This window comes from Pseudomonas sp. KH_024_B2 (genome assembly GCF_057839965.1).
The window spans coordinates 2,885,809-2,943,479 of sequence record NZ_CM174502.1 but is presented as its reverse complement, the minus strand read 5'-3'; the positions used below and the strand labels follow the sequence as shown (position 1 = coordinate 2,943,479).

At 55.6% G+C, this 57,671-nt stretch carries 47 protein-coding genes and 9 pseudogenes (2 of these 56 only partly in view); 37 read left to right on the top strand and 19 right to left on the bottom strand.

The window, feature by feature from the left end:
• The 3 genes from AC3I0A_RS13840 to AC3I0A_RS13830 all read right to left on the bottom strand — a co-directional run.
• Positions 1–157 carry the 5' end (the start) of a glycoside hydrolase family 19 protein gene (locus tag AC3I0A_RS13840; protein WP_489372405.1) on the bottom strand. 482 nt of this gene lie to the left of the window's left edge, so the window shows 157 of its 639 coding nt (coding positions 1–157); it begins with the start codon at positions 155–157; its stop codon lies off the left edge, out of view.
• Between the two features lie 265 nt (positions 158–422).
• On the bottom strand, positions 423–809 hold the full coding sequence (locus AC3I0A_RS13835) for a hypothetical protein (RefSeq protein ID WP_489372403.1): 387 nt from the start codon (positions 807–809) through the stop codon (positions 423–425).
• Positions 810–831: 22 nt separating this feature from the next.
• On the bottom strand, positions 832–1,200 hold the full coding sequence (locus AC3I0A_RS13830; RefSeq protein WP_489372401.1) for a hypothetical protein: 369 nt from the start codon (positions 1,198–1,200) through the stop codon (positions 832–834).
• 168 nt (positions 1,201–1,368) lie between these two features.
• On the opposite strand from AC3I0A_RS13830, the pseudogene AC3I0A_RS13825 reads away from it, so the two are divergent.
• Positions 1,369–1,895, top strand: a pseudogene (locus AC3I0A_RS13825) (YceI family protein).
• 26 nt (positions 1,896–1,921) lie between these two features.
• On the opposite strand, the gene AC3I0A_RS13820 reads toward AC3I0A_RS13825, so the two are convergent.
• Positions 1,922–2,527, bottom strand: coding sequence for a M15 family metallopeptidase (locus tag AC3I0A_RS13820; RefSeq protein WP_489372399.1), 606 nt, complete (start codon positions 2,525–2,527; stop codon positions 1,922–1,924).
• Positions 2,528–3,110: 583 nt separating this feature from the next.
• On the opposite strand from AC3I0A_RS13820, the gene AC3I0A_RS13815 reads away from it, so the two are divergent.
• The 4 genes from AC3I0A_RS13815 (at position 3,111) to AC3I0A_RS13800 (ending at position 8,457) form a co-directional block, all read left to right on the top strand.
• Complete coding sequence (locus AC3I0A_RS13815) at positions 3,111–4,115, top strand: patatin-like phospholipase family protein (protein ID WP_489372397.1); 1,005 nt, start codon at positions 3,111–3,113, stop codon at positions 4,113–4,115.
• Positions 4,116–4,272: 157 nt separating this feature from the next.
• The gene (locus AC3I0A_RS13810; RefSeq protein WP_489372396.1) at positions 4,273–5,046 is read left to right on the top strand and encodes a hypothetical protein; all 774 of its coding nucleotides are present in this window, start codon (positions 4,273–4,275) and stop codon (positions 5,044–5,046) included.
• Positions 5,047–5,126: 80 nt separating this feature from the next.
• Positions 5,127–7,028 (top strand): hypothetical protein, encoded by a 1,902-nt coding sequence (locus tag AC3I0A_RS13805; RefSeq protein WP_489372394.1) that lies wholly within the window; start codon positions 5,127–5,129, stop codon positions 7,026–7,028.
• 4 nt (positions 7,029–7,032) lie between these two features.
• Positions 7,033–8,457 carry a ComEC/Rec2 family competence protein gene (locus AC3I0A_RS13800; protein ID WP_489372393.1) on the top strand — a complete coding sequence of 475 codons (1,425 nt, stop codon included), beginning with the start codon at positions 7,033–7,035 and terminating at the stop codon, positions 8,455–8,457.
• Between the two features lie 210 nt (positions 8,458–8,667).
• Here AC3I0A_RS13800 and AC3I0A_RS13795 read toward each other — a convergent pair.
• A pseudogene (locus AC3I0A_RS13795) lies at positions 8,668–8,832 on the bottom strand (hydrolase); the annotation flags it as partial.
• A gap of 187 nt (positions 8,833–9,019) precedes the next feature.
• The gene (locus AC3I0A_RS13790) at positions 9,020–9,478 is read right to left on the bottom strand and encodes a hypothetical protein (protein ID WP_489372391.1); all 459 of its coding nucleotides are present in this window, start codon (positions 9,476–9,478) and stop codon (positions 9,020–9,022) included.
• A gap of 247 nt (positions 9,479–9,725) precedes the next feature.
• On the opposite strand from AC3I0A_RS13790, the pseudogene AC3I0A_RS13785 reads away from it, so the two are divergent.
• The 5 genes and pseudogenes from AC3I0A_RS13785 to AC3I0A_RS13765 form a co-directional block, all read left to right on the top strand.
• Positions 9,726–9,929: pseudogene (locus AC3I0A_RS13785) on the top strand (IS5/IS1182 family transposase); the annotation flags it as partial.
• Between the two features lie 208 nt (positions 9,930–10,137).
• Positions 10,138–10,569, top strand: a complete 432-nt coding sequence (locus AC3I0A_RS13780; protein ID WP_489372389.1) for a glycoside hydrolase family 19 protein — start codon at positions 10,138–10,140, stop codon at positions 10,567–10,569.
• Positions 10,570–10,740: 171 nt separating this feature from the next.
• A complete protein-coding gene (locus AC3I0A_RS13775) occupies positions 10,741–11,832 on the top strand; it encodes a DUF3616 domain-containing protein (protein WP_489378501.1) in 1,092 nt (363 codons plus the stop codon).
• 45 nt (positions 11,833–11,877) lie between these two features.
• Positions 11,878–12,162 (top strand): hypothetical protein, encoded by a 285-nt coding sequence (locus AC3I0A_RS13770; protein ID WP_489372387.1) that lies wholly within the window; start codon positions 11,878–11,880, stop codon positions 12,160–12,162.
• Positions 12,163–12,312: 150 nt separating this feature from the next.
• Complete coding sequence (locus AC3I0A_RS13765; protein ID WP_489372386.1) at positions 12,313–12,807, top strand: M15 family metallopeptidase domain-containing protein; 495 nt, start codon at positions 12,313–12,315, stop codon at positions 12,805–12,807.
• 327 nt (positions 12,808–13,134) lie between these two features.
• Here the strand turns inward: AC3I0A_RS13765 and AC3I0A_RS13760 are convergent, their stop codons facing one another.
• From AC3I0A_RS13760 to AC3I0A_RS13750, 3 genes are all read right to left on the bottom strand, one after another.
• Positions 13,135–13,923, bottom strand: a complete 789-nt coding sequence (locus tag AC3I0A_RS13760; protein ID WP_489372385.1) for a CBS domain-containing protein — start codon at positions 13,921–13,923, stop codon at positions 13,135–13,137.
• 298 nt (positions 13,924–14,221) lie between these two features.
• On the bottom strand, positions 14,222–14,845 hold the full coding sequence (locus AC3I0A_RS13755) for a DUF2272 domain-containing protein (protein ID WP_489372384.1): 624 nt from the start codon (positions 14,843–14,845) through the stop codon (positions 14,222–14,224).
• Positions 14,846–14,903: 58 nt separating this feature from the next.
• On the bottom strand, positions 14,904–15,413 hold the full coding sequence (locus AC3I0A_RS13750) for a hypothetical protein (RefSeq protein ID WP_489372382.1): 510 nt from the start codon (positions 15,411–15,413) through the stop codon (positions 14,904–14,906).
• Positions 15,414–16,213: 800 nt separating this feature from the next.
• Here AC3I0A_RS13750 and AC3I0A_RS13745 point away from each other — a divergent pair.
• The gene (locus tag AC3I0A_RS13745; protein WP_489372381.1) at positions 16,214–19,054 is read left to right on the top strand and encodes a C1 family peptidase; all 2,841 of its coding nucleotides are present in this window, start codon (positions 16,214–16,216) and stop codon (positions 19,052–19,054) included.
• Positions 19,055–19,471: 417 nt separating this feature from the next.
• On the opposite strand, the gene AC3I0A_RS13740 is transcribed toward AC3I0A_RS13745, so the two are convergent.
• The 3 genes from AC3I0A_RS13740 to AC3I0A_RS13730 all read right to left on the bottom strand — a co-directional run bounded on the left by AC3I0A_RS13740 (position 19,472) and on the right by AC3I0A_RS13730 (position 25,562).
• Positions 19,472–20,500: an IS30 family transposase gene (locus AC3I0A_RS13740; RefSeq protein ID WP_489372379.1), complete on the bottom strand. Its 1,029-nt coding sequence runs from the start codon at positions 20,498–20,500 to the stop codon at positions 19,472–19,474.
• A 125-nt stretch (positions 20,501–20,625) separates the two neighbouring features.
• Positions 20,626–22,932: a putative bifunctional diguanylate cyclase/phosphodiesterase gene (locus tag AC3I0A_RS13735; protein WP_489378372.1), complete on the bottom strand. Its 2,307-nt coding sequence runs from the start codon at positions 22,930–22,932 to the stop codon at positions 20,626–20,628.
• A 44-nt stretch (positions 22,933–22,976) separates the two neighbouring features.
• Complete coding sequence (locus AC3I0A_RS13730; RefSeq protein WP_489378371.1) at positions 22,977–25,562, bottom strand: SpvB/TcaC N-terminal domain-containing protein; 2,586 nt, start codon at positions 25,560–25,562, stop codon at positions 22,977–22,979.
• 1,206 nt (positions 25,563–26,768) lie between these two features.
• Between AC3I0A_RS13730 and AC3I0A_RS13725 the strand changes: the two are divergent.
• The 7 genes and pseudogenes from AC3I0A_RS13725 (at position 26,769) to AC3I0A_RS13695 (ending at position 33,926) form a co-directional block, all read left to right on the top strand.
• Positions 26,769–27,858 (top strand): annotated as a pseudogene (locus tag AC3I0A_RS13725) (IS630 family transposase).
• 1,032 nt (positions 27,859–28,890) lie between these two features.
• Positions 28,891–29,343, top strand: a complete 453-nt coding sequence (locus AC3I0A_RS13720; protein WP_489378370.1) for a hypothetical protein — start codon at positions 28,891–28,893, stop codon at positions 29,341–29,343.
• A 50-nt stretch (positions 29,344–29,393) separates the two neighbouring features.
• Positions 29,394–29,729, top strand: coding sequence for a hypothetical protein (locus AC3I0A_RS13715; RefSeq protein ID WP_489378368.1), 336 nt, complete (start codon positions 29,394–29,396; stop codon positions 29,727–29,729).
• Positions 29,730–30,368: 639 nt separating this feature from the next.
• Entirely contained in the window at positions 30,369–30,695 is a 327-nt protein-coding gene (locus tag AC3I0A_RS13710; RefSeq protein ID WP_489378367.1) for a hypothetical protein, read from the top strand.
• A 175-nt stretch (positions 30,696–30,870) separates the two neighbouring features.
• Positions 30,871–32,697 (top strand): FAD-binding protein, encoded by a 1,827-nt coding sequence (locus AC3I0A_RS13705; protein ID WP_489378366.1) that lies wholly within the window; start codon positions 30,871–30,873, stop codon positions 32,695–32,697.
• 247 nt (positions 32,698–32,944) lie between these two features.
• Positions 32,945–33,211 (top strand): annotated as a pseudogene (locus AC3I0A_RS13700) (helix-turn-helix domain-containing protein); the annotation flags it as partial.
• Between the two features lie 3 nt (positions 33,212–33,214).
• Positions 33,215–33,926 (top strand): annotated as a pseudogene (locus AC3I0A_RS13695) (DUF4158 domain-containing protein).
• Positions 33,927–33,935: 9 nt separating this feature from the next.
• On the opposite strand, the gene AC3I0A_RS13690 reads toward AC3I0A_RS13695, so the two are convergent.
• Positions 33,936–34,487: an EAL domain-containing protein gene (locus AC3I0A_RS13690; RefSeq protein WP_489378364.1), complete on the bottom strand. Its 552-nt coding sequence runs from the start codon at positions 34,485–34,487 to the stop codon at positions 33,936–33,938.
• On the opposite strand from AC3I0A_RS13690, the pseudogene AC3I0A_RS13685 reads away from it, so the two are divergent.
• Together AC3I0A_RS13685 and AC3I0A_RS13680 are read left to right on the top strand one after the other, a co-directional pair.
• Positions 34,431–34,577 (top strand): annotated as a pseudogene (locus tag AC3I0A_RS13685) (Tn3 family transposase); the annotation flags it as partial. The gene AC3I0A_RS13690 and the pseudogene AC3I0A_RS13685 sit on opposite strands and share 57 nt — an antisense overlap.
• A gap of 696 nt (positions 34,578–35,273) precedes the next feature.
• Positions 35,274–35,468, top strand: coding sequence for a hypothetical protein (locus tag AC3I0A_RS13680; protein WP_489378363.1), 195 nt, complete (start codon positions 35,274–35,276; stop codon positions 35,466–35,468).
• Between the two features lie 126 nt (positions 35,469–35,594).
• On the opposite strand, the gene AC3I0A_RS13675 is transcribed toward AC3I0A_RS13680, so the two are convergent.
• A complete protein-coding gene (locus AC3I0A_RS13675; RefSeq protein WP_489378362.1) occupies positions 35,595–35,741 on the bottom strand; it encodes a twin-arginine translocation signal domain-containing protein in 147 nt (48 codons plus the stop codon).
• A 76-nt stretch (positions 35,742–35,817) separates the two neighbouring features.
• Positions 35,818–36,660 carry an SDR family oxidoreductase gene (locus AC3I0A_RS13670; protein WP_489378361.1) on the bottom strand — a complete coding sequence of 281 codons (843 nt, stop codon included), beginning with the start codon at positions 36,658–36,660 and terminating at the stop codon, positions 35,818–35,820.
• 352 nt (positions 36,661–37,012) lie between these two features.
• Here AC3I0A_RS13670 and AC3I0A_RS13665 point away from each other — a divergent pair, with 352 nt between their 5' ends.
• Genes AC3I0A_RS13665 through AC3I0A_RS13645 form a run of 5 tightly spaced genes read left to right on the top strand, consistent with a single transcriptional unit; the run spans position 37,013 to position 42,793 of the window.
• Entirely contained in the window at positions 37,013–37,501 is a 489-nt protein-coding gene (locus tag AC3I0A_RS13665) for a (2Fe-2S)-binding protein (RefSeq protein WP_489378360.1), read from the top strand.
• The gene (locus AC3I0A_RS13660) at positions 37,498–38,490 is read left to right on the top strand and encodes an FAD binding domain-containing protein (protein ID WP_489378359.1); all 993 of its coding nucleotides are present in this window, start codon (positions 37,498–37,500) and stop codon (positions 38,488–38,490) included. Before AC3I0A_RS13665 ends, AC3I0A_RS13660 begins: the two co-directional genes overlap by 4 nt.
• On the top strand, positions 38,487–40,877 hold the full coding sequence (locus AC3I0A_RS13655; protein ID WP_489378357.1) for a xanthine dehydrogenase family protein molybdopterin-binding subunit: 2,391 nt from the start codon (positions 38,487–38,489) through the stop codon (positions 40,875–40,877). The genes AC3I0A_RS13660 and AC3I0A_RS13655 overlap by 4 nt, the downstream gene beginning before the upstream one ends.
• A gap of 3 nt (positions 40,878–40,880) precedes the next feature.
• On the top strand, positions 40,881–41,849 hold the full coding sequence (locus AC3I0A_RS13650) for an XdhC family protein (RefSeq protein ID WP_489378356.1): 969 nt from the start codon (positions 40,881–40,883) through the stop codon (positions 41,847–41,849).
• 23 nt (positions 41,850–41,872) lie between these two features.
• A complete protein-coding gene (locus AC3I0A_RS13645) occupies positions 41,873–42,793 on the top strand; it encodes an AraC family transcriptional regulator (protein ID WP_489378500.1) in 921 nt (306 codons plus the stop codon).
• A 272-nt stretch (positions 42,794–43,065) separates the two neighbouring features.
• Here the strand turns inward: AC3I0A_RS13645 and AC3I0A_RS13640 are convergent, their stop codons facing one another.
• The 3 genes from AC3I0A_RS13640 to AC3I0A_RS13630 all read right to left on the bottom strand — a co-directional run bounded on the left by AC3I0A_RS13640 (position 43,066) and on the right by AC3I0A_RS13630 (position 45,784).
• Positions 43,066–44,094 (bottom strand): alpha/beta hydrolase, encoded by a 1,029-nt coding sequence (locus tag AC3I0A_RS13640; RefSeq protein WP_489378355.1) that lies wholly within the window; start codon positions 44,092–44,094, stop codon positions 43,066–43,068.
• Positions 44,095–44,119: 25 nt separating this feature from the next.
• Positions 44,120–44,533, bottom strand: a complete 414-nt coding sequence (locus AC3I0A_RS13635; protein ID WP_489378499.1) for a cyclophilin-like fold protein — start codon at positions 44,531–44,533, stop codon at positions 44,120–44,122.
• A gap of 63 nt (positions 44,534–44,596) precedes the next feature.
• Positions 44,597–45,784, bottom strand: coding sequence for an MFS transporter (locus AC3I0A_RS13630; protein WP_489378354.1), 1,188 nt, complete (start codon positions 45,782–45,784; stop codon positions 44,597–44,599).
• A 127-nt stretch (positions 45,785–45,911) separates the two neighbouring features.
• On the opposite strand from AC3I0A_RS13630, the gene AC3I0A_RS13625 reads away from it, so the two are divergent.
• The 3 genes from AC3I0A_RS13625 (at position 45,912) to AC3I0A_RS13615 (ending at position 48,567) form a co-directional block, all read left to right on the top strand.
• Positions 45,912–46,805 (top strand): LysR family transcriptional regulator, encoded by an 894-nt coding sequence (locus AC3I0A_RS13625; RefSeq protein WP_489378353.1) that lies wholly within the window; start codon positions 45,912–45,914, stop codon positions 46,803–46,805.
• 418 nt (positions 46,806–47,223) lie between these two features.
• A complete protein-coding gene (locus AC3I0A_RS13620) occupies positions 47,224–47,589 on the top strand; it encodes a MarR family winged helix-turn-helix transcriptional regulator (RefSeq protein ID WP_489378498.1) in 366 nt (121 codons plus the stop codon).
• A gap of 243 nt (positions 47,590–47,832) precedes the next feature.
• A complete protein-coding gene (locus AC3I0A_RS13615) occupies positions 47,833–48,567 on the top strand; it encodes an NADPH-dependent F420 reductase (protein WP_489378352.1) in 735 nt (244 codons plus the stop codon).
• A 25-nt stretch (positions 48,568–48,592) separates the two neighbouring features.
• On the opposite strand, the gene AC3I0A_RS13610 is transcribed toward AC3I0A_RS13615, so the two are convergent.
• On the bottom strand, positions 48,593–49,468 hold the full coding sequence (locus AC3I0A_RS13610) for a LysR family transcriptional regulator (RefSeq protein WP_489378351.1): 876 nt from the start codon (positions 49,466–49,468) through the stop codon (positions 48,593–48,595).
• A gap of 99 nt (positions 49,469–49,567) precedes the next feature.
• On the opposite strand from AC3I0A_RS13610, the gene AC3I0A_RS13605 reads away from it, so the two are divergent.
• The 9 genes and pseudogenes from AC3I0A_RS13605 to AC3I0A_RS13565 all read left to right on the top strand — a co-directional run.
• Positions 49,568–50,737, top strand: a complete 1,170-nt coding sequence (locus tag AC3I0A_RS13605) for a mandelate racemase/muconate lactonizing enzyme family protein (RefSeq protein ID WP_489378350.1) — start codon at positions 49,568–49,570, stop codon at positions 50,735–50,737.
• 102 nt (positions 50,738–50,839) lie between these two features.
• On the top strand, positions 50,840–52,147 hold the full coding sequence (gene dctA, locus AC3I0A_RS13600; RefSeq protein ID WP_489378349.1) for a C4-dicarboxylate transporter DctA: 1,308 nt from the start codon (positions 50,840–50,842) through the stop codon (positions 52,145–52,147).
• A gap of 123 nt (positions 52,148–52,270) precedes the next feature.
• The gene (locus AC3I0A_RS13595; protein WP_489378348.1) at positions 52,271–53,203 is read left to right on the top strand and encodes an isocitrate lyase/PEP mutase family protein; all 933 of its coding nucleotides are present in this window, start codon (positions 52,271–52,273) and stop codon (positions 53,201–53,203) included.
• A 105-nt stretch (positions 53,204–53,308) separates the two neighbouring features.
• The gene (gene istA, locus AC3I0A_RS13590) at positions 53,309–54,823 is read left to right on the top strand and encodes an IS21 family transposase (RefSeq protein WP_489374736.1); all 1,515 of its coding nucleotides are present in this window, start codon (positions 53,309–53,311) and stop codon (positions 54,821–54,823) included.
• Between the two features lie 19 nt (positions 54,824–54,842).
• The gene (istB, locus tag AC3I0A_RS13585; protein ID WP_489374734.1) at positions 54,843–55,598 is read left to right on the top strand and encodes an IS21-like element ISPsy14 family helper ATPase IstB; all 756 of its coding nucleotides are present in this window, start codon (positions 54,843–54,845) and stop codon (positions 55,596–55,598) included.
• Between the two features lie 221 nt (positions 55,599–55,819).
• Positions 55,820–55,900 (top strand): annotated as a pseudogene (locus tag AC3I0A_RS13580) (DNA-binding response regulator); the annotation flags it as partial.
• 388 nt (positions 55,901–56,288) lie between these two features.
• Positions 56,289–56,672 (top strand): copper homeostasis periplasmic binding protein CopC, encoded by a 384-nt coding sequence (copC, locus tag AC3I0A_RS13575; RefSeq protein ID WP_489378347.1) that lies wholly within the window; start codon positions 56,289–56,291, stop codon positions 56,670–56,672.
• A 3-nt stretch (positions 56,673–56,675) separates the two neighbouring features.
• Positions 56,676–57,614, top strand: a complete 939-nt coding sequence (copD, locus tag AC3I0A_RS13570; protein ID WP_489378346.1) for a copper homeostasis membrane protein CopD — start codon at positions 56,676–56,678, stop codon at positions 57,612–57,614.
• Between the two features lie 50 nt (positions 57,615–57,664).
• A pseudogene (locus tag AC3I0A_RS13565) lies at positions 57,665–57,671 on the top strand (monooxygenase) (its annotated part continues 167 nt past the right edge of the window); the annotation flags it as partial.

The following is a 57,671-nucleotide window of genomic DNA, read 5'->3' as shown; positions in this document are numbered from 1 at the left end:
GCAGCACTTGAGCCATGAAATGGACAACTCGTAACGAGTTGGCTGAGATGCCGTAGTGATCAAGGACAGGTTGGCTCTGCTCGAAAGCTTCGCGGTAGCTGGTCCTTGCGTTGGGGGCAAGTTTCAGTATTTGTGTGAGGTTTACTTTAACGCTCATGGTTGCCTCCGCTTCGATCCTGACTGTAAATGCGTGGCGTAAGATGCAATTTTAGTTAAATTAGTTTAATTGATTGTATGTTTGTAAAGAGTGTTGGAGGTGGGTTTGTTATAGTGTTGTTTGGAGTATTTATTATTCCAGATTGAGCTAATGTTCGTGTTTCTGGAGTAGACTCATCTCGACAGCCTGGCGAGTAATTTCAATGATCGCTCTTTTGTTCGCTCGCCATTTTCTGCTGCTTTTAACGCAAATGCCCTGATTTGGTTTAAGTCTGTACCGGGGAGGGCGGATAATTCAGGTGGCTGAGCAATACCAATGCATTGTATATGCCATTGTCATTGCTCATGTTGGCATTGGAATAGTCCAGCAATGCTGGAATCAGCTCCGGGCTCTTGCCGTATTGAGAGACCAGCGATTCGTGAGCTTTGATTCGGACAGCGCCTTGAGAGGAGAAAAGTTCCTCGATTAACGTAGCCAGAGGCGCGGTAGGGCTTTTATTAGAGGGAGGTGGATTGGTTGCCGCGATGGAATCGGTAATCGTGTACTGAAAATTACTGTCCAGATGAACCAGTTGTTTTGTGATGATGTTCTTTTCAGGGCTCTCCGGCAGCCTGGCCACCGCATTTTTTACGGTGTACAGGTTTGCGAGCATAGACTCGAGGGATGCAGTGACACTATTCAATTCTGTTTTTTTTGTCGTTGATCTGTAGTTGCTGGGTTTCGATTTCTTTCTGATGGATAGCCATTTCTGCCTGTTTGTCGTGAATGGTGTTGTTCAAGGCAATGGTTTTAACCTCTAGCCTGTCAACAGCTATTTCTGCTTTATGCATACCAAAGCCGACGCCTAGAACGCCGGTAATGACACCAATCAACGCAGCGATGATGGCGAGCGTTGAAGTCGAGAAGGCCTGGATGCTCGTAATTACTTTCTTGAATCTGTTGGGCTCAAGATTTTCTATTTCTATAGCAGCCTTGCGTACCTGAATGACCAGCAATTCGTCTTGTAAACCTTGGCGTAGTTCAGGCGTGAGTTTGTCATACAATTTTCGCACTCCCTGATGGTTCATCGGTTCGCAGGCCGTTGGCTGGCAAGTGGTCGGAAGTCAGCCTGTCAGGTGGAACATACGGCGGTTTTTTGCTTTAGTCCACCTACTGCTGGCTTTCGTGTCTTCGACACCTCGACCCATGAGGGCCCAGTCCCGGAGAGTTCCATGAACCCTCGATCTCTGCGTTTCACCGCATTGGCTGCCGTTTTTGCGCTCGGCTTTATTCCCGACGCTGACGCCGTCGAATACACCGACGTGAATCCCACGGCCAGCGCACGTTCAGCAAGTTCGTCGGGGCCCTCGATTTCGATACCACACACCTCGAGGCGGCCCAAGCCAAATTGACCATCGACCTCGACAGCATCGACGCCGGTAGAGAAGACGCCAACACCGAGCTGCAAAAGCCTGCCTGGTTTGACTCCACCGCTTATCCGGTGGCGACCTTTGAGTCGACCCGCATTAAAGACCTCGGCAACAACCGCTACCACATCACTGGCAACCTCACGCGTAGGGGGCTTACCCGGGAGGTGACAGTGCCGGTGCTCCTGAAATCAGAGAGCGCCATCGGCATCTTCGACGGCGAGTTGGTGCTCAAACGCAGTGACTTCAAAATCGGCGCTGGCGAGTGGTCTGACAGTGTTGTTTCCGACGACATCGACATACGTTTCCGGATGGTTGCGCCGGAGCACTGATGCGGTTGCGCCACAAGTCATCGGCATTAGACAAAAACGTCCTGATCTTGCGCCTTGCGCTTTCTGAGCTCGGCCAACATCTCTTTTTCGGGCATTCCATTGGCCCAGGAAGGGCGCAGTTGAAAATGGGGTTCATCTTTGAAACTTTTCCAGTTACCGCCCCAGTCCAGACCCATGTCCATCCCCAGCACACCGACCGCTTTGTACTTGGGGGATTTGCCTAAATATTCACTGCCTTCAAAAATTCCAACATCAAAGGCAATACCGAAATTATGGTTGGATTGTCCTCCTTTAGCATTGGTGACCTTGGGCGGGTTGTCAGGACGTCCTTTTGCGTAAAGTGCATCCTGTTCGGCGTAAGTTCTGTGTCCGCTGATGACTTTGATCTTTATGCCGTTAAGTGCGGCTTTCTGAACGAGTGCGACGGCAAAAGGACGGACTTCCGGCAGCAAGGTTTCAATGTTTGTTTTGCTCCTAGTGTCGAGACCTGTCGAAGATGTGCTTGCCAGTGTGGACGCTTGATCGGGAATCACCTGCTTCGCGATTGCCGACCAGGTCTGTGGCCCGGCTTTGCCGTCGACCTCGACGCCAAGAGCCTCTTGAACGGCACGTATCAACTTTTCAATATCCATCTTCCTGCTCCAGTAGTGATGAAGGATCAAGAAGAGCATCAATCGTCGCTCTTTTGATAAAGCACCAAGAAAAAGAAAGTAGAGTGGGCATAATAAGTGTTAAGTGAGTGTTACAATTTTTGTAGCTTTGGATTTAAAGTTGTTGAAAACTACTATTCGATGATGTCGATTATTAAGATAGTCGGGTGGTAAGGGGGGGTGTTATATTTGTTTGGAATAATGCGCGACTTGCTAATCGCTTTTATCTTTCTTGTTGATGTTGAGAATTCAGCTAGCATTGGTCTGGGTTTTGTTCTTCGGTCTGTTGCATTTGAGCCTGTACACTTATTGAAAGTTTGTAAGGATTGCTTGCCGGAATAAGTTGGGAAGTTGCTGAAGGGAAACAAACGCTCTTTTGCCGATGCTGTTTGCCTACTACCTGCTGTTGCTCGTCGCGCAGATAAGGATGGTAGGCTGGGTATATTGCAAGTTTTGACATCGTTTTGAAAGACTGGTACTCGGCAGCCCAGTGTCCACAGGCGTAAAAATGGATCCACGCTATGCTGAGCCAATGCAGTGGGTTCTCAAATCAAGGGAGCTAATCATGTCAGTGGTCATAGACGGCAAAACCAAACGCATCGGTCTGGCAATGTCGGGGGGCGGGTTCAGAGCCGCCGCCTTCCACTTGGGTGTAATGCAAGAGCTGAAAAATAACGGACTTCTCGACAAAATTGATCTGTTGAGTTGTGTGAGCGGCGGCAGTATCGCGGGGGCCACGGTTGCCCTGAACTGGGGCTCTGCCAACAAACTCGAGCTGCTCGATACTTACCTGCGTACACGTTCAATCGCCGTGTCATCATTCATCGCGGGCTCTCTCGATCCGTTCGAGTCTCGACTTGAGAAACTGGCCGACACTTATGATAAGGATCTGTTCCAGAAGAAAAAGCTGTCGGCACTGAGCAATGGCCCTCGTATTTATTTGAATGCCACCAACCTCGCGACCGGCAACATGTTTTTCTTCGTTGCCGGCGGCGATGGGATATGCGAGATGGGGGAGCATGAGCTCGGAGTAATCCCGGCACCGGAGTTCCCTGTCTGCCAGGCCGTTGCAGCTTCATCTGCATTTCCTCCCGTTTTTCCTCCCCTAAGGCTCGACTCCAGTACATACGGCCCCGCCAGTGTTGAGTACGTGACGCTCACGGACGGTGGCGTCTACGACAACATGGGGGTCAACCCGCTATTGCGCGACAGGAATGCACTGGACTACGTCATTGTCAGCGACGGCGGAAAGCCGTTTGCGAACAACAGTCAACCGACCGAGTCCGGTGCAATCGTGCTCAAGGCGGGACTGGACATCATGATGGAGCAAATACGTGGCCTGGAGTTCGACCGTCTGCAGTACCGGCATCTAGCAGGGAAGGGGCCAAAACCGATGTGGTTCTCGATCGACAGTCGCGACGGTGAGGCTCGGCAGGGGGACGCGGCATTTGCGTCAGCCATTGACACAAACCTGCGTCGACTGTCTTCGGAAGAAATGGCCGTGCTGACTCGCCATGGCGCCTCTCTGGTTAAGGCCCGGCTTGCGGCCTATGCCCCGGAACTTCTTTAGCGTCAGGTTATAACGCGCTACTTGAATTTCCACGGCGCAGGTCACTGCCGTTTTTGATATTGCAGAGTGGCATGTTCGCAGCTGAATGATTGAAGCACAGGCATGGATGATTGTAATCACCCGGATCCTTTAGCGCACCACTATGAGGGCTACTGAAATGACAACGGTAACAGCTGAGTCAGCCAAGGAGTTTGTGGCAAAGGTACGTCTTGGCATCCCTGCGCAACACACGTTTGGCCTCACTGATAACGCGGTTCCATTCAAACCTGTAGACAATCGACAACAGGCCGTTGTAGTGGGAGCAGATGTTGTTTCGTTTACTTCCGAGGTCAGCGCACAGCGTCGTCAAGACATTCAGGATTGCACGTTACTCGCTCAACTTTCTGCCAATGCCAAGGTAAATCAGAGCGCTAATATCTTTGCCTGGTATGACATCTACTTTGACGTCTTGAGCAACTTGGGATGGTCCATTGCCAGCAAGCAGTTCGATAGCCACGAGAGCCATGGCGAGGAAGTCGATGTTCATGAAGCCATAATTCTGGTGGCCACTGCTTTGCTTGGAGCGGGATCAACAGGGCTGGCACTGGTGATCACCACCCTGAATGCGATGAAGACAATAAACGCCGACTCCCCCTGGATCACTATTTTTAAAAGGGAGAGCCATAAGCTCAAGGCTCAGTCGTTCCAGATCGCCGTAGTGGAACAGAACCCACTTGGGCAGACCACCGTTACCATGATGGCGTTTGCGCTGAATGTTTCCTCCGTCATGAACCAGATTGTCTTTTTCAAGATTCAAACGGATGACGTCACGCTGAAGAATTGCTCAGGCAGCATCACGATCAACGATGGAGTCCTGAATGCCATTCGTGAAGGCCTTCGGAAAAAAGTGCAGGACCGCGCAGCGGGATTTGTCGGATCTCTGGAAGTGTAAGGACTACTGCTCCAAGCCTGCCGATTCAAAAAAAGCGGGACGGTGCCTGAGCTAGTCCGGGTGTTTTCAAGGGAGTGCATATGACCAACTACCCACCGCCACCGATGCGCAAACTGAAGGTTTATGCCTTCGACCCGCAGGCCGCCACGCAGTTGGATACCGCCTGCATCAGCCACGCGACCATCCAGATTCCCTGGGAGGAGCGATGGGAAGCAAAGATGCAGCCCGGCCCGGTCAACGAGTATTTCGAAGTCATCGATATCGATCCGAGCAGCGGCCAGTTTTACGATCCGGTGGATCTGAACGACCGCCATTTGCTGGCTCAGGACGGACTCACGCCTTCCGAGGGTGATCCACGCTTCCATCAGCAGATGGTGTTTGCCGTGGCGATGAAAACCGTGAAACTGTTCGAGCGGGCGCTGGGGCGAAAGGTGTATTGGTGTCCGCAGTGGGATGAGAATTCCGGCTCTTACCAGCAGGTGCGCAAACTGCGCATTTATCCACATGCGTTACGCGAAGCGAATGCGTATTACAGCAAAGAGAAAAAAGCTTTGTTGTTCGGTTACTTCAAGGCTTCCATGACCGATTCCGGCGTCAATCTTCCGGGAAGTTGGGTGTTCACAGCGTTGTCCCACGACGTCATCGCCCACGAAACCACCCACGCGATACTTGATGGTTTGCACCGTCGCTATAGTGAAGCGACCAGTCCGGATAGTCTGGCGTTCCATGAAGCATTTGCTGACATCGTGGCCCTGATGATGCACTTCATGTTGCCGGAGGCTGTGTCCATGCATGTCGCCGCCAATGGCGGCAACCTCAACCAGCGTTCCTGGATGAGCGGCCTGGCCCGGCAGTTCGGCGAAGCCACTGGACGCTATGCCGCACTGCGCGAGGCAATCGATGACAAGGACAGCCAGAAGTTGCCCGACCCGACCCTGCTGTCGAAGACACGCGAGCCACACGAGCGCGGCGCAATTCTTGTTGCCGCGGTCTTCGACGCATTTATCAGCATTTATGAGCAGCGCTCGGCCGATCTCTTGCGCCTGGCCGATGGCGCGGGCCGCACAGGCAGTCGTCTGCCACCGGAACTGATTCAGCGTTTGACCCGCGAAGCAACCAAGTCGGCGGACCATGTCTTGCGCATGTGCATTCGTGCGCTGGATTACTTGCCGCCGGTGGATGTTCGATTCGGTGAGTTCTTGCGTGGAATCATCACCGCTGACACCGACCTGATTCCGGACGATCCGATGCAGTATCGCCTAGCGATGATTCAGGCGTTCCGTCGCCGCGGCATACTGCCCGAAAAATGCCTGTCACTAGCACCGGACAGCCTGTTGTGGGAGTCGCCAAATATTGAGCTTGAGGCTAAAGAACTGCTGAACGCTCCCAAAGGGACGCACGCGCTCGATATCACACCGCAGTATCAGCGGCACAAGGGCTTTCGCCAGGTCGAGCGCAATCGCAAGATTGTCTGGTATTGGGTCATGAAGGTCTGCAGCTCGAATTCCGGTTGGGCCGATGCACTGGGCTTGGTTTTCAATACCAACCGCACGAGCGGCTACATCGCCGGTAGTCTCTTCTTTGGACGGGACCTCAGTCGGCCAGCAGTCGAGGTGCACTCGGTAAGGACCTGCCGCCGTGCAGGCCCCGATGGCCAGGATCTACGCCAATTGGTGATTGAAGTGACGCAGCGACGCCAGGGCTTTCTGAATATGGCGGACCAGGAGTTCCAGGATCAGCAAGATCTGGTCGGTTTGACGCCACCGCTGACCAGTGATTTCCAGTTCCGGGGCGGAGCGACGCTGATCATCGATTTGCGTGACGGCAAGGTGCGGTATGTCATCCGCAAGCGTATAGATGACGTGGACCGACTGGCGGCCCAGCGTCAATTCTTCGAGACGGGCACTGGCAGTCTGACGCTGACCTACCGTGGCGTAAACGCCAAGGATAATCCGTTCGCTATGACGCATCGTGGAGTCTGAGGTCATGACCAAAAGTAATACTTCAGGCTCAGTATCAGTGCGCATGTATCGCGGCATTCTTGGCGACTGTTTTTTGCTGCGGCATGAGCAGGACGGGGCCGCAGTCAAGCACATCCTGGTCGACTGCGGGGTCTTGCAGGGAGTCGCAAATGCCAAAGGCCGGATGAAAGACATTGTCAGCGATCTTCTTGAAACCACGGGTGGCAAGCTTGATCTGTTGGTTGTGACCCATGAGCACCACGATCACCTCTCAGGGTTCCTCTATGAGCGGGATTGTTTCCAGAACAACTTCGAGATCCGTGAGTTTTGGCTTGCCTGGACGGAGAACCCCAACGATCCCACGGCCGTTGTGCTGCATGAGCATTTTGACAAGGCCAAAAATACGCTGGCCGCCTTGGCCGCTCATTCGAAAATGACGGCATTGAAGGATCACGATGCTCATATCACGACCGTTTTAGAACTCAGCGCTTTCATGGGTGTAGCCGAAGGAGGTCGCCCCACCGGCGCCAGCACCTTGAAAATGCTCAAGGAAAAGGCAACCCCGGCGCGAACTCGTTATCTGGAGCCGGGCGATGTGGTCAGGCCGACCGAGATTACCGGGCTCAAGGCCTACGTAATGGGGCCGCCCAGGAACGAAGAACGTTTGCGCAAGGATTTGCCTTCCAAGGGTGCTGCCAAGGAGGTGTACCTGACCCGTCAGGAGGACGCACATGCCATCAAGCTTCAACTCGATCATCTCGACGGTCATACCGTTTCAGCGCTCGACCTGCCGTTTGCGCGCCCGCATCAACGACCGCTGGACGAAGTCACGCAGAAAAAAACAACGGATCGCACCATCACCCAAAAGCTGTACTACGACCCCACAGCGACGAAGCGGAAAATCGATGACGAGTGGTATTCATCCGCCGAGACGTTGGCACTGAAGATGGACTCCGATACCAACAACACAAGCCTGGTCCTGGCCTTCGAACTTCCGGACGGGCAGGTCCTGTTGTTTCCGGGAGACGCCCAGGTAGGCAACTGGCTGTCATGGGCCGACCAGACCTATCCGCGAACTCCCGATCCGGCGCAGGGCGGCGCGCTGACCGTCGATGACATCCTGGCGCGCGTGACGCTGTACAAAGTCGGTCACCATTGCAGCCACAACGCCACGCTGCGGCAGTTGGGGCTGGAAAAAATGACCGACAACAGGTTGGTGGCGATGATCCCCGTGGTGACTCAAGTCGCACAAGACAACGACTGGAATATGCCTTATCCCGATCTTTATGAAGCCTTGAAGGAGAGAACCAGTCACCGTGTGGTGATCGGTGACAGCGTGATCGCAAATGAAATTGCAACGTTTATGACAACGCCTACGGCACCGCAGAACCGAGCTGTTTTGGCTTACCACCCGAAGGAATTGTGGGTGGAGATCAAGATTTCCTTCTGACCCTGACTCTGGCGGGTTAGACGTCCACCAGGCGGGACTTCTCCACACAAATCATCGCCTAACCGTTTCTTCCGAAAAAACCTTCACGATGGATTCAGAAGTCAATTGTTAGATCTGCCCAGCGGTCCTGGGCTTTTTTGTGCTCAAGGGAAAGCCTGTGAAGCAAACGAACGTCCTCTTCAATGGGGGATTTTTCTTTCAGTGAAATCGTGGGGGCCAGCCGAGTTGTTTCTGGAAGGGAGTTTTGGATTCGTCGTGGCGTTCGACGGTGGCGACCGTGGGCAGGGTGCCGAGCAGTGTCTGGATGCCTTCGACCAGCCATTGTGGCGGGTAGAAGCTGGGTTGGACGTCAATGATGAGAAGGGCTTGGCGCATAGGGGGCTCCGGGCAGGACACGGGGGGCAGGGTTGGATTTTTATGGCCGTGCGGGCCTCTTCGCGGGCAAGCCTCGTATATGAACTCCTCCTTATTGCAAGCCCCCTTCGCTTTGGCGCCCGTGCCGACTGCACATGTATATTCGGCCTCTAGGGACAGCATCGTTTCGATGCAGGGTCATGATGGGCTATTCGCGCGTCGGCTCCCAATCGCTCCTGCGTGCTTTTCGCACCTCGAGGCTTGAGGGTTTTGTCGACGCCGGTTCGACCGGTTTGCCATCGTTCGGGTTGCTTCGCAATCTTGGGTAGACGGTTTGTTTACTCGTTGAAGGTGTGAGTTTTATCATGTTTACAACGCCGGTAGTGATGATTATTACTAATCCGCAAGCCACAGTTACTGCCTTTACAAGTTGGAAGCTGAAGTTCTGCATTGCAGCGGAAACGGCTCCTAAAACAAGTATTAAAATCGCTAGCCCAATTTCGACACCCCATTTTTGTTTCCATTCGCTTAGTTGGGTATTGCATTTTTCAAAGTATTGGTCGAAATATGATTGGCTTACGCCGGTAACTAACGTTTCGGCAGCTACAGGAAGGCTTAGTATGAGTAAAGCTAGCATTAAGCCGAAGATGGCTTTAGAGATTTTCAATTGTTTAACTCCTTTTATGCGAACGAAAAGAGTCTTAAATCTGGTGACGGAAAGCCTATCTACTCCGTCAGTTTGGTCAACGAAAGAAGCATAACCTCTAATTAGCGATCCTTCCTTCACCGACTGCTTTTGGCCGATTGCTGCCTGTCACCAAGGGCAGCAATCGACCCAAAGTGTGTAAAAACGCCTCCGCGAATCCTTACTATGGTTCTGAGGATTTCATCGCAGGGATCGCCCAGGAAGCGCTATTCAAGGTGAACATCGAGGTCAAAGCTCCTTGCTTCCCGGAAGCCTCGACGACTACGTCAGCGACACCGTTCCGGTGCGCGTAGTCTACGTCTTCGTCGACGAACTCGACCTGGCCAATCTGGGTTTTGAAGGCGTCGTTCCAGCCGATACTGGCCGGCTTGCTTACCACCCCGCAGTCCTGCTGAAGATCTACATCTACGGCTCAGGCCGCCTTTCAAGTTATTTCCCATCGCTCTATCGACTGTGAGAAAACGTACTAGCAAATGGCCTTGATTGTCGTTGGGCAGCCACTAGCCTCGACAACAGGTTCTTCGCTACTGGGAATACTCGGAAGGCATCGATGATAGTAACCATCACGCTGGCTCAGATCAGGAAACTGGCGCCGCTCCAGCTACAGCACGGCTTTTGATGTGGGGCAACCGATCCTGGATCACTACGGGATCAGCGATAACCCGCTGCGCGTCGCCCACTTCATGGCTCAGGTGCTCCACGAAAGCGGCGCCCTGAAGATCCAATGGGAATCGCTCTACTACACACCCAAACGCCTTCCGGAAGTATGGCCCTATCGTTTCAAGCCAAAGGGAAAACTCGAGCCTAAGGAGTACGCCTACAACGAAGAAAAACTGGGCGAAGCGGTATACGGCGAACGGCTGGGTAACGATCAGCCCGGCGACGGCTTCAAGTACCGCGGCCGGGGGCTGCTGCAACTCACTGGAAAGGAAGGCTACCGCGATATCACGATCTGGCTGCGCCAGTGGCTGCCGGCTGCCCCGGATTTCGTTATGGAACCGGACGCGGTGCTCAGCCCTGATTGGTGCCTGCACGTTGCCGCGGCGAAATGAAAAGCGAGCGGTTGCAACAAGTACGTGGACCGGGACAGCGTCACCGAAGTGACCGAAGCCATCAACGGTGGAGCGGTCGGCTTGGACGATCGCAAGGACTGGACGAAGAAGACGCGGAAAATCTGGTTCTGTATGACCGGCGCGCAATGCCATGAAGACAGGAGAGCGCTCATGAGCGACCGAAGCAATACTGCGATGTTGAGATTTGATCCGGCGTTTGCGTCGTTGCGTGAGGGCCTTTCGGTGGCTCAGCAGATTGGCGACACACTTTGGGTGGCCAACGACGAAACCATGAACCTGGAACGCCTGAAAATCCAGGACGTTGCGCCCGGCGACGTCGTGACGTGCGATGAGCACCAATCGTTCCAGCTCTTGGAGTACTTGGACCTGCCCATACCGATGCAAGACGCCGAGATCGATATCGAGGGATTGGCCTATGCCCATGACAGTGGTTACCTCTGGGTGGCGGGCTCCCATAGCCTGAAGCGAAAGAAGGCCGAGGTCGGCAGGTCTGCGCAGAAGAATATCAAGCGGCTATTGACGGTAGAGGCGGACGGCAATCGCTTTCTGCTGGCCCGCATCCCTGTAGTACAGCAGAACGATGGCTATGCACTCGCCAGGAAGGTGGACGCCGATGGACGTACGGCGGCGCAGCTTCATGGCAACGAGGTCGGTAACGACCTGACCACGGAAATTGCTGGAGATGATCAGCTACGCGACTTCCTGCGTATCCCGGGTAAAGACAACGGCTTCGATATCGAAGGGTTGGCGGTAATCGGCTCGCGCTTTTTGCTGGGGCTGCGTGGACCGGTCCTTCGCGGCTGGGCTGTGCTGCTGGAGATCGAGCCCGAGCTGAACGACGACTCGACTGACACGCTGGTGCTGAAAAAGATCGGCCCAGATGGGCGCCGCTACCGGAAGCACTTCTTCGCGCTAGACGGCCTGGGTGTGCGAGACCTTTGCACGAGCGGCGACGATCTGCTGATCCTGGCGGGTCCCACTATGGACCTGGACGGTCCGGTAACGGTCTTCCGTTTGCGCGGCGGTATCGGGTCCGACGAGGAAAGCGTGGTCTTTACGGATCAATTGGAGAAGGTGCTGGAGGTGCCTTTCGGGCAAGGCAACGATCACGCTGAGGGCATGTGTCTGTTCAAATCGGGGGAGCAGCTTGGGGAGGTTCTGCTGATCCTCTACGACTCCGCGGCGCAGAGTCGTAAACACGGCGATACGGATGTGGAAGGAGACCTGTTCATCCTGAATTAGCCACGCACCAATTTTGATGATTATCTGGATGCGTTAAAAGATCCTTTGGGTAAATTTGCAAAGGACAATTTTTCTGATTTTAAGAGTGCTGCGGAAAAGGACATAAATGACTTTTTGAAACAGGCTAAAGAAAATATTTCAAGGTGGGCCGTGCTGCTCACGGAGAAAAAAATAAACGCCGATGAACTCAAATCCTTGATTAAAGGTGAAAGAAGTCTTGGTAGGCTCCATGCGCTTAAACAGGCCGGTCTGGCGCAAGCCCCGTGGGATTTGTTTATAACGGGAGTGGTAACGATTCTAGTGAACACAGCGATTGCTGTATTTCTGTAGGAGGGTTGCCTCAGGTATTCGAAGTTTTTTAGTTGGCTAGGAGCGAGTATTAGCTTCACCTGTAGTGAAGCAACGATCATCAGCAGATATTTTTTTAGTTGAGTAACGCATCCATTTCTTGAGAATTCCTTCGTGGAAAAGGACGGCATTATGAACGAGTCAGATCGAAAAAAATGTAACACCGAACGACTGATTCAGTTATACCCATCGTTTCGCGTTCGGTTAGAAAAATTGATTAATCTTCTTGAGGAGAAACACCTTCGCCCTCGAATCCAAGATGCCTGGAGGTCTCCCGCAGATCAAAAAAAGGTCTTTGATGACGGCCACTCTAAATTGCTGTTCGGATTTCACAATGTTACTGCAAAGGACGGAACGCCGGAGTCATTGGCTGTGGATCTCCTTGACGACGATTCTCCGCTGGACCCAGGGAGGCGGTATCTACTGCAACTGGCCGCTGCTGCGAAAAAGGTGGGGCTGGAAACAGGTATTCGCTGGGGTGTGCCCGTAAAACTCGTCAAAGCCATTGATCAAGCAATTCATGATGAAAAGTGGGATGCCAACATCAAGGTTGGTTGGGATCCTACTCATGTCCAGCCGAGCGGAATTTCAGTCTCCGAGGCGAAAGCAGGGAAGCGGCCGATGTAAAACAGGGGGGGCGCTCTTCGGCGCTCAAGGTAAGACGTCCATGCCGGATCAAACGGGTTCGCTGCACTGCATATTTTGATATGCCGAACTATCGAAACACTGGCAGCGGAAAAAAGCCAAGCGGGTTGACTCATGCCGCGTGCTTTTTCCTTGGTGGCAAAAATCCAGATACCTGACGCCGGGTGAGCGATTCTGAGGCTGAGCCAGCTGGTGAGGGCTGGGGGAAACGTTGGAGCCAGGCCATTTCTCGAATGATTTCGCACCCACAAGGCCGGCCGGCGCTCCGCTGAGCTCCACGAAGCCCAACACCCCCTGCGCAGGGATCGCCTATTGCCGCTCCAGTTTGTCGGTGACCGCTAGGATCAGGCTGGCGGTCAGCTTGGTGCGCTCGACGGTGCCAACGAAGCGGCCTTGCTCATTCTTCACCGGCAGCACATCACTGCGCAGCTTCTCCATCAGCGCCAGGGCATCGCGCTTCGAGGTGGTGGTGCTCAGCGCTTGGTCGGCGCCGACGAAGCCGGGCAGTTTCGCCAGCTCGGCCATGGCCGCAGGGTCACCGCGATTGAGCAACTGCTGGAATTTCTCGTAGCCGGGATCGCCGGCCACCCGGAGGTAGCCGATCAGGTTGGCCGCGTCATACAGACCGAACAGCCGGCCATCGGCCTGGTTCACCACTATCACGCGCAAGTAGGAGCTGCCGGAAAGGGTGTTGAAATAGGCGGCGATCGCCGGGCCGTAATAGCCGCCTTGGCCGAGGCGGAACTCCAGCGCCTCGATCTTGCGTTCCAACAGCGGGCCCAGATCGTGCGTGCCGCCCTTGCTGGCCATTTCCACCACCTGCACGGCGTCCTGTACGGTGGTCGGCGCGACCTGTTTCGCGATCTGGGTCTGTGCCGCCGCCGCCCATACCTCGGACAGATCGGCCTTGACGCCGAAGATGTCCACGCCCTTGAGCTTGCCGGTGGCCAGGGCGACCAACACCAGCGGAATCACCAGAAACACCAGGTCGCTGGTCTTGACCTCGTATTTGCCGGCCGAGAACACCCGCAGCAGGATGGAGCCCGCCACCAGAGCCACGCCCAGTGCCAACAACGCCAGAATGATCGGGGTGCTCATGGCGACTCTCCTTGCTGTGGCAATCGTAGGGAAAGCTTAGTCGCGGGCTCGCGTATCGGGGGACACACGAGGCTTTCCTGATACGCAGGGGGTAAAACGTGGTGTGTCGCCGATCTCAATGACCTCGATAAAGTGGATCGAGGCACCTAGGCGCCTATCCCTTTCAGGGCGTTGGAAGGCAGATAATCGGCTGCGTCGGCGGCGACCCTCCAAGCAACCGCAGCGCCAGTGCCCCGATCTTCCAATTGCCATAGGCTGGACTATTCCGGCTGTTCTGAAGCGGCTTGCGCAATGACATCTATGACAGCTCAGTGAGCTCCATGATGCAGATCAATTCCTTCTTGGGTTTTAACAATCCATTGGCCAAGCCGAAGGAGCTTTCTCGCACTTTGTTGGACACGTTGCCCCCAACGGCAAAGACCCGGTCAGCGGTCACCCTGGTCACGATGTCGCAATGCGACGGATAGAACTCATCTGGCTGAAGATCAAAGGAAATATCCGGATCTGGATCGTCCTTATCTGCTTTCCGCCATTGTGCAATCAAATCCCCGGGCTTCGGCAAATACGCATCAACCCGGCGGCCATGGTAGAGCTTGCCTTGCTTAGCGTTCTTCGCGTTGTTGATCGCCCAACGGATGTAGGCATGGTGAGCTCCATGGAAGGGAAACTGCTCCAACCTGATACCGGCCTGTCTCAAGCACCAGCAAATGAAGGCCGCGGACCAAGCATAACTGCTGCAGCCATTGCGACTGCTGTCCCCCAAACCATTGTTCCAATACTTGGCGACAGCATCAGAGCCTTTCTGTTTCCCAGGAGTACTCGGCTTCCGAGATTCGTTACGGACACACTCGACAAGTTCGTTTGTGGTCCAATTTATCAGTTCGGAACGCGCTGCATTAACCAGAAGCTCTGCGATTGCCATAGAGGAGCCCTCAGCGGATGGCTTAAGGAACTAACCTGTACGGAACAGGGAACGATAGTCATTCACGGAATGCATAGAGCCGGTGAATAAACACAATTAGAGCGCCCAGCAGGAAGGTGGCCAGGAAAATTCCAACCCGAATCCAATTCATGGCCGGGAAAGGCCCTTCCGGAAACAGGGTCAGCTTGATGAACACCTCGGCCTTCGATAACAGATAACCGGCGACGAAGGCTGACACCACCTTAGCAATCCCCTGGAACTGCTCTTTTTCTGCTTTCGAGAACGGTGCGAAGAGCATACCAACAGCCCATCCCGCCAGTGCGCCGAGCAAGGCGATCAGTCGATTGAGCCCAACCTCGTTTGCACTGCCACCACTCAAGGTGCTGGTAAGATTCCAGATCAGACCGGCAAATGCGAAGAAAAAAAGGGTGGCGAAAATGATGGTGCCCGGGTTGCTGCCTAGATGGCTTTGCAGCGTCCTGTACCAACCTACATCAGTGCCTTTTCCCGAAGGGGCTGTAGTTGGAGGGGCAGCGGATTCAAGGTCCGCAGGTTGCCTATTTCCCATGTTGGTCTCCCTGATGCAGCGTTGATGGCCTGGCTTGGAATCTGAAGCTAGTACTCGATGCGTAAGGTGCGGCCCGGCCGGATGATGTCGCTTTGAAATCCATACAGAGGTACCAATTAGGCTAGCCGAGGCGATTCAGACACTTCTAACTTTATATCCATAGGATTAACCGACCGTCGGACGCCAAATGCCACCTGTCAGACAACAGAGCTGACACCGCAACACAGTATGGCTATTCACTTAGCCCGCTTGACCATATTGGCTATTACGAATACAAAGTAGCTGCACTATAGGAAACAGCAATAGTGAGCATACTTGAGCTTCCACGCATTATAGGAGCGAATGACGCAATAAAGGGGGAGTGATTTAACTTCAAGCCATCGCAAGAAGTTGAATTTCTGACCATTTTCTCAAAGCCGATCCGTCCACTGGCTACGGCAGGAAGTAACTTCATATCGCCGATTTCTGTGTAGTACGGCAACTATTGGTGCACCGCAGATGGGTCTGCTTGCGGGGGGACTCGTTACAGAGGGGGAATTCCACTCTGGGGCGAGAGAGATGATCAGATGTCAGAATAACCTGGCGGTCAGCCGGAGGCTGACCTGCTCAGACCTTTGGAACCCCGGCTATATTGCATTGCAACGCCTTGCGCTCTGTAGTGTCCTCTCCGCTGTCTTAGCGGCGTTGAAGTCGGTCATTCCGCTTATTGGGCCAGGGTCGCTCAAGCCTGCATGTCAGGCGCACGGTGCGGGACTGCAATCAATGCGAATCACTGATAACGGACAGCGAGAGGCAGAGTCATGGACATATTGCTGGCACGGAACAAGAGTGGGGCTGATGTAATTGAACTTCGCAACAAACTGGCCAAGGCGCTCGGCACGGACGAGCAGCTGTTTCCAGGGCTGGCGGGCGGTACTGATTACGATGCCTTGACGGAATCGGCGGTCCGTCATTGGCAATCGGGCATCGGCATAGTGGCCGACGGTGTGGTCGGTCCCTACTGCCAGAGCTTGCTGGGTTTGCTGACACTCAAGGCTCTTGAGGTCCCGCTTACCGTGGATACGGTCAAGCGGCTGTTTCCAGCGACCAAGCCGTCCAATATCCAGCGTTACCTACCCTATGTTGCCGCGGCCCTGGCGGCGGCTGACCTGACAGACAGGCCGATGACCCTGGCCGCCCTAGGCACGATCCGCGCGGAGACCGAAGGTTTTGTGCCGATTTCGGAGTTTCCTTCGCAGTACAACACCAAGCCAGGCATGCCGCCCTTCAGTGCCTATGACGGCAGAAAAAATTTGGGCAACTCGCAGCCCGGCGATGGCGCTCGGTTTCGCGGTCGTGGCTTCGTGCAGCTGACCGGGCGCCACAACTACCATAACTACTCGCAGAAGGTCGACCTGGATATTGAGGCGCTGCCGGACTTGGCCAATGCGCCCGAGGTTGCGGCCGTGCTGCTGGCGGGATTTCTTGCCGACCGCTCAGGGAACATCCGCACGGCCCTGGCGAGCGAGAACTACCGCGCGGCCCGCAAGGAGGTCAACGGTGGCTCCCATGGCCTGGAACGCTTCACCGATGTTTTCAGGATCGCGGCATCGGTCTGGCCGCCGGTGAGCGCTGCCAAGGTCAAAGGGGCAGCCGCCAAGAAGGCCGCTGTACCCAGTACGTTCACGCGCACGCTCAATGCAAGCAAGGATCCGGTGGACTTGCGCGACCGCGCTTACCTACCCCCACCGCTGAGCCTGCCCGACGCCTACCCGACGGACGACGACATCAAGGAATTTCTCCCCCGCTACACGCAATCGGGCCTGATCCTCGATCAGGGGCGGGAGGGTGCTTGCACCGGCTTCGGCCTCGCTTGCGTGGTGAACTACCTGCGTTGGCGCAAGAACGGCCTGGGCGATGGGCTGGATTCGGTAAGCCCACGGATGCTCTACAACTATGCGCGGCGCTACGACGAGTACGCTGGCGAGGACTACGAGGGCTCCAGCTGCCGTGGCGCTTTGAAGGGCTGGCATCGCCACGGCGTCTGCCTGGAGTCCGACTGGCCATACGACGATCAGGATTCGCAGCCGCCCAGGTTCGGCTACGCCACGCGAGCCGCCGCCAATACGCTTGGGGTCTACTACCGGATTGACATCCGCTCGATCACCGATCTGCAGGCCGCCATATACGAAGTTGGCGCGATCTTTGTGTCGGCCTTCACCCATGACGGCTGGAACCAAGTGAAGAAGCCAGGCGGCAAGCTGACCGGGCACAGTTCCTTGCCGACCATCCCCTTCGACGGAAAGCCGTCCCAGGCTGGCGGCCACGCCTTTGCCTTGGTCGGCTTCAGCGCCAGCGGCTTCATCATCCAGAACTCCTGGGGTACCAAATGGGGTGGAGGTGGGTTCGCTCTGCTGACCTATGCCGACTGGCTCGCCAACGGCATGGATGCCTGGGTCGCGGCTTTGGGCGTGCCGGGCGTGCTGCTGGGTCAGCTGGCGGCAGGCGGAGCCGCGGCAGTTGCGAAGACCACCGCCAACAGTACACTGTGGTGGGATGAGACCAAGGCTTACGAACACAGCGTCGTAATGGGCAACGATGGGCGCGTCGCCCGCCATCTCACCCAGGACGAGCTGAGCCGCTCGCTGCTTTTCCAGGCCTGCGGGCTGCCGGACCAGTGGTTCCGCACTCAGCCGGGCCTCACGAAGCGCCTGCTGATCTATGTGCATGGTGGGCTCAACAGCGAATCCTCCGCCATTCAACGAGCCCGCGCCATGGGGCGCTTCTTTCTGGGGAACGGCTGCTATCCCTTGTTCATCGTCTGGAAGACCGGCGTGCTCGAATCCATCAGCGGCATTATCACCGACATGTTCCGACGAGAACCGGCGCGCGCTGGCGGTGTGCGCGACACCATTCAGGATGGAGCCGACATTCTGCTCGAACGGGGCATTGGCCGCCCCTTCGCTCGCCCGATTTGGAGCGAGATGAAGGAGAACGCCGCCTTCGCAAGCCTGTCCAGCCGTGGTGGCGACAAGTTGGTAACAGCACTGCAGAACTTGGTTAGGACCTGGGGTAGCAACCTGGAGATCCACCTGGTTGGCCATTCGGCAGGCTCGATCTTCCTGGGCCACCTTATCGAGCTGCTCGCCGCACGCGGCCTGGAAGAGCGTCTCGGTTCTGTCCACCTATACGCGCCGGCCTGCACGGTGCAGTTCGCCAACCGTTACTACGCGCCATACAAGGAGCTGATGAAGCGCCTGTACCTGGACATCCTCTCGGATCGCAACGAGCGGGACGATAGCGTGGGGCCCTACCGCAAGTCGCTGCTCTACCTTGTCTCCAACGCCCTGGAGGGCGACTTGCGCACGCCCATCCTCGGTCAGGCCAATGTGCTGAACTCCACATACATGGGCTGGGACGGTTCATCAAGCACGGGCGAAGCACTCGGCAACTGGCGTCAGGCCGTCGCGCTGGCCGGACTGGCCAAGCACAAGCAGATCATCGAAGTAGGCGCCAACAAGGTGACCACCTGCCGGACCGGCATCACCATCGACGCTTCCCATGGTAGCTTCGACAACAACGTGGACGTTGTGACACGAACGCTGGAACGCATCACTGGCGCCAAGCTGGCACTACCGGTGGACGACTTGCGAGGCTACTGAGAGCTGATACCCCGGGCGAGTGGTTGGCCCAGTCCAACCAAACAAGCCTTGAAAATTTAGAGGTTTTCAAGGCTTGTTTGGTGTCGAAAAAGTGTCGAGCGCCAAACTCGGTCGACTCCGGCAAAGGACGATCACACACGCTAAATCGCGTCTACTCTAGATTCCAGCTAGCAACTGCTGTTCAACCTCACGAAGGGATGCGCGATGAAGACACAGTTTGTCGTTGGTCTTTGCAGTGTACTGACGCTCTCAGGCTGCACCGACCCTTATCTTTCTACTCGGGGGAGCCGCAGAATTCGGAAAAAATCGTCCCCTGATACAGCCGCTGTATCCGACCCGATAGATAGCAAGTTTTGAAAGAAGCATGTAGCTAGATTTATTAAAGCAGGGCGGATGCAGGAGCTGAGTGCAACACGGTTATTGAATTGAAGCCGGGGCATCATGCCGCATAGCCATGGCCTCTTGCATCACTTGGCCCATCACTTCGATTGGACATTTGAAATCGAAACGCTTACGTGGGCGCATGTTCAGTTGCAGCGCTATGGCATCGAGCTCTTCCTGGCTGTGGACTGACAAGTCAGTCCCCTTGGGCAAGTACTGGCGGATCAGCCCGTTGATATTTTCGTTGCTGCCGCGCTGCCAAGGGCTGTGCGGGTCACAGAAATAGATGGCCACACCGGTCTTCTGGGTAATTTCGACGTGCCGCGCCATCTCCCGGCCCTGGTCGTAGGTCATGCTTTTACGCATCGCCAGCGGCATGCGATTGAGCGCCGCACTGAAGCCCTCCATCGCAGAGGTCGCCGTCGCATCATTCATTTTCACCAGCATCAAGTAACCACTGGTACGTTCCACCAGGGTGCCTACAGACGAGGCGTTGGCTTTGCCCTTGATCAGATCGCCTTCCCAATGTCCCGGCATCAACCGGTCTTCAATCTCGGGTGGGCGCACGTGAATGCTGACCATTTCGGGGATCTGGCCTCGCCGATCCACTCCACCAGAGCGAGGCCTACGGGCCGTTTTGCCTTGGCGCAGGCAGATGATCAGCTCCTTGCGAAGCTCACCGACCGGCAGGGCGTAGATCGCGGTGTAGATCGTCTCGCGGCAGACGTAGGCTTCTTTGAGGCTGGGTATGTTCATGCTGCGTAGCTTGCCGGCAATTTGCTCGGGAGACAAACGCTCACGCAGCATATGAGTCACTAACTCGAAACGTTCGCTGCCCGGCAGCAGCTTACGTTTGGGTCGACAGCTGCGGCGGCGAACCTGCATGTAGTGCTGGGCAGCACGTACCGAATAGCGGCCACAGGCTTCTCGGTTGCGGCGCAGCTCCCGGCTTACCGTCGAGGGCGCTCGGTTGATCAAACGGGCGATCCTTCGCTGACTAAAGCCTTGGGCTTGGCCGAGCTGGATGGTGACGCGTTCTTCGACGCTGAGTTCGTTATAGGACATAGGGGCAACACCGTACCGGAAAGGTCAGGTGTTGCACTCAGTTTTTGCGGCCGCCCAGTCTATCTGCCAATAGCTGATGACCGCCTTCTACATATCTTGTATCTTGCGCTCATTCAGGCCGCTGTTCATGGGCTGAAAGTGCTGTCGCGGGCATGCAGCCATTCCAGCAGCTGCTGCTCGGGCATCGGCCTAGCGAATAGATAGCCCTGCATCAGCCGGCAGCCGAGCGCTTGCAAACGGTCCTTCTGCTGATGGGTTTCCACGCCTTCGGCGATCACGCTCATCTGCAACAGCTCGCCGAGCGAGAGAATCACCTTGACGATTCGCTCATCGCCCTCGTCAAGCAAGTGGGTGAAGGACTTGTCCAGTTTGAGCGTCGACATCGGCAGATGCTGCAGGCGTTGTAGGGAGGAGTAGCCAGTGCCGAAATCATCGAGATGGAGCTTGAAACCGGCCTCTACCAAGGCGTTCACCTGTTCGTGAAGCAGCTCCAGGTTTTCCGAGAAGGCGCTTTCGGTCAGTTCGAAGTGCACGCTGTGCCGGGGCAGGTGCTCGGCGTCTATCAACTCGCACAGTTGGCTGACGAGGTTGGCCTGCAGCAACTGCTTGACCGACAGATTGATATTGAGGACGAGTCCGGGGCGTGTCTTGCGCAGGCGTGGCAAGGCGTGGATCGCGTGCCTGGCGATATACAGGCCCAGTTCGCCGATCAGGCCAGATTCCTCGGCCACCGGAATGAACTTGTCGGGAGGGCAGAAGCCCGTATCGGTCGGCCAACGTGCCAACGCCTCGACCATCACTATTTCCCGGGACTCGCAGTCGACTATCGGCTGGTACCAGACCTCCAACTGACCGATAATCAGGGCCTGGCGCAAGTGCTGTTCGATGAACATGCGCTCCTGCACGCTGGCGTGCATGGCCGCGGAGAAGGACTCATAGCGGCTCTTGCCAGCGCGTTTGGCCTGGTACATGGCGATGTCGGCGTTGCGCAGTAGTTCCTCCTCGCTCATGCCCGGTACGCCATCGGCGATGCCAATGGAGGCGCTGATCGCTAAGCGCGAGCCCTGAAACATCAGCGGTCGGCAGACGGCCTCCAGCAGGCGTTGCGCCAGAGATCCCGTCTCGGCGCATTCCGTCAAACTGAGCACGACGAATTCATCCCCGCCCATGCGCACCGCGGTGTCGCTGGCACGCAGCACATCCTCCAGGCGTTGTGCGATGCTGTTCAGCAGGACATCGCCGGCCTCGTGGCCGAGGCAGTCGTTGATCAGTTTGAAATCGTCCAAATCTATTAGGTAGAGGGTTAGCACCAATCCTGGCTGACGCTGCTGCATAGCCTGGTAGAGGGGCAGGCGCTCACCTAGGAACTTGCGGTTGCCTAGACCGGTAAGGGGGTCCTTGCGCGCTTCATGGTAAAGGCTCGCTTGGGCGGAATACACTTCCGCCATCATCTCGTTGAGCGACTGTGCCAACTGGCCCAGTTCGTCATCACCTTGCACCGGCCAGGCCGGCGGCTCATCCAACTGCTGCCTTTGCTTGGCCAGGCGTGAGAATAGGCTCAGGCGCTTGAGGATCAGCTGATCGAGCAGGATGGTGACGGCCAGTGCAGCCAGCAGCAGGATGACCAGGGAGTTGCCGATCAGCAGCAGGTCGCCGGTGCGCTGTTGGCTGTGCAGAATAGGCGGATGCTGGATGATCAGCTGCAGAGTGCTTCTGCCGAGGGAGTCTGCGAGGACCCGGCTAGCCCGGATGCTGCCCGCTGTCGTAATGGGCGTCTGCATGCTGGCCGGCGCAGGCGCCAGTTGGAACGCTGTGGAGGCCAGGTTCGCCAGCTCAGCTTGGCCACTGTCATCGAGCAAACGCCCCATCACTAGCCAGCCCTTTCTGGGCCGGGAGCCGCTGCTGTCGTGGATCGGGCTGAACGCCAGAATGGTTGGGGTACTGTCGATCCAGCGCAGTAGGTACGTGCTTTGTTGCCGCAGGTCCGAAGGTAGTTCGGCGAAGCCGGCGAGCACATCGCGCACCTTGGCGTCGCTGGCGCCGAGCTCTTCAGGCTGGTCAGTGTGGTTGTCGACTGCGGAGTGGAACTCGCCGGCCTCGGTGAGGAAGATAACGAAATCCATGCCCAGATTATGCATGGCTTCGCTGGTGTAGTTGGTGTTCAGGTAGTCCGGGGTCCTCTGTCGCATGTACTCGTAGGTGTCGTTCCAGATGCTGTAGTCCCGACTGCTCCTTTGCATGGCTTGGGCTTGCGTACCGAACACAGCTCGAACCCGCTCCAGTTCCTCCTGGGCATGGCGCTCTTCGAACTCCCCCAGGCTCTGGTGCAGCAGTCGTGAGCTACTCCAGTAGCTGGCCAGCGAAAACGCAGACAGCAACAGCAGCAAATAGAGCGGGGTGCGGGTCCGCAGGCTCTTGATTTTTCGTAACACACGTCCCTCCTTGGTGGCAGCTACAGGCTTTTACGGTGCAAACTTTATTTCGGTGTTAGTGCGAGAAGGGCTAGTCCTTCGCTGCGGTAGTGCCGAGTCATGAAGCAAAACACCATCCAGCACCGATTGCGGAGACCGAACGACGTGCAATGCACGTAAATCATTTTCGTCTCGAACCAGCACATCTGGCGCCTTACAGTTGGTCCACTTCGGCTTCCCAAGGTCTCAGCACAGCATGTGATGAAGAAAAATTCGCGTTCAGCGGCGTCGTAATAGCCGTCGTGATAGCGGTAGCGTGTGGTAAAGCGGGCTGCGCAGACGGCATCGATGACAGTTACGCTTTCAACCACCTGTACTGGGAACGGCAGACGGGCCGGCCATGGACGTCCATCCTGCTTGTCCTGCAAATAGAAATCGGTCGAGCTCGCGTATCGGATCTCGGTTGCCGCCCCCATATTGTTGTCGACCCTGATCAGCAAATAAGGCTTGAGGGTGGCGGACTGGTCGGCCTGGCGCTTGCCGCAAAAGTTGTAGTACCACTGGCGCATCGGGCTGCCAGCTTTGCTAAAGACCAGGGCTGCGGTGCCCTGGCCCAGTACATCGGCAAATTGAAGCTGGTCGGCGCCGCCATAGCCATCGGGCAAATAGACGATGATGGGATCGGTGGCAAAGGCGTTACCGGATTGGTTGAGATAAACTTCGATTCGGTTCGGGTAGGCTAGGACGAGGTCGGCGGTACCTGCACCATTGACGTCGGCCAACATGATGCTTGAGACGCTGACATTGGCATCGAATGCAGGCGCGTTGGCGAAAAATATCCTTTCCCCAAAGCGGCCGTAACCGAGGTTGGGCCACAGTTCGACCGAACCGTTACGCACCCGCACCCGGTGCATCAATCCATCGCCGATCAGGTCGGCGAAAGTGACCAGCTCGCTGGCGCCAAAATCTGCGGCGGCAGGAAAGTTGAGCGGTAACGGTATACTGTGCGCTGCGCCATATCCCTGTTTGCCCTCGGACAGGCATATTTGCGCATTGGGCGCATCAAGAATCAGGATATCGGCACGGCCGTCGCCTGTCAGATCAACATGCTCCCGATTCGGATTGTTGGCCTGCGCTGGCACTGAGGCAAAGCCCGCATAGGGCGACCAGTTGTTCGCGTCATCGAGAGCAAAGAAGCCCGACAGGCCACCATCGCTGACCACCAGATCGAGTTGGCCGTTCGCCTCCAGGCTCTGCAGCGAAGCGGTTGCGTTGGTCAGATCTCGGTAGACCGGAAACGAGTCTGGTGCTGATGGTGCCTGGTAGTTGCCAGCGCCCAGAGGTTCGTAATAGAGCGTACTGCCGGGTGCGCTGAGCAGAACGCCGGCGATGCCTTCCCCCTTTAGATCAAGCGGAAGGAAATTGGCACCGTCCAGATAACCCGGAATACCGTCGACGCCATCGACGGCAAGCTGCGAAAACTCCGCTGCCGGTGGCGGTGCAAACATGGACCATGACAGGCTGACAGGCGGGCGCGATTGCGCGATCAGACTGCCATCCTCTGCTGGCCGGTAGCCAGTCTGCGTTACCTCACTGAGCATGGAAAACAGCGGCGAGTCGTCGTAGCTCAGGCGCGTTGCGCGGGTTAGCAGTGGTTTGTTACCGAGTTCCGCAAAACGGTGGAACACGAGAATATTGCGACACAGGCGCAGGGTCCGGATCTCAAAACCACTGCGATAGCTGGAGAAGGGGTCGCTGCGCACGCTCCATTCCCGTGTAGGTATGACAGGTACGGGTGCGTTCAGGTCATACTGGCCATAATCGAACACGACCGAAAATGCGTATTGCTCGTCGGTGCCACCGACCCTGGCAAAATAGTTGCCGTATTCGATGCGATCAATGTACCTCTGGGACAGGATTGCGCGGTTGAGGTTGGATACGGACGGGCTCAGGTTGGCGCCATTCTCGGCCTTGTAACTGTAACGTACGGTGTTGCCGAGCGCGTCAGAGGCCTTGTCGATCAGCCATTCGAATACGGCTGCCGGTGCATCAGGATCGGCAATCCGGCTTGCGTCGGTTGTGCCAAAGGTGGTCGTCACGTTGTTGCTGCTGACCACCTTCCAGAACGAGAGTCCGCTGCTGACTGCCACCCAGCACTCGATCAGCGAAAAGCCTCCCTGCAACCTTGGCAGGTAGGTGTAGACCTCATAGCTTTGCTGCTCAATTGTCGCCTGGTAACAGGCCGGCAGCTGCTGTCCATCAAGCTCCATCAGTTGCGGCGTCAGTTCCCCTTCGCCACTGAGGATGAACAGATCCTTGCCCGCGTAACCGGGAATGCCCTTGTCGGTACGTCGGACAATGCTGGGCAGTCCCAGCGAGAAGCCAAGCCCGAAAATGCCGTTGCCAAGGCCGCTGGAATAACTGAGTTGCAACTGCGGTTCGAGACCTCGCGCGCCGGGATTGCCAATTGGGATCGCGTAGGTGGCAGCGCCGGAGAAGGCATTGGCCTGAAACGTTTCGCCGATGGCCTTGATGGCGCCGTCACCGGTTGGCAACGCAATATTGGCTAGCGATGGGCTGGCAGTGTGATCGTCGATGGCAACTGCGGCAGGCCGAGGTGGGCGCATAACAAGGCTCTGCTGACAGGACATCACTCTCACTCCCGAAGATCACTACGAACTCAAATCCCGAGAAATAGCCCATCGGTAGAGTTCTGGGCATGCCCTGTCACTCACTGGTGCCAGCGCTTCCAGTCATTTCGACTCGAGGGGATTATCGATAGGCGAGGGCACCGGAGCCCTGTGCCGCCCCGGAGCCTGCTGAGTAAAAGCCAAGTTCGGTTTGGGCTAATTTTTTGGGCTGAGATAGGAGACGGGTAAGAGTTGGAACTCCAATCGAGTCCCAACTCTCAATTCCTAACGCCACGGAAAGTTGCGAATAGAGCCGTCCGTAATGGACCGCGTTGAAATCCTTGTGAGCCATGATATCCATTCCATGGTATGGCCGCTCAGGGTAAATCGAGCGGCGAGACTGTATAGCCTATTACTACAGTGAACGACCATAGAAAGCCGATGAGATGTTCGGATCAGGTCTACGGTTGCTGCAGAGTTAAGCATATCTTCGGGTGCTGGCAAGGTAATGGCCTGCAATTATTTTTATGCATGGCTTTTATCTGTCTATTATCTTCGCCCTAACAGTTGGTTAGCATCATTTTAATCGAAAAAACTCTCGCGGCGTCGCTTTTTTGGCAGATCACATTTATTGACAACGATGTATAAAGTATATTTATAGCAAACAGCTTTAATATTTCTGTGTGGTAGCATGATCCGCTATATCGCAGTGCTGCAGCATTGACATGATCGCGGCCGTTGGGTTTCTCGTCCCGATTGATACCTTACAGAACAGCCGCATCAAACTCGCAGCCCTTTGACCGCCTGCCGCAGGAGCAGCAACGTCGCCTGGACGAGCTGCGCGCCTTGCCCGGCCAGTTGGCCGTGCCTGCCGAGCCGGAGCAACCTGCCGACACTCAACGTGCTTTATAGATATTCAGCGAAGTAGGACGCGAGCGGACGATCTTGGAGCGACTACTTCTGCGAAGAAGGCATCCCTTAATTGACCTGCGGCTTGTCCAGTTCGGGTGTGCGCCGCGAACTCTAAGCACCGTCTTCGCGCGAGGGAATAAGGGTGTTCGCTGTGCCGTGCTAGCCAATCCACTGCTGTTCGATTGCCTTTCCCCAGCGGTCAACCTTGAAGAGGTGGTAAGTCGCGGTGCGCTCCAAGAGCTAGTGTCCTGTCTCCGAAATAAGTTTCTATCCTGAGCTATGCTTCTGTGGTCAGTCAGTGCTTGGAGTGATCACATGAATTCTCAGGACATCGCGCTCAGTGAAGACGAACACATTGAACTGAGTCGGCGCCTAAGATCAGCCACGATCAGTCAGCGCGACGGTCGTCGGGCGCGGGTGATTTTACTGGCGGCTCAAGGCTGTTCGCGCAACGAGATTGCCCAGCTGACCGGTCTCTCCGTTGTTTCAGTCACTCGCTGGTGCAAGCGTTTTCAAGAGCTGCGTCTGCAAGGCCTGGTGGATCTGCCCGGACGAGGTCGCAAGCCATCCTTGCCGGCCGAAGCGTTGAAGCGAACCCTTGAGCAAGTCACTCAGCCGCGGATCGGTCAGCCGCGTTGGAGCTGTCGAAGCATGGCTCGAGTCGCCGGCATTTCACCGGCCAGCGTCTAGCGGATATGGGCCGCCAACGACATAAAACCGCACCTGACACGCACCTTCAAGCTGTCCAATGACCCGAACTTCGAAGAGAAATTCAGGGACGTCATCGGGCTGTATCTGGCGCCTCCCGATAAAGCTCTGTTGCGATGAGAAGAGCCAGGTTCAAGCCTTGCAGCGCACGCAGCCCGGATTGCCATTGGGTATCGGTCATATCCGTACACAAACCCATGACTATGTTCGTCACGGCACGCTCACGCTGTTTGCGGCGATGGATTATCTACAAGGTCGGCTGATCAGCAGCATTGAAACTCAACACCGACATCAGGAGTGGTTGGCTTTCCTGAAAAAGATCAACCGGGAAACCCCCAAGGGCCTGCAACTGCACTTGATCGTGGATAATTACGCCACGCACAAGCATCCGGTGGTCAAGGAATGGCTCAAGCGACATCCGCGATTTCACATGCACTTCACCCCGACCTCAAGCTCCTGGATGAACATGGTTGAACGCTTCTTCCGAGATATCACCGTTTACTTACGTGATGGCAGCTTCAGTTCGACACGTGAATTGGCCAGCTCCATCACCACGTTTTTAACGTTACACAATGCTCAGCCAAGCCGATACGTCTGGAATGCAAAAGGTGAAGACATCTTGCGCAAGATCCAGCGTGCACGAGAGGCGATGGCATCACAGTCTAAAGAGAACGTTTTTTCTGAGACTGAACACTAGAAGCGCTTGCGCTCAATGCCAACCATCCTAACTCTATCTTTTCGAGCATGATAACTCGCACGGAATGCTTTTCCGAACTTGATGAGCGCAATTGCAAATTTTTGCTTTCCCGGCTAGGGGACAATCCTCGGCTTGCAACTCCTTACGACGATACCTTTCTTGATGGCATGGATGACTATAGCTACCACGAGGTTTTCACAGGCGCCTGGGAACTGACCATGACTGTTCCGACAACCCAGGAATGGGCGCATACGCTGTGTGACTTGCTCTCCAAGGCTCAACCGCCTGTCGGCATCAAGAATATTGAGCAACTCATAGAGAGATGGCGTATAGATCCGCCCAAGAAAGATGATGACCCTTATTACAATTACAATCGCGGCTATGGATTCTACCTGCGGTCTCGGTTAGCCGATTTGCTCAATGCTGATGAACGGCTTCTGAACTCACCCGATCGAGCTCTCCTACAATAGTTCTACCGTCGATTTAGTCCGCGGGGTTTCGAAAGCTGGCCTGAGTATCTTGCCAAGGACGGTGAGGAGTTCTTTCGGGAAACTCTTGTAAATCACGCTCTTTGGAGTTCTGGAAAAGAGAGGGAGAGATTAAGCGAAATTGCGTGGTCTTATTCGAGCGGCGACGACGATCTGACTATGCCAAATGACTATCGCGCATATGAAAAATTATATATGGAAAATTATCCAGAATGGTTTCGCGATATAGATACCGAGCACAGTGACGATTCAAGTGCAATCGCGCGAAGATCGGAATCCCTCTTAACCTCAATTAACGAAAAGGTCGACGCTTTTGTAGCGGAGCGGGAGCGGCTATCAAAAAGATGGTGGCGGTGATACGTAACTGTGTAAGTGACAATAACTCAAAGATCACAGGTCGTCCTCGGGATTGTTGGGGCGGTACTCTTTCGCAGTACCGGAAGAAGTCGCACGTGGAGAACTGCGACCATTGCGCAATCCAGACGAGGACCTGTGATCTGAGCGAGTCTGGTCTAGGCTGCTTTATTATTTATTGGCCTCTTTCATGAACGCATGGCTCATCACTTGGGAAGGAACAAGCGGTCCAGCTCTGGAGCCAGACCAGAAGATCATCGCCATTCTGTCATCCCGGCGCGCTCCCGCTGCTGTCGCCGATCTTGTTGATACCCTCTACTGTCGAAGCATCGACTCGGCCTACGACATGGTTCTCTTGGCAAACAAACGGAAAGTGCGAGAGCACCAGTACATGCATCTAGGAAGCACATTCAATCGTTTTTTGTACGGGCGGAACCCTTGTATCTTTGCTCGCGTCGTATCCGACCTCAAGGTTGAACGCAACGAGGCGCAAGGAACGGAATTCGTAACCTGGAGTGAACTGCCAATCTTCCAGAACGCTCCAACTGGCAGCACACCTGTCGAGGTGGAGCCGGCCCGAAAATGTCAGCTTGTTCGTAGTCTGAGACCGCTTTCCTATGACATCCACGCGCGTGAGGCCTAATTTCTCGGTTAACACAGACCGCCTGCAACGTTGGGCACCAAGGAGAGCGCATGGTCATCTTCAAGTGGGTTTGTTTTCTTATCGCAGGCGTGGCTCCGTTCGCCGCCATTGCTTCGCTTATCGGAGCGTTTTGGGGACTAGGCGGTTGGGGTTGGCTACTTTTCCTTTGGTTTGGTTTTACAGGCATGTTTTCCTTCATTGCAGCAGAGCAGTTTGATAGTGCCCCTGGTTTTTCTACTGCCATGGCCGCCTTGTCGCTTGTGACCCTTGTGGCAGGCGCTGCATTCGGCTTGTCTGATCTGCCTAGTAAGGTCTCAGTGTTTTATGCACTACTGGCGCCGTTACTGATAATCCCAATCTTTGCGTTGAAAAAAGGTCGTAGATAGTAGGAGCTATGCCGAGATAAGGGGAAAATTCAATCATTTGGTCTGCAACTATTTGTCGGGATTGAAAGTTCCGGAGACAACGCAATAGGCATCCGCAGATTGGCCGAGGTGGTCAGCCATTTAGGAGGAATTGAGGTGGTTGCACGCAAACCTTGTATAGAGAAAACGCTTGTGACGCGAATGTCCTAATTTTTGCCTTGTCTCGGCACGACCCCTTATAGGGGCAAGGATAAAAACCCATTCGAAATTGCGTATATAGCGAAATAGTTTTTCGTAGTGCTTGCAGATAACCCACAGCGCTACTAAGTTCATTGAAACATGCGAAAGGAATCACCCCGCTGCCTCGGAGGCTTGTTCCCTGCTGTCGCGCTTTATCCGGACACCTGTCGCATTTGCTTCGGCGGATATCAAGAAAATCATAACGTCACGAAAACAAACAGAATGTTAAGCGACATTGGCTGGCGTGTTATACGACAGGGATGTCGCCTAATAGTAGTTAGGGATCTGTATGGAGTGAGGCTGCATATTTGACTCATGCGATCACAACAGCCCTAGATAAGAAGTAAAGCATCCCCGCCGCCAAGCGGCGGAATCCTAAGCGTTTTTCATTCGACACCTTTGCCGTAACAGGAGACTACTATGAGACAGATTCAGAAGATCACAGTCAACAACAAAGGCGGGTACGTATTCAATTTCTCAGTCCAATGGCTTGGTAGCGACGGCAAGTGGACTACCTCCGACTGGAACAGCGGCAACTACTCCGTGGGATTTTCCCGAACCACTCCCGACCTTAACACGATCGGTGTCCCGGCCGATGCGCTGGCTGTGACGGTCTACGGGCACGCGGTGCTCGGGCGTTCCGGTCAGGGAACGCCGTTTCTCGCTTTCGTGCCAAACGGTCAGATCGCAACATATGATGCAGTCGGGACTACTATCATTGGCTTTGCAATCAATTTGATCGAGTAGACAGCAAACTTACCCCGGTGATGCCTGGCGTCAACTTTCCCATGATCCATAGTGAGATGGTTGGCGCCAGTGTATCTCCTTCCAAGACCGTCTACTTTAAGTTACAAAAACCTACCTGGAAGCCACAATGAGACAAGTCGAGAGAATTGGTTGCCTTAACAATGGCATCTTTGTCATGAACTTTTCGATTCAATGGTTTGATTCGAAGGGGAGTTGGCATACTTCTGCTTGGAATAGCAGTAACTTCGACAATGGCCTGTACAAGGTGAGTCCTCCACTTTCATCGATCGGAGTCCCGGCGGATGCGATTGGGGTGGCGCCTTACGTTTCCGCGGTTCTGGGAACAAGTAACCGGGGGACACCCTTGGTGCAGTCGGCGAATAACGGCAGGCTGGCCGCTTACGAAGTCACGGGAACGACCTTGGACTTCAAGGTCCAGCCTCTGCCGTGGAGGAACTGGGCTCAGAACATCATTTATACGATGACGATCGATGGTGAATACTACTTCTCTCCGACGAGCCTCGCTGAACTTCAAGACATCGTACGCCAAGCCGTGAAGGCTGGAGCGACAGTGCGCGTTTCCGGCCAGCGGCATGCACAGCCGGCGCTAGTCGCCGAAGACAATCGCGTCGCCCCGAGTCCCACCCGCTGGCTCATCGACCTCTCCTGCTATAAGGACTTAGGTCCCGGCGGCAATCAGTCCATCGTGTTGCATCCCTCGGAAGGTACGGTCACGGTGAATACTGGCGTCCGCGAGGACGAGTTGGATGCGTTCCTGACCACGAATGACATGATGCTCAAGACTGTTACCGCCGGCGGCTTCTTCAGCCTTGGCGGGATGACGGCGGTCGACGTGCATGGCGCGACAATCACCGCGCCGATCTTCGCGGAAACGGTCTCGGCGTTCAGCATCATGGGGCCGGATGGCCAGGTGAAGACCATCGACACACAGACTCCGGCAGTGGATGGTTGGTCGCTCTTACAGTTCGCGCGCGTCTCTCTCGGTGCGCTGGGAGTCGTCACCTCGGTCACCGTGGATGTGATGCCACGCCCATGGGCCACGACGTTGAGATCGGGCAAGGATACCAACATTACATGTAACGATGAGCAAACTTTCATCACTCAGTTTAAGACGCGGCTCGCGAGCCATGACCGCGTTGAGTCCTTCTTCAACCCGTACAACAACAGCTTTCTCGTCTTGTGGTGGGACGTGGTCTCGTCCCCGTCGACGAAGACTCCAAACTTGAGGCCAAGCATCCCGGCAGCGTGCGCCCTGGCGGGAGAGAATGTCTTCGGCGCGCCCTATTTGATACCGATGGAGCCCATCATCGAGCCTCCCCTCATCGCGGCTCAGTATGCCGGAATCACAACTGCGGCGAGCGCGATCATTGATGCGGGATACCTCACGGTCGAAACGCTCTTCGATCAGGCCACGACTGTCTACTCTGACTTGTGGCTGACCAAGGCGTCCCGCGTGATCTTCATGTCCTATTTTGTCGAACTTCCGGCTCTCGACGACGCAGGGCTCGGCAAGGCCTGGCAGGGCCTTAACGCGGTGATGGCTCGTATCAAGAGTTCCACCGACTTCCTAGTGGTTGCCCCGATGGAGTTCCGGTTCGTCCGCGGCGGCGACACCGCATTGGCTGGGACGTACACGGAAACCCCCAATGCGACCTTCGTCAATCTGGACCTTATCGGGTACGTGCCGGCCGTCGCGGCGTCTGAGTACCCCAACCGTTTACTCCATTTCTTCGCAGACATCGAGCGTGCCTGGGTTGCCCTGGGAGGAATGCCGCACACCGGCAAGATGTTCGGCTTCTACGACCCGAGTCAACCTGCTGGAACTTTTTCGCCACCATTCAACCCGGGGTTCATAAAGGATCTCGCGAAGCGCCGCAGTGCTAGAACCAAGGCCTTCGACTCCTACCGCAGAACCTGCGATCCAAAGGGTGTTTTCCACAACAATTTCGTAGCGGCGCTGCTGGGAGACACGACTCAATAGAGTTTACCTCCGTAGGATCCTGCGCCGTGCGCACAACTTGCAAATTGTCGATCGAGTTTAGTAGCAGCCGAAGCGGGCGATCTACGTTGAAATCTGAGCAACTGGCAGGGTAATTTTACACAGCAGATTTCAGCAGGAAGCGCACCGACCTGGCCACCTAGGGGTCATGCCGATTGAAAAAGACATAAATAACAATGCGTTGCAGACAGAATGAGTGAATTTTCCCCTTATCTCAGCATGACCCCGTGAAGACTCGCCCATGGCCAACCTGATGCTGTCGGTCATGGGGGCCTTCGCCGAGTTCGAGCGAGCGCTCATTCGTGAGCGACAGCGCGAGGGCATCGCTCTGGCCAGGCAGCGCGGTGCTTACCGAGGTCGCAAAAAAGCCCTGTCCGACGAACAGACCGTCGCACTCCGGCAACGAGCGGCTGCCGGTGAGCCGAAAGCCCAGTTAGCCCGTGAGTTCGGTATAAGTAGGGAAACCCTCTACCAGTACCTTCGCACGGATGACTGATACATGCCCCGTCGCTCGATACTCTCGGCCACTGAGCGAGACACTCTGCTTGCGCTGCCGGAAAGCCAGGACGATCTGATCCGCTACTACACCTTCAACGAGTCCGACCTGTCGCTGATCCGTCAGCGACGGGGTGATGCCAATCGCTTCGGCTTTGCCGCTCTGTCTGCTGCGCTACCCCGGTTACGCGCTGGCCAGCGACAGCGTGCTGCCCGATCCGGTCATTGAGTGGGTGTCCCGACAGGTTCAAGCTGCCTCCGAAAGTTGGGTGAAGTACGGTGAGCGCGATGTAACACGCCGTGAACACGCTCAGGAGTTGCGTACCTATCTTGGCTTGCTACCGTTCGGGCTGTCAGACTTTCGCGCCTTGGTACGCGAGTTGACCGACCTGGCCCAGCAGACCGACAAAGGCCTTTTACTGGCCGGGCAGGCTCTGGAGAGTCTGCGTCAGCAACGGCGGATCTTGCCGACCCTGACGGTCATTGATCGGGCCTGCTCCGAAGCCGTGGCGCGAGCCAACCGGAGGGTTTACCCCGCCTTGATTGAGCCGCTGAGCCAGCAGCATCGGAACAAGCTCGACGAACTGCTGACCGTCAAGACAGGCAGCAACAGCACCTGGTTGACTTGGCTGCGGCAGTCACCGTTGAAACCGAATTCGCGGCACATGATGGAGCACATCGAGCGGCTGAAGATATTTCAGCTAGCAGCGGCTTAAAGCAGGGGCTCAAGGACCCGCCAGAACCTGCAGCAGGCCATCCATAGGCCCTAAGTCCTGCAGGTGCTGCTGGTTGTCGCGCCACCAGGGCAGCAGCGCATCGCCGAACATCGGCTTGGCGACGAAATAGCCCTGCGCCTCGCCACAGCCCAGGTCACGCAAGAGCAGCCAGTCTTCTAAGGTTTCCACCCCCTCGGCGACCACTTCGAGGTTGAGTTTGCTGGCGATATCCAGGGCGCTCTCCAGCAGAATGCGCAGGTGGCGATTATGGCTGGCGCCATTGACGAAGGCGCGGTCCACCTTGAGTTCGGTGCAGGGCACCCGCGACAGCTGCAACATGCAGGAAAAGCCCGTGCCGTAGTCGTCCACCGACAGGCCGAAGCCTTTCAGACGCAGACGCGCCAGCGTGCCCAGGGTGGTGCCGAGATCGGTCATGATCGCGCGCTCGGTACCAAAACTGGGTATTTGCAGCGCAAACCAAAGTCGGCGGTGTAGGTCAACGACGGCAAGCAGCTGGACGGCGAGTTGCTGCAATACCTGTCGCCGCTGGGCTGGGAACACATCAACCTGACCGGCGATTACGTCTGGCGGCAGAGCCGCAGGCTGGAGGACGGGAAGTTCCGGCCGCTACGGTTGCCCGGAAAACCTTAGCGTAATCCACTTTAAGCTACGCTAAATCACTAAGGTGCTCGTCGCTCGCGACTTCAAAAGGAGGTCAGTGTGGCTCAATTTCTGAATGACCACCGCGGTCACACAATATTTCCGCACGCCTCAGGCCCCACGGTTGGCCCGTGGGTTGCCTCGTACTCTGCGTGGCACATCGAGCCCCGAACAACTCTTACCGCGCAGTCTGCCAAGGCACATTACCTGGCGTATACCAATCGCCTGAAGAAGCTCATTCTGCTGCAGTCGCTGAAGCGAAGCGCAGTCTCGATGCGTTACTCGATTAGAAGTGACCCAAGCGATGCGTTGTATTGGGCAACGGCACCTCGGAGCCCAACGCTTCCAGCGAGCAGACACGCGACAGCGGGCGTCATCCGTTACCAGCCGCTGCTTATGTCAGAACGTTAAGGCTCCCAAATCACACCATGCAAACGCACCTGTCTCACTGCGCCAACTGCGGCAAAAGAACGGTTACGGTTTGGCGAAACTCTAGCGCCTATTGCTCTGAATGCGGGGCTTCGCATGCCGACATGGCACAGAGGGGTATGAATACCGCCGGCCCTTGGGATGACTGCCCTTTCTGCCAAGATCGTCATTACTATGAGCTCGTTGAAGGCGAACTAAGGTGTGAAGAATGCGGCCTTGCCATAGATATAGCGCGCGCAAAGTGACCTGACCCGCACCATGGGATTGCTGCTGTCTGGCATCGACTTGCGCGTCAATCAGCACGGCGAGTGGTTCTGCTTCGAAGTCAATCCATCGCCGGGCTTCAGCTATTTCGAGGATATGACCGGGCAACCAATCGCGGCGGCGATCGTTGATCTGTTGGATGGTAAGGGCTGTTACACGGCTCTATCGAAGGTGGGTAACTTTCGATGAATCTCGATCTCATCGTCAGATAGAAAGGCCGTAAGAGCCTGAGAGAGCATGACTCTCCGATCGGTTTGAAAGGAGTTTTGGGCATGTGGCGACCTAAAGCGCTGGAGCTAGCTCCTTAAGTAGTTATCACCTTTGTAGAGAGGTGCCTGCCCACGCCGAAGCACCAATCGCCAAAGCCGCACCTGCAAGCGTGGCTTTAGCCATAAATTTGCGGCGTCCAAGAGTTGTGAAAAAGTCAGAACTTGAATCGGATTCTGGCTTGTCGCTGTTCATGGATAAACTCCTCAAAAGTTGTTCACGGGGGCGCACTTTATGCGCATAGAAACCGTGATCCAGTGGCTACTTCGGTTCAAGTTTCATCGTGTGTCAGTGAGGATGAAAGCGAGCGATAAGCGTCAACTTGCTCGAGAAGAACCCTAGCTTTGTTTTCGGTAGCTTCGGCTGCATCTGCGCCAGCGATGAATCGAGCGGGCGGGGTTTCGCTACCGGCAAGCTGAACAATGGCAACTGCCAGTTTCGCAGGGTCTCCACTTTGCTTACCGCTCAGGCTGCTCAAGGCTTTGACGGTTTCAAGCGTCTTTTCCACGTAGTCTTCGATTACCGGATCTACGAAGGTAGTGGAGTCGGTGGTGAGCAGCTCGGTACGAAAGAAGCCAGGCTCGACCAGCATGGTCTTGATGCCAAAATGCTCTACCTCAGGGGCCAGCGACTCCATCCATCCCTCGACCCCGAATTTTCCCGCTGCGTAGGCGCTGCAGAAGGTGCCGCCGACGATGCCTGCGGTGGAGGAGATGGTTACCACCAAGCCAGACCGTTGCTTGCGAAAAACAGGAAGTACCGCACGTGTCACATTCATGGGCCCGAAGAGCACGGTTTCGATCTGGCTACGAACATGCTCCGTCGTGAGTTCTTCAAAAAACCCAGCATAGAAATTGCCAGCGTTGTTGATCAATACGTCGATCAGGCCAAACTCGCTGATAGCGGCTGTTACAGCTGCCTCTGCATCCTCGGGACGGGTGACATCGAGCTTCACCGTCAGGAGGTTTTTGTGGGCGCCTACGGCGGCCTCCACCTTTTTGGGATCGCGTCCGGTGGCGACCACAGCGTGACCTGCAGTCAAAGCCACCTGAGCCAAATGGACGCCAAGGCCTCTGCTTGCGCCAGTGATGAGCCAAACCTTTTTGTCAGCCATGCGATTTTCCTTGGAGGTTGAGGATCTTGTGTCTGGCCTGGCGAGGGCTCTTATCGCCCGGTCACCACGTAGATCCATTCTCTCGTTCAGAAGGTGCGAAGGTTTGCATGGTCTGGGTAAAAAATTGCCTAAAACGACGAATCGAATCGTCCTCAGCATCATCGCCAGAAGCCGGCGGCTTAGATCAACAGTATTTAAATTGGAACAGGCAACCATCCCGATGGAATGGGCAATCAGTCCTTGTGTCTGCCCCCGCATAATTTTCGGCTAAGCCACGTTCGCCCGAATGTAGCGGTACCAACCGCTTGTACCCGCTGGCTAGGCGTTACTGGATTTTATTGGAGAGGCCACTATGGCAGACCGTAACAGGGTTCAGCTCACGATCAATGGCGAACATCGAGCCCTTGAACTCGACTCTCGTACCACTTTACTGGATGCCGTTCGTGAGCATGCGTCTCTCACTGGAACCAAGAAAGGATGCGATCAGGGGCAATGTGGGGCTTGTACGGTTCATGTCGACGGCGAGCGGGTATTGAGCTGTCTTACCCTCGCGGTACAGGTTGAAGGGCGTAACGTGACCACCATTGAAGGGTTAGCTCAGGCTGACGGTACGTTGCATGCCGTGCAGGCCGCCTTCGTGGAGTTCGATGCTTTCCAGTGTGGCTACTGCACCCCTGGCCAAATCATGTCAGCGGTTGCTTGTATACAAGAAGGACACACCGGGTCGGACGATGCCATACGTGAATACATGAGCGGCAACCTCTGTCGCTGTGGTGCATACCCGCACATCGTCACGGCAGTACGAACTGCGGCGGCACGTTTGCAGGAGGGCAAGGCATGAGGGCCTTCGATTACGTTCGCGCCAGCGATATCAGTAGCGCGTTCCAGGAAGTTGGTCTCCCCGAGACCCGATTCCTGGCAGGGGGTACGACATTACTCGACTTGATGAAGTGTGGCGTAGAGCGTCCGGCACGCTTAGTCGATATCAGTCATCTGCAAGGTTTAAACGACATCACGGCCGGCGCTCAGCAGATCCATATCGGTGCCTCGGCGAAGATGAGCCATGTCGCCGCCCACGCTCAGATTCAGAGCCAAGCGCCCGTTTTAAGTGAAGCCCTGTGGCGTGCTGCTTCAGCACAAATACGAAACATGGCTTCGATAGGCGGCAACCTTTTACAACGCACCCGGTGCACCTATTTCCGTGACCCTGCTGCTTACCCTGAGTGCAACAAGCGTAACCCTGGCTCAGGATGTGCGGCCCTCAACGGGAATAATCGCAACCATGCAGTGCTGGGCGGGAGCGATGCCTGCATTGCTGTTTACCCCGGTGACCTGGCCGTGGCGTTGGTTGCGTTCGATGCCACTTTTTTGATTCGTGGTGCAACAGATCGGCAAGTGACTGCGGATGACTTTTATCGGTTGCCCGGGAGCCGCCCGGACATTGAGCACGACCTGTCTACAGGGGAGATGATTGTCGGGGTGGAAGTACCTGTGGTGCCAGCTCTCAAACGCTCTCATTACCTGAAAGTGCGTGATCGTGCTTCGTATGAGTTTGCTGCCGCCAGCGCAGCGGTTGGTGTCGAATTCGAGGACGATGGCCACACCATCAAAGATGTCCGCATTGCCCTGGGTGGAGTCGGCACCAAGCCATGGCGGGCACGTGAGGTCGAGCAAGCGCTAATCGGGAAGTCGTTCACTGAGAAAGTGCTGCGTGACGCGTCTCGCCATGCCGTTGATGGCGCCCAGGCTCGTGAGCATAACGGCTTCAAAATAGTTCTGGCACCCCGCGTCGTCGCGCGCGCACTGATGACCGTCGGAGGCTTGGCATGAACGAACTATTCAACCCTAGAATTGATCGGCGGACATTACTGAAAACTGCCGCTGCAGGATCTGCTGTCGCGTACACAGGCCTCATGTTCAACCCATTGACCGGGGAGGCGGCGCCGCTGGTTGGGAAGGAACCCAACGGCTCTCTTGGCGAGCGCGCACCCAGGCAAGAGGGCGGCCTCAAGGTGCGAGGTGAAGCACGCTATGCCATTGAGCATGCCATCGACGGCATGTTGTACGGCGTTGCGGTGCAATCGACCATTCCCGCCGGACGGGTCGCTGGCATTGACACTAGCCAGGCCGAAAAAGCGCCCGGTGTAGTTGCCATCTACACGCATCTGAACCGACTGGCGATTCAGCAAGCCATTCCCTTTATTAAAGGCGGAGCCGCCACGGAGAACTTCACACCTTTGCAGGACGACCAAGTGCGCTGGAATGGTCAGCATATTGCCCTGGTAGTGGCCGAAAGCTTTGAACAAGCCACTGAAGCCGCGAGTCTGGTCAAGGTCAGCTATGAGCAAACGCATGCGATCATTGACCCTGACGACCAACGCGCAAAGCCTCAGCCCATTGATGACCTGCAAGCGAAATGGGGCGACGCGAAATCGGCCCTCGCATTAGCTGCGGTCAAGGTAGAAGGCGTCTACACCACACCTCGCGAGTACAACGTGCCGATGGAGCCCCATGCGTGTATTGCTCACTGGAGTGGGGACAATTTGACGGTATACGAGTCCAGCCAGTGGGTGGGCGGTGCCCGTAACGTCATCGCTCAGTGGATGGGGGTGGACATGTCTAACGTTCGTGTTATCTCTCCATTTATCGGCGGTGGGTTTGGTTGCAAAGTGGCGCCACACCCGCATGTCGCCATGGCCTGTGCGGCATCGAAGGCATTGGGTCGGCCTTTGAAGTTATCGCTGACACGTCCACAAACGTTCACTGGGTACGGTGGTCGACCTCGCACCAGCCAACGACTGGCGTTGGGTGCCACGAAACAGGGCGTGCTTGTCTCGGTGGTGCATGAGGGGTGGAATGAGACCGCCATTGACGATACTCACTTGGAGCCAAGCACTTCAGTGACGGCGCTCATGTACGCCACGCCTAATATGCTCGCGCGCCACAGCATTATTCCGGTGAATACCGTCAACCCAGGCTGGATGCGTGCGCCTGGTGAAAACATCAGCACCTATGCGCTTGAAACAGCCATGGATGAACTGGCCTATGCAGTCGGGCTCGATCCCATTGAGTTAAGGCTGCGCAATTGGGCCTCTCAAGATCCGAAATCCAACATCCCGTGGTCGACACGGCGTCTCAGGGAGGGCTATGCCGCCGGCGCTAACGCATTTGGTTGGGGAAACCGGAATCCGCAGCCGCGCTCAATGCGCGAAGGTCGCGAGCTGATTGGTTGGGGGATGGCAGCAGGTACTTACCCGGTCTGGCGCACCCCCGGAGAAGCCGGGATCATCATCCATCGAGATGGTCGGATCGAGGTACTGAGTGGAGGTACTGATCTTGGCACGGGTACCTATACGATCCTTGCCCAAACAGCCGCCGAAGTTCTAGACGTCCCGACCAGTTCGGTCAAGGTGAGCCTCGGCGATACGGATCTGCCCCGTGCACCCGTCGCGGGGGGCTCTCAGTTGGCGAACAATCTGACTGGCGCCGTGTACAAGGCAGCGAAAGTCGCACGCAACGAACTGCTGCGTCTCGCAACAACCGATCCGCAATCGCCACTGCACGGTATGGATATTGGCAATCTGGTGTTTAAGAACGGGCGAATCAAGCCCTCACAAAGACCGGGCGACGGCATAGCATTGGCAGATCTGCTAAAGGCACTTGGCAAGGATCGATTGGAGATATCCACGGACACATTCAAGGCAGGCGCTACGGAGGCTGATCGTGATGCGGCAGCGCATGGGTTTAGCCAAATGCAATCGGCGACTAGCGGTGGAGTATCGGCTCACAGCTGGGGCGTGCATTTCGTCGAGGTTCGGGTAGACGAGGACTTCGGTACGGTCAGGGTCAAGCGCATGGTTGCCGCGTTCGATAGTGGCAGGGTGTACAACCCGAAGCTTGCCGAGAGCCAGTGGATGGGCGGGATGATCATGGGGCTTGGCCAAGCGTTATTTGAGGAAGGCCACATTGATCGTCGTGACGGTCGCGTTATAAACGCAAGCTTGGCGGACTATGTTGTTCCGGTGAATGCCGACGTCCCTGAAATCGTCACGATCGATGTCGGCATACCTGACCTTGCCGCCAGTGTACTGGGCGGGAAAGCGGTGGGTGAGTTGGGCATCGTTGGGGTCGCAGCGGCGATCAGCAATGCGGTTTACCACGCCACAGGCAAGCGTATTCGCGATCTACCGATCACCATGGACAAGCTGCTCTCCTGACCCATGAACAATCTTGACCTTCAGGTAATCGAGCAGGCAGCGAAGTGGCTTGAGCAGGAGCAGGGCGTCTGGCTCTGCACTGTCCTGGCCACCTATGGGTCGGCTCCGCGTAGCCCAGGTGCAATGTTGGTGGCGCTGCAAACGGGAGACGTTTGCGGATCGCTGTCAGGAGGCTGTGTTGAAGAGGACTTCCTAGAGCGACTGGGTCGCGAGGAGTTTGCTCATCGCAGCCAGATCATTCGTTATGGCGAGGGTGGATTTGCTCCAAACCTTGCTCTGCCGTGTGGCGGCGTGCTCGATGTTCTAGTGGAGCGCTTTGAACCGGGCTGCCAGAGTCGCGAACACTGCGCGGTTCTATTGGATGCGCTGAAGGGGCGTCAGCAAGTAGTACGCCATGTGAAATTAGATTCCGACCAAGTGCAAATCGAGACAGACACTACTGAGTGTGCGCCGATTTCTGTCGAGCCTGATCATGTCCGTATACGGATAGGCGCGGCTCAAAGGCTACTTATTGCGGGGCTTTCACCCGTCGCTGAATTTTGCGCGGGCTTTGCTGTGGCGCTGGGTTTTGAGGTAGTGGTGTGTGACCCACGTTCGGAACTGACTGCGCATTTCAACATGCCAGGCGTGAAGCTGATTGAAGTCCACCCAGCGACTTACATCTCTCAAGGCGGCTGTCATGCCGCGACTGCGGTCGTAGCACTGACGCACGATCCTCGTCTGGACGATTTGACACTCATGGAGGCCGTTATGACCCCAGCGTTCTATATTGGCGCCATGGGCTCAAAACGTAACAGTCAGAACCGCCTGGAGCGGGTCAGGCGAATTGCTCGGTTGGATGATCAAAGTGTCGACCGTATCCATGCGCCGATTGGTCTGAACCTCGGGAGCAAAACCCCAGCCGAGATCGCGCTTGCGGTTATGTCCGACATCGTCAGGGTGAAAAATGGAATTGTTCGTGACTCGCTGTAGCGTCGGGGTTTTAGGAGATGAATATGCAGGCTGCTTCTAAAAGGAATCTTGCCGACGGTGACACGGGTCATCTGGTTGATCTGGTTGATCTGGTGAGCCAGATTGTGCGCACCGATTGCGATTACCAGTCAGCCATCCCGGGTCTGAGCTTTTATCGACGTAATGCGGTTACGCAACCTTTGCACTGCATATATGGCTTGGGTATCGGTATGTGCTTGCAGGGCCGCAAGCAAGTCATGGTCGGTGAGGAGGTGCTCACTTATGCACCGGGACAATCCCTGGTCACGAGCGTAGACCTTCCAGTGATAGCGAATGTCACCCAGGCCAGTTTCGCGCATCCGTATCTGGGCATGATGCTGACTTTCGACAACACCATGGTTATGCAGGTGGCTGAGCGTCTGCATCTATCTCAACGTATGAAGGATGATGGTTTCAGACCTGTCACTGTGCAGACACTGGACGTGTTTGTGCTGAACGCTTTTGAACGGCTGGTTGCACTGCTCGATGAGCCTGGTTTGATCGCTGCAATTGCTCCGCTAATCACAGAAGAGATCGTCGTTCGATTGCTGAACGGCGCCCATGGGCCGCAATTGCTCCACATCGTCAGTGCCGGCTCCCCGAGCCAACACATCGCGAAGGCGGTGGCCTGGCTCAAGCTCAATTTCAGTCGGGCGCTGCGCATGGATGACCTGGCAGCTACCGCCTATATGAGCCCCTCCACATTTCGTCAGCACTTCCGGGCGGTGACCGGAATGAGTCCGCTGCAGTATCAGAAACAGCTAAGACTGCAAGCTGCCCGACAGATGATGTTGAGTCAGAATGTAGATGCGAGTAGTGCCGGCGGTCTGGTCGGCTATGAAAGCTCATCGCAGTTCAGCCGTGAGTACAGCCGTCTGTTTGGTGAGCCGCCTCAAAGGGATATAAAGCGCATGCGTGTGCAATAGCGGTATGGTTTCGACAGCGTAGGGCCTTGGCTGAACGGGTGATTTTGGTTTGAGTGCAAAGGGCCCTTCGAGGGCCCTTTTTATTGAGGGGAATGTCTTTGCTTTTGTGTGGGATCATCGCGCAGCTTGTGCAACCTTTATGACAGACAGCAAATATCGATAGAACCCTTTTGTATGGCGCTGAAATCATCGGGCCCGGGCCAATGGGCGCGCTTCCCCAGGAAAGCCTGAGGGAGGCAAGCTCATTGGGAAGGAATGTCCAATTCAGCGGGTTACTTTAGATTGCTCTGAAAAAAGCTCGTCAGCTTGTCGAAAGGGATGAGATTAACGCGATCATATAGGTCGACATGGCCGGCGCCAGGGATGATGACGAGCTCCTTTGGTTGACCGGCGAGCTTGTAGGCCTCCTCGCTGAACTCCCTTGAGTGCGCATCGGCCCCGGCAATGAACAACATCGGACGCGGAGAAATCGTCTCGATATCATTGAACGGGTAGAAGTTCATAAACTTGATGTTGCTCGTGAGTGTAGGGTGCGTCGTCAACTCTTTGGAGGAACTGGATGGCGTGTATTCGCCGCGTGGTGTGCGGTAGAAATCAAAGAACTCACGTTGAATAGGATGAGTATTCTCATCTAGCTGATGTACTGTACCGCTGGTGTAGAGAGTTTTACCGCCAGTGAATTCTGCATCACGCTGCCGCGCTGCTTGCGCGATGATGTCTTTGCGCTGCTCAAGTGTCTGCGAGTACTTCAGTCCATTGCGATTGGCTGCACCCATGTCGTACATGCTGACCGTTGCTATTGCCTTCATTCGAGGATCGATTTTGGCTGCACTGATGACGAAGCTGCCGCTGCCACAGATGCCTATCGCGCCAATTCGCTCTTTGTCGACAAAAGACTGGGTACCGAGAAAATCCACCGCTGCGCTAAAGTCCTCGGCATAGATATCCGGTGAGACAGCATTGCGCGGTCGCCCCTCGCTTTCACCCCAAAACGAAAGATCCAGAGACAGTGTCACAAACCCTTGTTCAGCCAGCTTCGTGGCATACAGGTTAGCGCTCTGCTCCTTGACCGCGCCCATCGGATGGCCAACAACAATCGCAGGGCTCTTCGTTTTACCGTCCAGGTTTTTCGGGATAAACAGATTCCCTGCCACATTCATTTGATATTGGTTTTTGAAGTTGACCTTCTGCACGGTCACTTTTTCGCTGGTATAAAAATTATCCGCGCCGTTGGACATATCGGCTCCTACTGCTGAGAGTGAACTGACAAGAAGCGTTAATAGAACAATGAGCTTTTTCATTGGAATCCTTGTTGATGCGGAGTCATCAGTCTTTAGAGAACAGCACTTGCACATCCCCGCGCCCTAGCGCCTGAGCCAGGTCAGCGGTGTCATCCACACGCCCGAGGCGCGTGTAGGAGTACGTCGAGTCGAACGTTGAATAGAAGACAACCAGCGTGTCCGCGCCATACAACATCAAGTCGCCGTTGCGGATCGTTCTCGGTTTGCTCGCATCGGCAGGCAGGTTTTCTGGAAGGCTGGCGTGTTTCTCATTGCGGTTGAGATCGCTCATGTCGAGCGTTAGCGGTAGTCGCTTGGCAAGCGCACCAGCGGCGGCGTTGTCGGCCAAGGTAATGGCGAAGCGTTGTTCCCCGATGGTCATCCACATGCGAGATTTCTCCGGTATCGAAGACGCCGACGCGGCATCATTCACAGATACATAACTACCCAACACGAGCATTGCAGACAGCAAACCAAGCCAACGAAGTGTCCTCATGACCCGTCTCCCGTAAAGTTGCGTAGCTCAAGCGGATTGAGGTGTTGTTGAACGGAATGTCAGCACCGTCACGAATGCGGCAAGCAGCAGCACGACTGCGCTAATGACGAAAGTGCTCTGATAACCGCGACTATCGAACAGCAGTCCGCCAACGGTGGAGCCTAGGGCGATGGCCAGTTGAATCACTGCCACCATCAAGCCACCCCCGGCCTCGGCATTGTTTGGTAAGGCCTGTGCGATCCAGCTCCACCAGCCCACTGGGGCGGCAGTTGCCAGCAACCCCCAAAAGCCAAGCAGTGCAGCAACGACAACGATCGAGGTTCCAAAAGGGATCAATGCCAAAGCAATCAACGCCATGAGCACCGGTATGACTATCAATGTCCGGAACAGGCCGCGTTTTAAAAAAAGGCCGATGATCATGGTTCCGATAAAGCCTGCAACTCCGATGATCAGCAGGATTAATGCCAGCGTGGATATGTCAACGCGCGTCACCGTTTCGAGGAAGGGGCGCAGGTAGGTAAACAGGGCGAACTGCCCCATGAAGAAGGCGCCGCATCCGGCCATGCCGAGCGCAACGGGTCGGCTCCGGAGCAGCTTCAAGACGTTGCCGGTTCTCGGTGTGCGCGGCTCTACCTTCATGGTTGGCAGGCTGATCCACAGCCAGATGAACGCAATCGCCGCTACTGGCGCCAGGCAAAAGAAAGCGCCGCGCCAACCGATGATCGAGCCCAGATAGCTGCCCAGCGGTGCGGCGATCACGATAGCCAATGCATTGCCACCGTTGAAGATGGCCAAGGCCTTGGGCACCTGAGTGGCAGGCACCAGCCGCATGGCCGTCGCAGCGGACATCGACCAAAAACCTCCGATGACCACACCGATGAGCGCACGACCGACCATGTACGTCAGATAGTTGGGTGCCAGCCCGACAATCACGCCGGAAGCGGCCATCAACCCTGCCAATGCCATCAGCAAAATTTTGCGGTTAAGGGTTCCGGCAATCCAAGAGATCGACAGGCTGGTCAGCACGGCGAATGCCCCGGAGATCGCAATGCCTTGCCCTGCCATCCCTTCCGTAACACGAAGATCAGCGGCCATCGGCGTCAGCAGGCTGACCGGCATGAACTCCGAAGCGATCAGTGCGAAGACACAAAGCGTCATTGCAAAGACGCCGCTCCAATAAGCAGGAGCATCCTTGGTGGCGGAAACAGCGCCCATGTGGGTCTCACGATCAGTTGTATTCATATCGGTAATGGTGACGAGTGAACGCGCGTGCGACTAGCTAATGAATACTTAATGAGGCTATAAGCATAGCTAATTAATTGACTGCAAAGGCGCCTGCACCATGGTCAGAAGGAATCTCAACGATCTGCTGTCCTTCGTGACAGTGGCGCGCGAAGGCAGCTTTACACGCGCCGCTGGAGTACTGGGTGTGACGCAGTCTGCGCTAAGTCAGGCCATCAGTGGCCTGGAGGCACGCCTGCAAATCAGATTACTGACGCGTACTACGCGTAGCGTTTCGCCGACCGTAGCGGGCGAGCGGCTTTTGCAAGCGATCGGACATCGCTTCGATGAAATCGAAACGGAGCTGGATATCCTGACGGAAATGCGCGACAAGCCAGCCGGCATGGTACGCATCACCTGCGGCGATCACGTTTTGCGGACAACATTGCTGCCCAAGCTCACTGCATTGCTGCACGAATACCCGGACATCAAGATTGAGTTCGACGTCAATTACGGATTCCGAGACATCGTGGCGGATCGTTTCGATGCGGGTGTGCGTCTGGGGGACACCATCGATAAAGACATGATCGCAGTTCCGATAGGGCCGCCGTTACGCATGGCTGTCGTCGCCTCGCCAGCGTACTTTACCTCCCGTGCCATTCCCAAAGGCCCGCGTGATCTGATGAGCCATAGTTGTATCAACCAGCGGATGCAGACTTCGGGCGGGCTTTATGTATGGGACTTTGAGCGGCGTGGCAAACAAGTGAACGTTCGCGTAGACGGCCAGCTCGTTTTCAACACGTCGACCCACATCGTAGATGCAGCATTGGCCGGGCTGGGGATTGCCTACCTGCCGGAAGAGGAGTTTGAACCGCATCTCCAGGAAGGCCGGCTGGTGCGGGTGCTGGAAGATTGGTGCCCGCCGTTTTCTGGATACTATTTGTACTACCCAAATCGTCGGCAACCCTCTCCGGCGTTTACGCTGGTTGCCAATGCACTTCGCGAAGCAGTCTAGATAAAGCGATTCGATGATTCAAAAAATCTCTGGCTTCGGATAATTGAAAGCGAAGTCAGCAAAATGGGATTTAGTTGCCCAGCTTGGCCCAGAATTCTTCTGCGGGAGTACTGATTGGGGCTGTCGGTCGCGTGAGATGAATCTCCAAGCGAATAACCATCCACACGCATGGCACCAGATCCAAGCTGCTCGATGCCCCGCTCTCGCGCAGATCCCGCATTCTTAGAACCAATTATCGAGTGCCCAACCTGGTATTTCATCTGAAAAAAAGCTACCAACCTCGGAAGCTGTTGACACACGGCGGGTCTGCGCATAATTTGTGTAGCACACTACATAATAGTAGGCTATATAAGTGAATTCGACATCACGAAGCGTGGCCACAGAGCTTTCCTTCGCGCTTAACGCCGCCGCGAACCGGATGGTTCGATTACACAAACCGTTCCTCGAACCGTTGGGCCTCACTTTCTCGCAGTACCTAGTCACGCTTGAGCTGCTGAACGGGTCGCCTCGCTCTGTCAGCGATTTATGTGATCGACTCGACATGGAGACCGGCACGCTTACGCCGCTACTCAAAAGGTTGGAAGCTGCTGGAGTGATTACGCGCACACGTGATGCCTCCGATGAACGCCGAGTGCTTATTGACCTCACGGAGCCTAGCCGTGCCATGGAGGATGAGCTTCGTAGCGTCACCGACAAGATCAGAACTGCGTGCCAGCTTACGCCCGAAGACCTTGAGGAGCTTCATCGCACGCTTGAAGGCTTGGCGAGACCGGCAATCAGTTAGTTCCTGCTCCGCACTGGGCTATCAAAAGCGGACTGCTTCGCAGAGCACTGGCAGCAGCGCAGAAAGGCAGCAGAGCAAAGACCCGCTATGCGCTTAGCCCAGCGCAACTTGCTTGGTTTTCGATCCCTCAAACAGGCCCGAGTTTTTACCAACCACTGCACGTCAGCTGAACTGCTATGCGGGCCCAACAGCGATCAACCAAGTAGTAACTTGAATATTGTTTATATGCGAGGAGTTATTTAAATGAAAATCGGAATTATCGGCGCAGGCAACATTGGGGCTACCCTTGCCCGTAAGCTCGCTGCGTGCGGCCATGAAGTTAAACTGGCAAACTCGAAAAGCCCTCAGAGCATTCAGAACCTTGCAAATGAAATCGGCGTACATGCGGTGACCAAGGAAGATGCTGTGTCCGAGGTAGACGTTGTGATTCTCTCGATCCCCTTCGCAAACTACCCTGATCTCAATCAGACGTTGAGTAATGTTCCCAAGAAAACCGTCGTCATTGACACATCCAATTACTATCCGGGGCGTGACGGGGCGATTAAAGAAGTTGACGATGGCAAGCCCGAGAGCGTCTGGGTTAGTGAGCAGATTGGCCGCCCGGTCGTCAAGGCATGGAACGCCGTCCTCGCCGCTACCCTTGCCGATCATGGTCAACCAGTCGGGTCTTCCTCACGCATAGCCATACCTGTAGCTGGCGGTGACATTAATGCGGAGGCAATCGCGCAGGATCTTGTAGAGGATACCGGCTTTACCGCGCTTGCCGCTGGAAGCCTCGAAAACTCATGGCGTCAGCAACCAGGCACACCGGCCTACTGCACTGAACTGAAATTGCCAGAGTTGAAATCGGCCTTGTGCGCGGCAGACAAGGCACGAGCGCCTCAAAACCGCGACGCACTGATCGCCAAGTTTATGGCTCCCGGCAGTCAGTTTACACATGAGCAAATTGTTGCCACGAATCGCGCCATGACGGCCTGACTACCGGATTAGGTGGGATCCGTATTTAGATTCCCAGCTTGGCCCAGAATTCTTCGGCAGATGGGCTGATTGGGGCTGTGGGGCGCGTGAGATGAATCTCCAAGGGAATGTCCCAGCTTTCGTCGAGCGCCCTGACAAGCCGACCGTCAGCCATTTCCTGTTCTGTCAGGCTTTTCGGTAACCATGCGACACCCTTGCTTTCCAAGGCCATAGACATCAGCACCGCCGCGAGGTGGCTGCTGAAAAGTGGTTTTAGGTGAAGGTAATCTTCCTTTCCATGCAGTCGGTGAGCGACGATCCGCCCCAGTCCGGACTCATGGGTGTAAGCGAGGTAAGGCAATGCCGCTGGGGAGGTGCCGAAGTTGGCGGAAGCACTCGCCAGAGGAACGAGCACATCCTCTCCAACCTTCTTGCCAATGAACTGATCTGGGGCCAGTAATGGTGGAACGTCGGGGTGGCGGTGGCAGAGCAGAAACTGAACCTGGCCATGTATCAGCATCTGCTCACAGACAGCCATGCTATCTGAGTGCAGTTGCACAGCCTCGATTGGAGCACCGTTTTCTGTGCTACGAAGCCACCGTGGAAAAAATGTAAACGACAGGGAGTGAGTTGCAGCGAAGTGCAGGGATTTAGCGGCCATTCCCGCCACCTCTTGAGCTTCGTTGCGCATCCTGTACAAGCGCCTGGCAGCCTCCTGAGCACTTGGCAAAATTTGCCTCCCAGCTTCAGTTAGAGTCGCCCCTTGAGGGGTGCGAACGAACAGCTGTACGCCCATCCAATTCTCTAAAGAGCGGATTCTGCGACTGAATGCCGGCTGAGTAACGTGCCGCGCTTCCGCCGCGCGAACAAAGCTGCCGTACTCCGCAAGGGCTGAAAAATCTTCGAGCCAGACGAGTTCCAAGGGCCATGCCTCCTGTGCATAGGGTGCGGCATTAATAGCATTGGGCGGGTGTCATCGCAAAGCATAACGTGGGGCCACCAACAACAAGAGGAACCCGTCATGCGTATCGTAGACATCCGTGAAAAAACCGTTTCTATCGCTTCCCCAATCGCCAATGCCTACATCGATTTTTCAAAAATGACCTGCTCGGTTGTGGCTGTCGTCACGGATGTGATTCGCGATGGTAAACCTGTCATCGGCTACGGTTTCAACTCCAACGGTCGCTATGGCCAAGGCGCACTGATGCGTGATCGCTTCTTGGCGCGTATCACGGAAGCTGACCCAGATACTCTCGTCGATCATGAGAACAACAACCTTGATCCGTTCGCCATCTGGAAAACCCTGATGACTAACGAAAAGCCAGGTGGCCACGGCGAACGCTCAGTCGCTGTCGGCACCATTGATATGGCTGTGTGGGATGCCGTTGCCAAGATTGAAGGTAAGCCCCTCTATCGCCTGCTCGCCGACCGTTACCGTGGCGGTGTGGCAGATGACAAGGTTTGGGTCTATGCGGCGGGTGGCTATTACTACCCTGGCAAAGATCAGACCAAGCTCAAAGCAGAAATGCAGAGCTATCTGGATCGTGGCTACGACGTCGTCAAGATGAAGATTGGTGCAGTGCCACTGGACGAAGATATCCGTCGCATCGAAGCGGTACTTGAAGTGGTAGGTGATGGTCGTCGACTAGCGGTCGATGCCAATGGCCGCTTCGATCTGAAGACAGGTATTGCGTACGCGGAGGCCATCAAAAAGTACAACCTCTTCTGGTACGAAGAAGTTGGCGATCCGCTGGACTATGAACTGCAAGCTGAGCTTGCAAACCACTATGAACTGCCCATGGCTACTGGTGAAAATCTGTTCTCCCATCAGGATGCTCGTAACCTGCTGCGCCACGGTGGTATGCGCCCTGATCGCGATTACCTCCAGTTCGACTGCGCCCTGTCTTACGGGCTCGTGGAGTACATGCGCACCCTGAAAGTTATGGAAGACATGGGTTGGTCTTCCCGCCGCGTAGTTCCTCACGGTGGTCACCAGATGTCCCTGAACATCGCAGCAGGTCTGCACCTGGGCGGTAACGAATCGTACCCGGATGTGTTCCAGCCTTTCGGCGGCTTCGCTGACGGGATCCGCGTGGAAAATGGCTATGTAGGTCTGCCGGATATTCCAGGTGTCGGCTTCGAAGCCAAGTCCGCTTTGTACGCAGTAATGCGCGAGCTGGGCGAAGGCTGATAGCCCTCGAACGGCGGCCTCTTGCAGGAGGCCGCCGTTATTAGGCGTCACTCACTGACGCCACGCCACACGCCCATCACAAAAATAAAATGAGGTGCTCCCGTGGAAATCTCGAAGTCCCGCTGGTACAGCCAGCTGTATGTGCAGGTGCTGATCGGTATCGTCATCGGTGCAGCAATTGGTCACTTTGAACCGCAATTCGGAGCCAAGCTCCAACCTTTTGCGGATGGCTTTATCAAACTCATCAAAATGCTGTTGGCGCCTATTATTTTCGGTACCGTCGTCGTTGGTATCGCTAAGATGGGCAGCATCAAGGAAGTCGGGCGGATCGGCGTCAAAGCGCTGCTCTACTTTGAAATCCTTTCAACCATTGCGCTGGTCATCGGCCTTATTGTGGTCAATATCGCAAAGCCAGGCGCTGGGATGAATATCAACGCTACCACGCTTGATGCCAGCGCTATCGCCAAGTACAGCCAAGCCGCCAGTGAGCAGGGCGGAACAATCGATTTCTTTCTCAACATAATCCCGAGTACCTTCATTGGCGCATTCTCGAATGGCGTCATGCTTCAGGTCATCTTGATTTCGGTTTTGATGGGCGTTGCCCTCGTTCAAATGGGCGAAACCAGCAAACCGCTGATCAATACCATCGACCTGTTTCTGCAAGGGCTGTTCAAGATCGTGGCAATGGTTATGCGTCTGGCTCCGATTGGTGCCGGCGCTGGGATGGCTTTCACTATAGGCAAGTACGGAATTGGTACCTTGCTGTCACTCGGCCAGTTGCTGGTCGCGCTCTACATCACGACCTTGATTTTCATCGTGGTAGTGCTGGGTACGGTTGCTAGATGGTCGGGCATGCCGCTTATGCAATTTCTTCGTTATTTCAAAGATGAAATTCTCATCACGCTTGGCACCTGCTCAACCGAAGCCGTGCTTCCGCGAATGATGGTGAAACTTGAAAAGCTGGGCTGCAAGAAGTCAGTGGTGGGCATGGTGCTACCAACTGGATATGCCTTCAATGCAGATGGCACCTGCATTTACCTCACCATGGCGGCGATTTTTATCGCACAGGCAACCAATACGCCACTGACGTTTATGGATCAGATGATTCTGTTGGGCGTCTTCCTGCTGACCTCAAAAGGCTCCGCTGGCGTGGCGGGTGCCGGGTTCATAACCCTTGCGGCAACGCTCACAACCATCCACTCCATTCCGTTGGTAGGCCTTGTCCTGCTTTTGGGCATCGACCGATTCCTCAACGAAGCGCGAGCCGTGACTAACCTGATCGGCAACGGTATCGGCACCATCGCCATTGCCAAATGGGACAACTCCTTTGACGTCGAAGCCTGCGAGCGTGAGATTGCCGCAATGAAACTCGAAAAGGCAGCGCGAAAAGCATTGTTGGCGCAAAAGTAATCAGCAAAGTTTACCGGTCATTTCCGCTTCAACCACGGCCATGACCGGTAGTGATTTCCAGGTCTCGTTCAACGCGGAACGATCCCAAAGAAGTCCTCGAATGAATTTGATGGAGCCGAAAAAATGATTGAGCGATCTCATCATGAATTGCGCAAGGCGTTTGGTGATTTACTTCATGGAGCAGTCTGTAAATTTGCTGCTTCCGTATTCGATCCCATCTCGGTTCGTATGGCATCCGACCTTGGTTTTGAGGTTGCAATCCAAGGTGGTTCCGTCGCCTCGCTTCAAGTGCTCGGAGCTCCGGACATTTCTCTGCTCACTCTTGATGAATATGCGGAGCAAGTTTCCAGGGTCGGGCGGGCCAGCCAAATCCCAATCATTGGAGACGCTGATCACGGGTTTGGCAACGCGCTCAATGTAATGCGAACGGTCACCGAGCTGCAGAAGGCCGGTGTTGCCGCGCTTACGCTAGAAGACACTCACCTACCGGCCAAATACGACGAGCAATCGCACGTTCTTATCGAAATGGAAGAGGCCGCAAGCAAGATTTACGCTGCGCGGTTTGCCCGTTCAGATGATGCCCTCAGAATCATCGCCCGTACGAATGTGGCCGTTACCACTTTGGAAGATTCCATCGCACGCACTACGGCTTATCAAAAGGCTGGGGCCGATGCGATTTGCCTTGTCGGAGTAAAGGATTTCCAACACTTGGAGGTACTCACCTCGCATCTTTCCGTGCCGATCATGCTGATTAATTATGGAAACCCTGCACTGAGCGATGTTGAGAAACTGAGTGCAGCCAATGTGCGGATCGTGGTCAATGGGCATGCCCCATTTTTGGCTGCTATTAAAGCAAGTTACGAGGCATTGCGTGAGCAGAGCGGATCGAAAGGAGCAGAGCTCTCCCTTCCAGAGTTGCTCTCAAAATACACGCTTTCGGATAATTACCGTGAGTGGGTGGGGATTCCACGCGCACTTGGACACCCATTCCACGAACACTTGGACAGTGATTCCACGCTGACTTGGACACTCATTCCACGAGCACTTGGACAGTGATTTTCCACTGACCCAACCCATGCTCAGGCAGGCAGCGACGCAGGATTATTCACTACCATCGACCTCTTTTCTCGAAGCGAAGAGGTCGTCGTGGAGCGTATATCCATGCGTAAAATCCGAGAGGTACTACGCCTAAAGTTCGACGCCGGCCTGTCCGTGCGCAAGATCGCCACCAGCCTTCGCATCAGCAGTGGCAGCGCCGGCAACTACCTGCATCGCTTCAACGCTTGCGGGCTGACCTGGCCGACGGCGTTGTCGGATGCTGAACTGGAACGCTGTCTGTTCCCGCCAGCGCCGACGGTTCCCAGCGATCAACGGCCGATGCCCGACTGGGCTCATGTTCACGCAGAACTGCGCCGCCCCGGCGTGACTCTGGCTCTGCTCTGGCAAGAGTATCGGCTCAGCCATTCGCAAGGCTTCCAGTACAGCTGGTTCTGCGAGCACTACCGCCTCTGGGCCGCCAAGGTCGATGTGGTCATGCGTCAGGAGCACCGAGCTGGCGAAAAACTGTTCGTCGATTACGCTGGCCAAACCGTGCCAGTTATCGACCGGAAAACCGGCGAAATCCGTCAGACGCAGATCTTCGTCGCCGTCCTGGGCGCCTCAAGCTACACCTTCGCCGAGGCCACCTGGTCGCAAAAACTCCCAGACTGGCTGGGCTCGCACACTCGGTGCTTCGCTTTTCTGGGCGGCACCTCACAGATTCTGGTGCCGGACAATCTACGCAGTGGCGTCACCAAAGCACATCGCTACGAGCCCGACATCAACCCCAGCTACCGTGATCTGGCCGAGCATTACGGCGTAGCGGTGCTGCCCGCGAGATCCCGAAAACCCAAGGACAAAGCCAAGGTTGAAGTTGGTGTGCAAGTGGTCGAGCGCTGGATCCTAGCGGTCTTGCGCGACCGCCAGTTCTTCTCTCTCGGCGAACTCAACATAGCAATCGGACTGCTGCTGGATCGCCTCAATCAAAAGCCCTTCAAGAAGCTGCCCGGCTCGCGCCGGTCGGCCTTCGAGAACATCGACCGGCCCGTGCTGCAACCGCTGCCGGAACATCCTTACGTTTACGCCGAGTGGAAAAAAGTGCGGGTACACATCGACTACCACGTCGAAGTCGACGGCCATTACTACTCGGTGCCGTACCAGCTGGTGAAGCACCAACTCGAAGTGCGGCTGACCGCGCAGACTGTCGAGTGCTTCCACGCCAATCAGCGCGTGGCCAGTCATCTGCGCTCGCAGCACAAAGGTCGCCACACCACCCACACCGAGCACATGCCCAAGAGCCACCGCGAACATGCCGAGTGGACGCCACAACGGCTGATCCGTTGGGCAGAGCAGACCGGCCCGAACACGGCCGGCGTCATCGCCTACATCCTCGAGCGCCGAATTCATCCGCAGCACGGCTTCCGTGCCTGTCTGGGCATCCTGCGCCTGAGTAAACAGCACAGCGAAGAGCGGCTGGAAGCCGCTTGCCAGCGTGCGCTGGCACTCGGCGCATGCAGTTACAAAAGCCTCGAATCGATCCTGCGCCAAGGCTTGGAACGGCTGCCGCTGACCCAGCAAAACCTGCCACTGCTGCCCGAAGAACACATCAACCTGCGTGGCCCCGACTACTACCACTGACCTGAAAAGGAGCATCAAGATGCTACCCAACCCGACTCTGGACAAGCTGCAAACCCTGCGGCTGCACGGCATGATCAAAGCGCTGAGCGAGCAACACGCAACGCCCGACATCAGCGATCTCAGCTTCGACGAACGCCTCGGCCTGATGGTCGACCGCGAAGTGACCGAGCGTGAAGATGCTCGGCTGACCACTCGCCTCAAAGCCGCGAGACTACGCCACAACGCCTGCCTGGAAGATATCGATTACCGCAGCCCGCGCGGCCTGGACAAGGCCCTGATCCTGCAACTCGGTAGCGGCCAATGGCTGCGCGACGGCCTGAATCTGATCATCGGCGGCCCGACAGGCGTAGGCAAAACGTGGCTCGCCTGCGCGCTGGCCCATAAGGCCTGCCGGGACGGTTACAGCGTGCGTTATCTGCGTCTGCCTCGCTTGATGGAAGAACTGGGCCTGGCCCACGGCGACGGTCGCTTCGCCAAACTCATGGCGGGTTATGCCAAGACCGATCTGCTGATCCTGGACGACTGGGGCCTTGCACCGTTTACCGCCGCGCAGCGGCGCGACATGCTGGAACTGCTGGACGACCGTTACGGAAACCGCTCGACGCTGGTGACCAGCCAGATGCCGGTGGATAAATGGCATGCGCTAATCGGTGATCCGACCTTGGGCGATGCGATCCTCGACCGGCTGGTGCACAACGCTTACCGCATCGAACTGAAGGGCGAATCGATGCGCAGGCGCGCAACGAAATTGACTGCAACCGGGACTTCAGACTAACAATGCGAACCTGCGTCGCTGCGCTCCGACTGCCTGTCCAAGTGAGCGTGGAATGAGTGTCCAAATGATCGTGGGCTGAGTGTCCAAGTGTCGTGGAATCCGCACCCTAGACAACGCTGGCTGACATCAACCTGAAGCCTGGATTACATTTCTGTCAGTTGCTGGTTGGCTCGACTGATTCGTTGCAAACTCAGCCTCATCATCACTTTGAGAGCCACCCCATGAGACTTCTGGTTGCTGAAGATGAACCGAAAATAGGTATCTATTTGCAACAGAGCCTGACTGAGGCTGGGTTCAAACTGCCTTCAATATGGAGCTTCCCAGTGCCGGATTGAAACGTACCTAACCTCGTTCAGACACCCCATCGGAGCAAAGGTGGTGGGAGATCTACCTACAGGTCTCAGAGAGGTCAGGGAAGACAAGGTAGTGAGCGTCATGAAAGTAAAGGACACCGCCCCCCATTCCGGACCACGAGAGCACGCCCAAGCTTACTGAAATGTAATCGAACAGTCGGCAGTCATGTGGCATGGTGTCCTGGCTCTATAACGCGGTCATCCTGATTTGTTACCTGGGTTCGGTACGCGGCATACGCTTGGCATTCGCCTGTGGTTTTAACCGGAATTGAGAAATAAAAACTAGATCTACTCCACCAAACCTCGAACCAACAGCTTATGCTGTGAGGAGTCTTGCATGTCATTCTTTAAAACTACTACCGTAGCTGTTGCACTTACCGCCGGTTTGCTCGTGAGCGCTATCGCCCAGGCGCATCCAAAGCTGCTGTCTTCTACCCCTGCGCAGGGCTCGATGTCCGCCGCGCCTTCCAAGATCGAATTGCACTTCTCGGAGAACCTTACGACTCAGTTTTCGGGAGCAAAACTGATTATGACTGACATGCCGGGTATGCCGAATTCGCCGATGGGCGTTAAGGCAGGAGTCGCAGGTGGCGACGACCCGAAAATGATGGTTATCACGCCCGCCGCTCCGCTAACCACCGGCACGTATAAGGTCGAATGGCGGGCGGTCTCTTCCGACACCCACCCCATCACAGGCAACTTCTCTTTTAAAGTGAAATGATTCATGAGCGACTCAATCAACATCGCCCTTCGCTTCGCTCTTTATTTAGACCTGATGCTGCTGTTTGGATTAGCAATTTTTGGCGTGTATAGCCTCAGGGGCAAAGAACGGGTATCCGGCGCTGTCTTGAACTTTGAGTCGCTCCTTTTCGGTGCCGTGGTTGTTGGTGTGCTCCTGTCCCTTGCCGCAATGCTGTTACTTGCGAAAGCAATGAGCGGTGTCTCAGAATTTATGGAGCTTCGCCAGCACATCTTCGAAATGGTGCTTACTGGCACCGACGTTGGGCTTACTTGGATGGTCCGAATAGCGACCCTCGTGCTGGCAGGTATCGCCGTCACACTTAACAAGCGCTTCCCAACCCTCAGCCTATGGGCAATAACCGTCTTCGGTGCTATTGCTCTCGCTACCCTGGCGTGGACAGGACATGGCGCTATGGACGAAGGCAGCCGTCGTTATATACATTTTATTAGCGATATCTTTCACCTTTTGGCAGCCGGCGGCTGGATGGGAGCCCTGGCCGCATTCGCTTTACTGCTGCGCACGAAGATTCTAAATAGCGAACAAGAGGTGCGAATTCTCTCCCGGGTTCTTACCGGGTTTGAATCAGCTGGTGCATTGATCGTAGTGAGTCTAAGTATTACCGGCATAGTAAATTATCTTTTCATTGTAGGTCCAACATTGGAGGGGATAACGTTTAGCACTTATGGTGCGCTGCTGTGTTTGAAAATTTTACTATTTGCAGCGATGGTTGTATTAGCTACGCTGAACCGCTTTCACTTGAGCCCACTTTTAGAACGATCGATCCAGAGCGGAGAATACACTGGCGCCGTTAATGTTTTGCGACGCAGTATGGCCCTGGAGTTCTCGGTAGCAATAATCATAGTGTCTCTAGTCGCTTGGCTAGGAACCTTGAGCCCAGAGATGAACATGGGGGCTGAATAGCGCTCAAAAATCCACATGCACTCAGGAAGGTGCACAAGCCAAGTGAGGAAGGCTTGC

Excerpts from the sequence above, each read along its gene's own strand:
- AC3I0A_RS13765 (WP_489372386.1), top strand. The coding sequence starts at position 12,313 with ATGAACGAGTCAGATCGAAAAAAATGTAACACCGAACGACTGATTCAG.
- AC3I0A_RS13620 (WP_489378498.1), top strand. The coding sequence starts at position 47,224 with ATGGTTCGATTACACAAACCGTTCCTCGAACCGTTGGGCCTCACTTTC.
- AC3I0A_RS13750 (WP_489372382.1), bottom strand. The coding sequence starts at position 15,413 with ATGGGAAATAGGCAACCTGCGGACCTTGAATCCGCTGCCCCTCCAACT.
- AC3I0A_RS13755 (WP_489372384.1), bottom strand. The coding sequence starts at position 14,845 with ATGGCAATCGCAGAGCTTCTGGTTAATGCAGCGCGTTCCGAACTGATA.
- AC3I0A_RS13740 (WP_489372379.1), bottom strand. The coding sequence starts at position 20,500 with ATGTCCTATAACGAACTCAGCGTCGAAGAACGCGTCACCATCCAGCTC.
- AC3I0A_RS13705 (WP_489378366.1), top strand. The coding sequence starts at position 30,871 with ATGAACTTTTCGATTCAATGGTTTGATTCGAAGGGGAGTTGGCATACT.
- AC3I0A_RS13775 (WP_489378501.1), top strand. The coding sequence starts at position 10,741 with ATGAGCGACCGAAGCAATACTGCGATGTTGAGATTTGATCCGGCGTTT.
- AC3I0A_RS13715 (WP_489378368.1), top strand. The coding sequence starts at position 29,394 with ATGGTCATCTTCAAGTGGGTTTGTTTTCTTATCGCAGGCGTGGCTCCG.
- AC3I0A_RS13800 (WP_489372393.1), top strand. The coding sequence starts at position 7,033 with ATGACCAAAAGTAATACTTCAGGCTCAGTATCAGTGCGCATGTATCGC.
- AC3I0A_RS13835 (WP_489372403.1), bottom strand. The coding sequence starts at position 809 with ATGCTCGCAAACCTGTACACCGTAAAAAATGCGGTGGCCAGGCTGCCG.
- AC3I0A_RS13820 (WP_489372399.1), bottom strand. The coding sequence starts at position 2,527 with ATGGATATTGAAAAGTTGATACGTGCCGTTCAAGAGGCTCTTGGCGTC.
- AC3I0A_RS13745 (WP_489372381.1), top strand. The coding sequence starts at position 16,214 with ATGGACATATTGCTGGCACGGAACAAGAGTGGGGCTGATGTAATTGAA.
- AC3I0A_RS13650 (WP_489378356.1), top strand. The coding sequence starts at position 40,881 with ATGAACAATCTTGACCTTCAGGTAATCGAGCAGGCAGCGAAGTGGCTT.
- AC3I0A_RS13815 (WP_489372397.1), top strand. The coding sequence starts at position 3,111 with ATGTCAGTGGTCATAGACGGCAAAACCAAACGCATCGGTCTGGCAATG.
- AC3I0A_RS13760 (WP_489372385.1), bottom strand. The coding sequence starts at position 13,923 with ATGAGCACCCCGATCATTCTGGCGTTGTTGGCACTGGGCGTGGCTCTG.
- AC3I0A_RS13625 (WP_489378353.1), top strand. The coding sequence starts at position 45,912 with ATGGTCAGAAGGAATCTCAACGATCTGCTGTCCTTCGTGACAGTGGCG.
- AC3I0A_RS13645 (WP_489378500.1), top strand. The coding sequence starts at position 41,873 with ATGCAGGCTGCTTCTAAAAGGAATCTTGCCGACGGTGACACGGGTCAT.
- AC3I0A_RS13670 (WP_489378361.1), bottom strand. The coding sequence starts at position 36,660 with ATGGCTGACAAAAAGGTTTGGCTCATCACTGGCGCAAGCAGAGGCCTT.
- AC3I0A_RS13630 (WP_489378354.1), bottom strand. The coding sequence starts at position 45,784 with ATGGGCGCTGTTTCCGCCACCAAGGATGCTCCTGCTTATTGGAGCGGC.
- AC3I0A_RS13805 (WP_489372394.1), top strand. The coding sequence starts at position 5,127 with ATGACCAACTACCCACCGCCACCGATGCGCAAACTGAAGGTTTATGCC.
- AC3I0A_RS13680 (WP_489378363.1), top strand. The coding sequence starts at position 35,274 with ATGGGATTGCTGCTGTCTGGCATCGACTTGCGCGTCAATCAGCACGGC.
- AC3I0A_RS13730 (WP_489378371.1), bottom strand. The coding sequence starts at position 25,562 with ATGTCCTGTCAGCAGAGCCTTGTTATGCGCCCACCTCGGCCTGCCGCA.
- AC3I0A_RS13660 (WP_489378359.1), top strand. The coding sequence starts at position 37,498 with ATGAGGGCCTTCGATTACGTTCGCGCCAGCGATATCAGTAGCGCGTTC.
- AC3I0A_RS13665 (WP_489378360.1), top strand. The coding sequence starts at position 37,013 with ATGGCAGACCGTAACAGGGTTCAGCTCACGATCAATGGCGAACATCGA.
- AC3I0A_RS13710 (WP_489378367.1), top strand. The coding sequence starts at position 30,369 with ATGAGACAGATTCAGAAGATCACAGTCAACAACAAAGGCGGGTACGTA.
- AC3I0A_RS13640 (WP_489378355.1), bottom strand. The coding sequence starts at position 44,094 with ATGAAAAAGCTCATTGTTCTATTAACGCTTCTTGTCAGTTCACTCTCA.
- AC3I0A_RS13720 (WP_489378370.1), top strand. The coding sequence starts at position 28,891 with ATGAACGCATGGCTCATCACTTGGGAAGGAACAAGCGGTCCAGCTCTG.
- AC3I0A_RS13655 (WP_489378357.1), top strand. The coding sequence starts at position 38,487 with ATGAACGAACTATTCAACCCTAGAATTGATCGGCGGACATTACTGAAA.
- AC3I0A_RS13635 (WP_489378499.1), bottom strand. The coding sequence starts at position 44,533 with ATGCTCGTGTTGGGTAGTTATGTATCTGTGAATGATGCCGCGTCGGCG.
- copC (WP_489378347.1), top strand. The coding sequence starts at position 56,289 with ATGTCATTCTTTAAAACTACTACCGTAGCTGTTGCACTTACCGCCGGT.
- istB (WP_489374734.1), top strand. The coding sequence starts at position 54,843 with ATGCTACCCAACCCGACTCTGGACAAGCTGCAAACCCTGCGGCTGCAC.
- AC3I0A_RS13595 (WP_489378348.1), top strand. The coding sequence starts at position 52,271 with ATGATTGAGCGATCTCATCATGAATTGCGCAAGGCGTTTGGTGATTTA.
- istA (WP_489374736.1), top strand. The coding sequence starts at position 53,309 with ATGCGTAAAATCCGAGAGGTACTACGCCTAAAGTTCGACGCCGGCCTG.
- AC3I0A_RS13615 (WP_489378352.1), top strand. The coding sequence starts at position 47,833 with ATGAAAATCGGAATTATCGGCGCAGGCAACATTGGGGCTACCCTTGCC.
- AC3I0A_RS13810 (WP_489372396.1), top strand. The coding sequence starts at position 4,273 with ATGACAACGGTAACAGCTGAGTCAGCCAAGGAGTTTGTGGCAAAGGTA.
- AC3I0A_RS13605 (WP_489378350.1), top strand. The coding sequence starts at position 49,568 with ATGCGTATCGTAGACATCCGTGAAAAAACCGTTTCTATCGCTTCCCCA.
- AC3I0A_RS13675 (WP_489378362.1), bottom strand. The coding sequence starts at position 35,741 with ATGAACAGCGACAAGCCAGAATCCGATTCAAGTTCTGACTTTTTCACA.
- copD (WP_489378346.1), top strand. The coding sequence starts at position 56,676 with ATGAGCGACTCAATCAACATCGCCCTTCGCTTCGCTCTTTATTTAGAC.